The 57671-nt window shown below is 42.5% G+C and carries 45 protein-coding genes, 2 tRNA genes, 1 other RNA gene and 1 pseudogene; 43 read left to right on the forward strand and 6 right to left on the reverse strand.

Annotated elements, in window-relative coordinates:
• From WKT11_RS05965 to WKT11_RS05975, 3 genes and pseudogenes are all read left to right on the forward strand, one after another.
• A pseudogene (locus tag WKT11_RS05965) lies at positions 1-189 on the forward strand (HEPN domain-containing protein); the annotation flags it as partial.
• Positions 190-221: 32 nt separating this feature from the next.
• Complete coding sequence (locus WKT11_RS05970; protein WP_118247551.1) at positions 222-641, forward strand: PD-(D/E)XK nuclease domain-containing protein; 420 nt, start codon at positions 222-224, stop codon at positions 639-641.
• A 99-nt stretch (positions 642-740) separates the two neighbouring features.
• Positions 741-2012, forward strand: coding sequence for a peptidoglycan-binding protein (locus WKT11_RS05975; protein ID WP_118630347.1), 1272 nt, complete (start codon positions 741-743; stop codon positions 2010-2012).
• 286 nt (positions 2013-2298) lie between these two features.
• Here WKT11_RS05975 and WKT11_RS05980 read toward each other — a convergent pair.
• Positions 2299-2383 (reverse strand) — tRNA-Leu (locus tag WKT11_RS05980).
• A gap of 198 nt (positions 2384-2581) precedes the next feature.
• Here WKT11_RS05980 and WKT11_RS05985 point away from each other — a divergent pair.
• The 7 genes from WKT11_RS05985 to rnpB all read left to right on the forward strand — a co-directional run bounded on the left by WKT11_RS05985 (position 2582) and on the right by rnpB (position 10247).
• On the forward strand, positions 2582-3589 hold the full coding sequence (locus WKT11_RS05985) for a deoxyguanosinetriphosphate triphosphohydrolase (protein WP_117676309.1): 1008 nt from the start codon (positions 2582-2584) through the stop codon (positions 3587-3589).
• A gap of 23 nt (positions 3590-3612) precedes the next feature.
• Entirely contained in the window at positions 3613-5409 is a 1797-nt protein-coding gene (dnaG, locus tag WKT11_RS05990; protein WP_117676308.1) for a DNA primase, read from the forward strand.
• Positions 5410-5448: 39 nt separating this feature from the next.
• Positions 5449-6576 carry an RNA polymerase sigma factor RpoD gene (gene rpoD / locus WKT11_RS05995; RefSeq protein WP_117676307.1) on the forward strand — a complete coding sequence of 376 codons (1128 nt, stop codon included), beginning with the start codon at positions 5449-5451 and terminating at the stop codon, positions 6574-6576.
• A gap of 10 nt (positions 6577-6586) precedes the next feature.
• The gene (locus WKT11_RS06000; RefSeq protein ID WP_117676306.1) at positions 6587-7294 is read left to right on the forward strand and encodes a tRNA (adenine(22)-N(1))-methyltransferase; all 708 of its coding nucleotides are present in this window, start codon (positions 6587-6589) and stop codon (positions 7292-7294) included.
• On the forward strand, positions 7281-8063 hold the full coding sequence (locus WKT11_RS06005) for a Nif3-like dinuclear metal center hexameric protein (RefSeq protein WP_117676305.1): 783 nt from the start codon (positions 7281-7283) through the stop codon (positions 8061-8063). Before WKT11_RS06000 ends, WKT11_RS06005 begins: the two co-directional genes overlap by 14 nt.
• A 119-nt stretch (positions 8064-8182) precedes the next feature.
• The gene (locus WKT11_RS06010) at positions 8183-9850 is read left to right on the forward strand and encodes a nucleoside kinase (protein ID WP_118247555.1); all 1668 of its coding nucleotides are present in this window, start codon (positions 8183-8185) and stop codon (positions 9848-9850) included.
• A 46-nt stretch (positions 9851-9896) separates the two neighbouring features.
• Positions 9897-10247, forward strand: an RNA gene (gene rnpB, locus WKT11_RS06015) — RNase P RNA component class A.
• Positions 10248-10433: 186 nt separating this feature from the next.
• On the opposite strand, the gene WKT11_RS06020 is transcribed toward rnpB, so the two are convergent.
• From WKT11_RS06020 to WKT11_RS06030, 3 genes are all read right to left on the reverse strand, one after another.
• Positions 10434-10871, reverse strand: coding sequence for an aspartate carbamoyltransferase regulatory subunit (locus WKT11_RS06020; RefSeq protein WP_117676303.1), 438 nt, complete (start codon positions 10869-10871; stop codon positions 10434-10436).
• Entirely contained in the window at positions 10865-11788 is a 924-nt protein-coding gene (gene pyrB, locus WKT11_RS06025) for an aspartate carbamoyltransferase (RefSeq protein ID WP_117676302.1), read from the reverse strand. The genes WKT11_RS06020 and pyrB overlap by 7 nt, the downstream gene beginning before the upstream one ends.
• Before the next feature lie 79 nt (positions 11789-11867).
• Entirely contained in the window at positions 11868-12254 is a 387-nt protein-coding gene (locus tag WKT11_RS06030; RefSeq protein ID WP_340283200.1) for a putative ABC transporter permease, read from the reverse strand.
• Between the two features lie 433 nt (positions 12255-12687).
• Here WKT11_RS06030 and WKT11_RS06035 point away from each other — a divergent pair, with 433 nt between their 5' ends.
• From WKT11_RS06035 to fabV, 22 genes are all read left to right on the forward strand, one after another.
• On the forward strand, positions 12688-13998 hold the full coding sequence (locus WKT11_RS06035) for a bifunctional folylpolyglutamate synthase/dihydrofolate synthase (protein WP_118247556.1): 1311 nt from the start codon (positions 12688-12690) through the stop codon (positions 13996-13998).
• A gap of 6 nt (positions 13999-14004) precedes the next feature.
• Entirely contained in the window at positions 14005-15135 is a 1131-nt protein-coding gene (gene pheA / locus WKT11_RS06040) for a prephenate dehydratase (RefSeq protein ID WP_117676299.1), read from the forward strand.
• 148 nt (positions 15136-15283) lie between these two features.
• Positions 15284-16591 carry an ATP-binding protein gene (locus WKT11_RS06045; RefSeq protein WP_340283203.1) on the forward strand — a complete coding sequence of 436 codons (1308 nt, stop codon included), beginning with the start codon at positions 15284-15286 and terminating at the stop codon, positions 16589-16591.
• A 155-nt stretch (positions 16592-16746) separates the two neighbouring features.
• Positions 16747-18285, forward strand: a complete 1539-nt coding sequence (locus tag WKT11_RS06050) for a Ppx/GppA phosphatase family protein (RefSeq protein ID WP_340283205.1) — start codon at positions 16747-16749, stop codon at positions 18283-18285.
• Between the two features lie 12 nt (positions 18286-18297).
• Positions 18298-20472, forward strand: coding sequence for an RNA degradosome polyphosphate kinase (locus tag WKT11_RS06055; RefSeq protein WP_119244310.1), 2175 nt, complete (start codon positions 18298-18300; stop codon positions 20470-20472).
• 163 nt (positions 20473-20635) lie between these two features.
• Positions 20636-20707: transfer RNA gene (locus tag WKT11_RS06060), tRNA-Glu, on the forward strand.
• A gap of 390 nt (positions 20708-21097) precedes the next feature.
• Positions 21098-23023, forward strand: coding sequence for a DNA gyrase/topoisomerase IV subunit B (locus tag WKT11_RS06065; protein ID WP_118410954.1), 1926 nt, complete (start codon positions 21098-21100; stop codon positions 23021-23023).
• 124 nt (positions 23024-23147) lie between these two features.
• Positions 23148-25394: a DNA gyrase/topoisomerase IV subunit A gene (locus WKT11_RS06070; protein ID WP_340283209.1), complete on the forward strand. Its 2247-nt coding sequence runs from the start codon at positions 23148-23150 to the stop codon at positions 25392-25394.
• A gap of 230 nt (positions 25395-25624) precedes the next feature.
• Positions 25625-26089: a ribosome maturation factor RimP gene (gene rimP / locus WKT11_RS06075; protein WP_008707593.1), complete on the forward strand. Its 465-nt coding sequence runs from the start codon at positions 25625-25627 to the stop codon at positions 26087-26089.
• Positions 26090-26113: 24 nt separating this feature from the next.
• Positions 26114-27334, forward strand: coding sequence for a transcription termination factor NusA (gene nusA / locus WKT11_RS06080; RefSeq protein WP_117676293.1), 1221 nt, complete (start codon positions 26114-26116; stop codon positions 27332-27334).
• Positions 27318-27593, forward strand: coding sequence for an RNase P modulator RnpM (gene rnpM / locus WKT11_RS06085; RefSeq protein ID WP_117676292.1), 276 nt, complete (start codon positions 27318-27320; stop codon positions 27591-27593). Before nusA ends, rnpM begins: the two co-directional genes overlap by 17 nt.
• Positions 27583-27882 (forward strand): L7Ae/L30e/S12e/Gadd45 family ribosomal protein, encoded by a 300-nt coding sequence (locus WKT11_RS06090; protein WP_117676291.1) that lies wholly within the window; start codon positions 27583-27585, stop codon positions 27880-27882. Before rnpM ends, WKT11_RS06090 begins: the two co-directional genes overlap by 11 nt.
• Positions 27883-27885: 3 nt before the next feature.
• On the forward strand, positions 27886-30717 hold the full coding sequence (gene infB, locus WKT11_RS06095) for a translation initiation factor IF-2 (protein WP_117676290.1): 2832 nt from the start codon (positions 27886-27888) through the stop codon (positions 30715-30717).
• A 149-nt stretch (positions 30718-30866) separates the two neighbouring features.
• On the forward strand, positions 30867-31259 hold the full coding sequence (gene rbfA, locus WKT11_RS06100) for a 30S ribosome-binding factor RbfA (protein ID WP_117676289.1): 393 nt from the start codon (positions 30867-30869) through the stop codon (positions 31257-31259).
• A gap of 12 nt (positions 31260-31271) precedes the next feature.
• Positions 31272-32234 (forward strand): DHH family phosphoesterase, encoded by a 963-nt coding sequence (locus tag WKT11_RS06105; RefSeq protein WP_117844924.1) that lies wholly within the window; start codon positions 31272-31274, stop codon positions 32232-32234.
• The gene (truB, locus tag WKT11_RS06110; protein WP_340283393.1) at positions 32231-33118 is read left to right on the forward strand and encodes a tRNA pseudouridine(55) synthase TruB; all 888 of its coding nucleotides are present in this window, start codon (positions 32231-32233) and stop codon (positions 33116-33118) included. The genes WKT11_RS06105 and truB overlap by 4 nt, the downstream gene beginning before the upstream one ends.
• Before the next feature lie 72 nt (positions 33119-33190).
• Entirely contained in the window at positions 33191-34096 is a 906-nt protein-coding gene (locus WKT11_RS06115; protein ID WP_178413251.1) for a bifunctional riboflavin kinase/FAD synthetase, read from the forward strand.
• 356 nt (positions 34097-34452) lie between these two features.
• Complete coding sequence (gene rpsO, locus WKT11_RS06120) at positions 34453-34719, forward strand: 30S ribosomal protein S15 (RefSeq protein WP_117676285.1); 267 nt, start codon at positions 34453-34455, stop codon at positions 34717-34719.
• A gap of 413 nt (positions 34720-35132) precedes the next feature.
• Positions 35133-37226, forward strand: coding sequence for a polyribonucleotide nucleotidyltransferase (locus WKT11_RS06125; protein WP_340283227.1), 2094 nt, complete (start codon positions 35133-35135; stop codon positions 37224-37226).
• 5 nt (positions 37227-37231) lie between these two features.
• Entirely contained in the window at positions 37232-37717 is a 486-nt protein-coding gene (gene nrdG / locus WKT11_RS06130) for an anaerobic ribonucleoside-triphosphate reductase activating protein (RefSeq protein WP_117844931.1), read from the forward strand.
• A gap of 81 nt (positions 37718-37798) precedes the next feature.
• On the forward strand, positions 37799-38311 hold the full coding sequence (locus WKT11_RS06135) for a deoxyuridine 5'-triphosphate nucleotidohydrolase (RefSeq protein ID WP_118591065.1): 513 nt from the start codon (positions 37799-37801) through the stop codon (positions 38309-38311).
• Between the two features lie 312 nt (positions 38312-38623).
• Entirely contained in the window at positions 38624-39808 is a 1185-nt protein-coding gene (fabV, locus tag WKT11_RS06140; protein ID WP_340283231.1) for an enoyl-ACP reductase FabV, read from the forward strand.
• Positions 39809-40070: 262 nt separating this feature from the next.
• Here fabV and WKT11_RS06145 read toward each other — a convergent pair whose 3' ends face one another.
• Positions 40071-40835: a DUF6062 family protein gene (locus WKT11_RS06145; RefSeq protein WP_340283232.1), complete on the reverse strand. Its 765-nt coding sequence runs from the start codon at positions 40833-40835 to the stop codon at positions 40071-40073.
• A gap of 164 nt (positions 40836-40999) precedes the next feature.
• On the opposite strand from WKT11_RS06145, the gene WKT11_RS06150 reads away from it, so the two are divergent.
• Positions 41000-43504 carry a beta-mannosidase gene (locus WKT11_RS06150; protein WP_340283233.1) on the forward strand — a complete coding sequence of 835 codons (2505 nt, stop codon included), beginning with the start codon at positions 41000-41002 and terminating at the stop codon, positions 43502-43504.
• Between the two features lie 207 nt (positions 43505-43711).
• On the opposite strand, the gene WKT11_RS06155 is transcribed toward WKT11_RS06150, so the two are convergent.
• Positions 43712-44089: a DUF1292 domain-containing protein gene (locus WKT11_RS06155; RefSeq protein WP_117676278.1), complete on the reverse strand. Its 378-nt coding sequence runs from the start codon at positions 44087-44089 to the stop codon at positions 43712-43714.
• Between the two features lie 218 nt (positions 44090-44307).
• Here WKT11_RS06155 and WKT11_RS06160 point away from each other — a divergent pair, with 218 nt between their 5' ends.
• From WKT11_RS06160 to WKT11_RS06205, 10 genes are all read left to right on the forward strand, one after another.
• Complete coding sequence (locus WKT11_RS06160; protein ID WP_117676277.1) at positions 44308-45066, forward strand: exodeoxyribonuclease III; 759 nt, start codon at positions 44308-44310, stop codon at positions 45064-45066.
• 113 nt (positions 45067-45179) lie between these two features.
• Entirely contained in the window at positions 45180-47072 is a 1893-nt protein-coding gene (locus tag WKT11_RS06165; protein WP_181977696.1) for a Type II secretory pathway, pullulanase PulA and related glycosidase, read from the forward strand.
• A complete protein-coding gene (locus WKT11_RS06170; RefSeq protein WP_117676275.1) occupies positions 47050-47649 on the forward strand; it encodes a DUF5662 family protein in 600 nt (199 codons plus the stop codon). Before WKT11_RS06165 ends, WKT11_RS06170 begins: the two co-directional genes overlap by 23 nt.
• A 252-nt stretch (positions 47650-47901) precedes the next feature.
• On the forward strand, positions 47902-49440 hold the full coding sequence (gene putP, locus WKT11_RS06175) for a sodium/proline symporter PutP (RefSeq protein ID WP_242986786.1): 1539 nt from the start codon (positions 47902-47904) through the stop codon (positions 49438-49440).
• A 141-nt stretch (positions 49441-49581) separates the two neighbouring features.
• On the forward strand, positions 49582-50697 hold the full coding sequence (glf, locus tag WKT11_RS06180; protein ID WP_117676273.1) for a UDP-galactopyranose mutase: 1116 nt from the start codon (positions 49582-49584) through the stop codon (positions 50695-50697).
• 50 nt (positions 50698-50747) lie between these two features.
• Entirely contained in the window at positions 50748-51332 is a 585-nt protein-coding gene (locus WKT11_RS06185) for a DUF6553 family protein (protein WP_117676272.1), read from the forward strand.
• 39 nt (positions 51333-51371) lie between these two features.
• Positions 51372-54296: an insulinase family protein gene (locus tag WKT11_RS06190; RefSeq protein ID WP_117676271.1), complete on the forward strand. Its 2925-nt coding sequence runs from the start codon at positions 51372-51374 to the stop codon at positions 54294-54296.
• A 24-nt stretch (positions 54297-54320) separates the two neighbouring features.
• Complete coding sequence (gene era, locus WKT11_RS06195; RefSeq protein ID WP_119242429.1) at positions 54321-55229, forward strand: GTPase Era; 909 nt, start codon at positions 54321-54323, stop codon at positions 55227-55229.
• Positions 55230-55301: 72 nt separating this feature from the next.
• On the forward strand, positions 55302-56054 hold the full coding sequence (gene recO / locus WKT11_RS06200) for a DNA repair protein RecO (RefSeq protein WP_117844949.1): 753 nt from the start codon (positions 55302-55304) through the stop codon (positions 56052-56054).
• 150 nt (positions 56055-56204) lie between these two features.
• Positions 56205-57599: a glycine--tRNA ligase gene (locus tag WKT11_RS06205; RefSeq protein ID WP_022380971.1), complete on the forward strand. Its 1395-nt coding sequence runs from the start codon at positions 56205-56207 to the stop codon at positions 57597-57599.
• Positions 57600-57671: the final 72 nt, after the last annotated feature.

A 57671-nucleotide genomic window follows, 5' to 3' on the forward strand; every position in this document is an offset into this window, starting at 1 on the left:
GAAAATATGAATTTGGAGTTTTCTAAGAGTACACAAACATATATGAGAATGATAGATGGATTTTATTTCTCAACCAGATATCCAGGTGATGACAGTATAGAGATTGACCGTGATGATGTGGAAATGTGTAATGAAGCGGCAAAAATGTGTCGTAAGGAAATTATGGAATTTGAGAAAACATTCAAATAAAGTAAATGAAGTAAAACAGATACGGTCATGTTATGATGGAGACACAAAGAGTAACAGTGGAATCTATATTTACAGACTATATGAAAAAGACAATCAGTGTGCGCGATACATTTGTAAAAAAAGCAACAAAAGAAAACTTTTACTATGGAATTCTACTTGGAATTTTGGGATTTAAATCGGGTTGGAGAGTGAATTCAAATAAGGAAGCAGGAGATGGATTCAGTGATATTCTAATTAGAATTGACGATTCGGATGTGGGAATTGTTATTGAAGTAAAGTATTCTGAAAATGATACAGGAGATATAGAATGTAGGAAAGCAATCACTCAGATAGATCAGAAGAAATATGCAGATGAATTAAGAGATAACGGCATTGGAACTATTTGGAAATATGGAATTGTCTGTAATAAAAAGAAATGTCGGGTATATGATGCCGCTTATGAGAAAGCTTGACGAGCTTGATGAGAAAGTAAAGAAACATCAGGAAAAATTGTAACATATATAGCTGCGGTGAATATTCTATTAAGGAAGCAATGCGTTGAGGATGTTTGTATGGCTTTTTTTGATAAAGAAATGCATATGCAGAAGGAGAATGTGGATACGGGGCGGTATCAGGTGGTGGTGCTGGACCGGCTGAATAACCGTCCGGTAGAGAATGCAAGAGTCAGGATCTCTTATACAGGTGCGCCGGACAGCGTCATTGAAGAGGTGGTGACAGATTCCTCCGGCCGGACACCGGTTCTTGAATTAAAAACACCGCCGCTGGAATATAGTATGGAGCCGGTAGAAGAACAGCCTTATGCAGAATATACGGTGCAGATCGATGCGGAAGGTTTTGAACCCAAAGAAGTAGCGGGCAGTGAGGTTTTGCCGGATGTTTTGTCCAGACAGCCGGCAACTTTAAATGCTATGGAACAGGGAGAAAGCTACCAGCGGGTGGTGATTCCGCCACACACATTGTTTTATAAATATCCACCTAAAATAGAAGAATCTGAGATTAAGCCAGTGAATGAGACGGGAGAGATCGTGCTGAGCAAGGTTGTTATTCCAGAATATATCGTAGTACATGATGGCCCGGTAAGTGATTCTTCGGCAGAGAATTATTATGTGCGTTACAGAGATTATATCAAAAACGTAGCCAGCAGCGAAATCTATGCCACCTGGCCGGACGATACGATCCGGGCAAATGTCCTGGCGATTATGTCGTTTACGTTAAACAGAGTTTATACTGAGTGGTACCGGAATAAAGGATATGATTTTACCATAACTTCTTCCACTGCATATGACCATAAATGGATCTATGGCAGAAATATTTTTGACAGTATCGACCGCATTGTAGATGAATTATTTGAGAATTATCTGTCCAGACCGAATGTGCGCCAGCCGATTCTGACACAGTACTGTGATGGAAAGCAGGTGCAGTGCAGAAACAGGGGATGGATGACGCAATGGGGCAGTAAAACATTGGGTGATCAGGGATATTCTGCGATTGAGATTCTTCGGGCTTTTTACGGAAATGATATGTACATTAATGTGGCAGAAGCGGTATCAGGGATTCCGGCATCATGGCCGGGATATGATCTTGATATTGGTGCAACAGGAAGTAAAGTAAGTCAGATTCAGGAGCAGTTAAATACAATCGCCGGGGCATATCCGGCAGTGCCAACTGTGACTGTGGATGGAATATACGGAGATGAGACAAAAAATGCTGTCAGAGTTTTTCAGGGGATTTTTGGCCTGGGACAGACGGGAATTGTTGATTATCTGACCTGGTACAAAATACAGGAAATTTATGTGGCAGTCAGCAGAATTGCAGAACTGTGATGAATATGAACAGATAAAATAATGACCGGCTATATCATAAGGTGATATAACCGGTCATTATTTTATCTGTATTTATAGAGAGTATTATTGCTGCTATTTATTGAGAATACTATGTAAAGACTACGGACAGGCGTGCTATGAGATCAGTGAGAAGCTCATTCGCCAGAGTTTTTATCTGTATGTCGGGATTCATTAAAAATCAGTGTCAAGGTTGAGGTTATTATATATCTAAAATAAAAACAAAAAAATAAGGCGCCATGACTTCTCATAGTTCCTCATTCTTTAATGCGGAAGATGGGACTTGAACCCACACGAGCGCAATGCTCACAAGATCCTTAGTCTTGCTCGTCTGCCAGTTCCGACACTTCCGCATATCGCATTTCTTTGGGATTCTTTTGTGCTCTCCCTCGCGACAAGTGATACTATACCAGATGCAAAAGACAATGTCAACAACTTTTTGAAAAAAATATAAAAAATTTCAAATTTTTTTTGAAAAAAAGAGGAATTTGAAATTTTATGTAGAATATAATTAATAAGAGGTATTTTGTCAGCTTGTGGAGGTATCGCTTATGAATATCAGGGAAAGCATGGAACAGAGAGAACTAAAGATGCTAAACCCTTATGCCTCATTCAGCCTTTATTCTAAGGGCAGAGAGAGGCAGGAGGAAGAATGCGATGTACGAACCGTCTATCAGAGAGACAGAGACAGGATCCTTCATAGCAAGGCATTTCGCAGGATGAAGGATAAGACACAGGTTTTTCTGGCACCTCAGGGTGACCATTACAGAACCAGACTGACACATACTCTTGAGGTATCACAGATAGCCAGAACTATCGCTAAGGCTTTAAGGCTGAATGAAGATCTTGTGGAGGCAATCGCACTTGGGCATGACCTTGGACACACTCCTTTTGGACATGCAGGAGAGAGAGCTCTCAATGCAGTAAACCCGGATGGCTTTGCCCACTATAAACAGAGCGTCAGGGTTGCACAGGTACTTGAGAAGAACGGCGAAGGGTTGAATCTTACCTGGGAGGTCCGGGATGGCATCCTGAATCACAGAACCAGTGGAAGTCCGTCAACTCTCGAAGGCCAGGTGGTAAGACTTTCAGACAAGATCGCATATATTCATCATGATATGGATGATGCTCAGAGAGCAGGGATTATTACGGAGGATGACATCCCGGTTACGTTGCGTATGCTTCTTGGATATACGACCAGGGAGCGGTTAAATACATTTGTACATGATATTATAGAGAACAGTCTGGAGCAGGATACCATAAAAATGTCAGCGGAGATCTATGATGCAATGATGGATCTGAGGGCAATCATGTTTCGAAATGTGTATGAGAACCCGGTAGCCCATAAAGAGGAATCGAAAGTAGTAAAGATGCTGACAGAGTTATATGAATATTATGCTGAACACCCGGAAGCAATGTCGACAGAGTACAGGGAACTGATCATGCGCGGAGAGAAGAAGGAACAGGTAGTATGTGACTATCTTTCAGGAATGACAGATCAGTATTCTATGGAGAAATTCCGGGAGATTTACATACCAAAAGCATGGGAAGTCTATTAATCTATTAAGAAGGAGGACGAAGCATGCGTTATTCAGACGATATCATTGAAGAAGTCAGAATGAAGAATGATATTGTAGATGTTGTGTCCCAGTATGTGAAGCTGAACAAAAGAGGAAGCACTTATTTCGGGCTTTGCCCGTTTCATAATGAGAAAACGCCCTCTTTTTCGGTGACACCGGCGAAGCAGATGTATTACTGCTTTGGATGCGGAGCAGGCGGGAATGTTTTTAATTTTGTGATGGAATATGAGAATTACAGCTTTGGAGAGGCATTACAGCATCTGGCAGACAGGGCGGGGGTGCAGCTTCCGAAGATTGAGTATTCCGGAGAAGCAAAGAGAAAGGCAGAACGGCGGGCTGCTCTTCTTGAAATCAATAAACTTGCGGCGGGCTATTTCTATTATCAGCTGCGCCGCGAGAATGGAAAACAGGCACATGATTATCTGACAGGAAGAGGACTGAGTGAGGAAACCATCAAGAAGTTTGGATTGGGATATTCGGACAAATACAGTGATGATCTGTATAAATATCTGAAATCAAAGAATTACAGTGATGAGCTTCTGAGAGATTCAGGACTTTTCAATGTGGATGAACGCCGGGGAATGTACGATAAGTTCTGGAACAGGGTTATTTTTCCAATTATGGATGTAAATAATCGTGTGATCGGATTCGGGGGCCGCGTGATGGGTGACGGGAAGCCGAAATACCTGAATTCACCGGAAACAACGATTTTCGACAAGAGCCGGAACTTGTATGGCCTGAATGTTGCGAGAACAACGAGAAAGAATTATCTGATTCTGTGTGAGGGATATATGGATGTCATATCCATGCATCAGGCAGGATTTACGAATGCAGTGGCGTCTCTGGGAACGGCGCTTACTTCAGGACATGCAAGCCTGATCAAGCGTTATACACAGGAGGTTTTACTGTTATATGACAGTGACGATGCGGGTGTGAGGGCTGCACTTCGTGCGATTCCGATTCTTCGGGAGGCCGGCGTTTCTTCCAGGGTGGTGAATCTCAGGCCGCACAAGGATCCGGATGAATTTATCAAGGCACTTGGAGCTGAGGAGTTTGAGAAACGTCTGGAACAGGCTATGGACAGCTTTATGTTCCGCGTTCATATGGCAGAGAGGGAGTTCCCAATGGAGGAACCGCAGGGACAGAACCGTTTCTTTGAACGGTGTGCGCAGATGTTGCTGGAACTTTCAGATGAACTGGAGAGAAATCTTTATATAGAAGCAATTGTGAAAGATTACAGAAGCAGCGGAATCAGTGTGGAGGATCTGAAAAAGAGAGTTGGTGCCCTTGCTATGAAAGGGACTCCGGCAGAACAGAGGATCCAGCCGAAGCCTGTAGGTACAGTACAGTCAAAGAAGAAGGAGAGCGCAGCGGAGAAAGCACAGAAGCTGATGCTTACCTGGCTGGTAACTTATCCAGGCATTTTCGATACGGTTGAGAAATATATCCAGCCTTCGGATTTCGTGGTTCCGCTATACAGACAGGTGGCAGAGATGCTCTATCAGCAGCATAAGGACGGAGATGTGAATCCGGCCAGACTGATGAATGCTTTTATTGACAGCGAAGAGCAGAGAGAAGTTTCTTCCCTTTTTAATGCGACAATCCATCTGGAGACTCCTGAGGAACAGAACCGGGCTTTTTCGGATGCTGTACTCAGAATTAAGGACGAGAGTCTTAAGGAGAGAAACAGAACCTGGGATCCGACAGATATCCAGGGACTGCAGGAACTTGTAAAAGCAAAGAAAGAATTGGAAGATCTCGGAAGAAAACGGCAGCAGCTGCATATTTCTTTCGAATAAGGATAAAATATAAACACTATATGGAGGTATAGAGCACATATGGAAATGAATATGGGTAAATTCAGTGAAAAACTGGTAGAACTTCTGGAGCTTGCCAAGAAGAAAAAGAATGTACTGGAATACCAGGAGATCAATGACTTCTTTAAAGACCAGCCACTGGGAGTTGAACAGATGGAGAAAGTATTTGACTTTCTTGAAGCCAGTGGAGTGGATGTGCTTAGAATTACAGATGGCAACGCAGATGATATGATTCTGGATGATGACGATGCAGACATCGATAAACTGGATGAGGAAGAGATTGAGCTTGATAAGATCGATCTTTCTGTTCCGGAAGGTGTAAGCATTGAAGATCCGGTTCGTATGTATCTGAAAGAAATCGGTAAAGTTCCGCTTCTTTCTGCTGAGGAAGAGATTGAACTTGCCAAGAGAATGGAGAAGGGTGATGAAGCTGCCAAGAAACGTCTGGCAGAGGCAAACCTTCGTCTTGTTGTCAGCATTGCGAAGAGATATGTAGGACGTGGAATGCTTTTCCTTGACCTGATCCAGGAAGGAAACCTTGGTCTTATCAAAGCGGTTGAGAAATTTGATTATCGTAAAGGTTATAAATTCAGTACCTATGCGACATGGTGGATCCGTCAGGCAATCACAAGAGCGATTGCAGACCAGGCACGTACTATCCGTATTCCGGTGCATATGGTTGAGACAATCAACAAGCTGATCCGCGTTTCCCGTCAGTTACTGCAGGAGCTTGGACGTGAACCTACGCCAGAAGAGATCGCGGCAGAGATGGACATGTCTGTAGAACGTGTACGTGAGATTCTGAAAATTTCTCAGGAGCCGGTATCTCTGGAGACACCTATCGGTGAGGAAGAGGACAGCCATCTTGGAGATTTCATTCAGGATGATAATGTGCCGGTACCGGCAGATGCAGCAGCATTTACACTTCTGAAAGAGCAGCTGGTAGAAGTACTGAGCACACTGACAGACAGAGAGCAGAAAGTATTACGTCTGCGTTTCGGCCTGGATGACGGACGTGCCAGAACACTGGAGGAAGTTGGTAAGGAATTTAATGTAACAAGAGAACGTATCCGTCAGATTGAGGCAAAGGCTCTCCGTAAGCTTCGTCATCCGAGCCGCAGCCGCAAGCTGAAAGATTATCTGGACTAAGGAGCCTGTTATGCAGCTTTCATTACGTTTGTCTGCGATAGCAGGCCTGGTGACCAGGGGAAACAGACTCGTAGATGTGGGATGCGATCATGGATATCTGCCTGTAGCTCTTTATCTGGATGGAAAAATTCCGAAAGCGATTGCAATGGACGTAAGAAAAGGACCATTGTCAAGAGCGCAGGAGCATATTTCGCAGTATGGACTGAATGCGTACATAGAAACCAGACTTTCCGATGGACTTGAGGCTTTGAAACCGGGGGAGGGTGACACTCTTGTGATTGCAGGAATGGGCGGCCCTCTGATGGAGAGGATTCTTACTGATGGCAAAGAGGCCAGAGAGAGCTTTAAGGAAATGATTTTGCAGCCGCAGTCAGATATCCCGCATTTTCGCAGGTTTATCAGAGAAATCGGATGGCAGATCGTGGAGGAAGAACTGATCCGGGAAGATGGCAAATTTTATCCTATGATGAAAGTGATTCATGGAGAAGAGGAGAATATTCTTCCGGATACGCCTTATACTTTAGAAGAGTGGTTTGGCGGACTTCTCCTTGAACGAAAACATCCGGTTCTGAAGGAATATCTGGACAGAGAGCTTCGAATCCGCGATGAAATTCTTGAGAAATTAAAAAATGCACCAAATGCTCAGAAACGGGCTGGTGAGGTAGAGGAGGAAAGGCAGGCTATTATTGCCGCTTTGAAAGAATATGAAAGCATATGAACTGACCTCCTGGCTTGAGAAAAAATATCCTGCAGATGCAGCCGAGGACTGGGACAATGTAGGACTTCTCACAGGAGACGACACAAATGAGATCAGCCATGTGTTCCTGGCGCTGGATCTGACAGAGGAGACGCTGGCAGAGGCGATAGAGAATGGGGCAGACATGATCATTACCCATCATCCGATGATTTTTTCCGGGATTAAGAAGATCAATAATCACAGTTTTACCGGGAGAAAGATCATTACGCTGATTCAGAAAGGCATTGTCTATTATGCGATGCATACGAATTATGATGTGCTGGGTATGGCTGACTTGAGTGCTGAATATACAAAGATGCACGATGCAGAAGTACTTTCTGTAACGGAAGAGAGAAATGGTGAGACACAGGGATTCGGAAGAGTCGGTGAACTTCCTCAGGAGATGACTCTGAGGGAGTATGCGAAACTTGTCAAAGAATCTCTGAAATTAAATGATGTAAAGGTTTACGGAGATCTGGACGGAAAAGTAAAACGTGCAGCCGTCTGTACAGGATCAGGTAAAAGCATGATCCAGGATGCCATCAGGGCAGGTGCGGATGTGTACGTGACCGGTGATATCGATCATCATACAGGAATTGATACCGTTGCGCAGGGAATGGCATTGATTGATGCCGGACACTACGGAACTGAGTATGTTTTTATGGATGCAATGAAGAAAGAGCTGACGCAGGCATTTCCGAATCTGAAGATTTCCTGTGCGAAAGTAAAGAGCCCGTACACGATTTTGTGATACGGGCTTTTGCCTACAGTAACTGTTAATAATCTTAACTTGTCGAGCAGTCAGACGGCTGTCTGGTATAGATGTTGGATGGCTGCCTTGTCAGTATATTGGAAATGGAGGCAGGTTTTATGGAACAGAAAATGTATAATGTTACGATACAGGGAGAGACAAAACAGTATCCGGAAGGGATTTCCTATGGGGATATTGTGAAAGAATATGAAGGTACTACAGAAGCACCGGTGATTCTGGTAATGGCAGATGGGAGACTGAGAGAACTTCATAAACATCTGAAATCAGACTGTGAGATCCGGTTTGTGACGACAAAGGATCCGATCGGTCATAAAACCTATTGCAGAAGTGCGACTATGATCTTGCTGAAAGCGATTTATGATGTAGCCGGTCAGGAGAATATTGACAAAGTAGTGATTCATTATTCTATTGGAGATGGATATTATTTTACAATGAAAGGTCCTATGGAACTGACCCAGGATTTTATAGACCGGGTAAAGGCACAGATGCATAAAATTGTAGATGCGAATCTCCCGATTGTGAAGAGAAGTGTGAGCACTAGTGAGGCAGTTGCGCTTTTTCACAAACATCATATGTATGACAAGGAACTGCTGTTTAATTACCGCAGAGGATCTAAGGTAAATCTTTACAGTATTGAGAGCTTTGAAGATTATTTCTATGGCTTTATGGCAAATCATACTGGATTTATCAAAACATTTGACCTGTTTTTGTATGAGGGTGGGTTTGTTCTTCAGCTTCCAACACAGAAAGAACCGGATAAAGTGCCGGAATTTAAGCCTCGTGAAAAAGTTTTTCATGTACAGAAGGAGTCTCAGGAGTGGGGGGATAAGCTGGATATTGCAACAGTCGGAGAACTGAATGAAAAGGTCACCAGAGGTGGCATTCAGGATATTCTACTGATTCAGGAGGCGATGCAGGAAGCAAAAATTTCAGAAATCGCTGCCAGAATTGCTTCTGAGCGAAATAAGAAATTTGTGATGATTGCGGGACCGTCTTCATCGGGCAAGACTACATTTTCTCACAGATTGTCTATTCAGCTTGCGGCACATGGAATGAAACCACATCCTATTGCTGTGGATAATTATTTTGTAGATCGTCATCTCACACCGGTAGATGAGTTTGGCGAAAAGAATTTCGAATGTCTGGAAGCGATTGATGTAGAGAAATTTAATGAAGATATGCTTGCACTTCTGGATGGAAAACGTGTGGAAATGCCGGTATTTAATTTTAAGACAGGTACAAGAGAGTATAAAGGCGATTTCCTGCAGCTGGAGAAGGATGATGTTCTGGTAATCGAGGGAATTCATGGATTGAATGATAAGCTTAGTTATGCTCTGCCAAAGGAAAGCAAATTTAAGATTTATATCAGTGCACTGACACAGTTGAATATTGATGAACACAACCGGATTCCGACCACAGACGGACGCCTGATCCGTAGAATTGTAAGGGATGCGCGTACCAGAGGAACTTCTGCGAAAGAGACAATCGCGAGATGGTCGTCTGTGCGAAGGGGAGAGGAACAGAATATTTTCCCGTTCCAGGAAGAGGCAGATGCAATGTTTAATTCTGCGCTGATCTATGAACTGGCATGTCTGAAAGTTTATGCAGAGCCGTTGCTGTTTGGGATTGATAAAAGTGAGCCGGAATATATCGAAGCAAAGCGGTTATTGAAATTCTTTGAATATTTTGTTCCGGTGCCGAGTGAGGCAGTGCCACATAATTCTATTCTAAGAGAGTTCATTGGCGGAAGCTGTTTTAATGTGTAAATAATTGTTTACAAGTGAAAAAAAACGTGCTAGAATAGCACTTGCGCAACCAGGCCAGGTGATCGCGGCTGAACAGACGAAAGGGTTCAGACGAGGAAAGTCCGGGCTTCGCAGGGCAGGATGCCGGATAACGTCCGGTGGAGGTGACTCCCAGACCAGTGCAACAGAAATAAACCGCCTCACTTGTTGGGGTAAGGGTGGAAAGGTAGTGTAAGAGACTACCGCCGTCCTGGTAACAGGCCGGGCACATGTAAACTCCATTCGAAGCAAGACCGAATAGAAAGCGATACGGCTGCCCGTCGTGCTTTCAGGTGGGTCGCTCGAGCCTTATGGCAACGTAAGGCCTAGACAGATGATCACTCAATGACATAACCCGGCTTATCGGTCTGATTGCGTATAAAGTGTATATAATAGAAGAAATAAAAATAAGAGGCTCTCGTTGTCTGTACAGCATAGTTACATAGGCAACGGGAGTTTTTCTGATTGTGGACATGTGGGAACGGTTTCTTTTATGAGAGTAAAAAGATAGCCGGAAACCTGGAGCTTCCGGCTATGTAATGATTAATAAGAGGTATTAACAAAATTATTTGTTGCGTTTACCTGTGTATTTCTCTTCACAATATTTACATCTGTAAACTTCTTTCTCTTTGTCTGCAAGAACAAAAATCTGATCAAGCCCCTGCTCGATAGAGGTAATGCAGCGAGGATTCTTACATTTGATCACGTTAACAACCTGTTTTGGAAGTTTCAGATCTTTCTTTGCTACGATTTTTTCATCTTTGATGATGTTTACGGTGATGTTATGGTCAATGAAACCGAGAATATCCAGATCAAGATTCTCAATCGGGCATTCTACCTTAATGATGTCTTTCTTTCCCATTTTGTTACTGCGTGCGTTCTTGATGATCGCAACTGTGCAGTCAAGTTTATCAAGCTTCAGATCATGATAGATCGTCATGGCTTTACCGGCTTTGATATGGTCTAATACATAACCTTCGCGAAGTGCTCCAACATTTAACATGGTAATTTTACCTCCAGTAATGTGAGAATCAGGGCCATACGTACATATACACCGTACTGTGCCTGTTTGAAATAAGCTGCTCTCGGGTCTGCATCTACTTCTGTTGCAATTTCATTTACACGTGGAAGTGGATGGAGAATGTACATATCTTCTTTTGCAAGTTCCATTTTCTGCTTGTCCAGAATATAGAAATCTTTCATGCGTACGTAGTCTTCTTCGTTGAAGAAACGTTCCTTCTGAACTCGTGTCATGTACAGAATGTCAAGTTCTGGTAAGGCATCTTCAAGTCTTTCAACTTCCTGGAATTCAATATTGTTCTTTTTCAGAACATCTTCGCGGATATAGCTTGGAATGCGAAGTTCTTCCGGTGAAATCAGTACGAATTTTACGTTGGTATAGCGTACAAGTGCCTCAATCAGAGAATGAACAGTACGTCCGAATTTCAGGTCACCGCACAGACCGATTGTTAAATTGTCTAAGCGTCCTTTTAAGGAACGAATGGTAAGTAAATCAGTTAATGTCTGAGTAGGATGTTGATGACCACCGTCACCGGCGTTGATAACAGGAATGGAAGAAGCCATAGAAGCAACTAGCGGAGCGCCCTCTTTCGGGTGACGCATAGCACAGATATCTGCGTAACAGGATACGACACGAATAGTATCAGCAACGCTTTCGCCTTTGGCAGCGGAACTGGAATCGGCTGATGAAAAACCAAGGACTTTACCGCCGAGATTCATCATAGCAGCTTCAAAGCTGAGACGGGTACGGGTGCTTGGTTCATAGAATAAAGTTGCAAGTCTCTTGTCGTCACAGACATGTGCGTATTTATCAGGGTGTTTCTCAATATCACTGGCCAGGTCAAGAAGAGTATTCAGCTCGTCAACAGACAGGTCCAGCGGACTCATTAAGTGTCTCATTTCATACCTCCATAGTTTGTTGGTTCAGGAATCAGTTACATAATCCTTCCTAACATCATATAATAATCAGGTGCTTTTTTCAAGAGAGTTTTTGGAGTATTTTTTCAAAAAGGAGTCCGGCTCCAAACCAGAGCGGAGCGTAGTCCAGACGAATCAGCCCTTTGTAGTTTAAAGGGGCGTCAGAATAGTTCCATGGACACATATGGAAATGACGTAAGAATGAGCCACTGATGAATTCTACAAAGAAAATCCCGACTGAGTAGATGCAGCCACGCACAAAAGAAGGAAATGTGGAAAATTTTTCGGAAAGTGGGCGGATGATGGCTGCGCAGCCGTAAATGGGGAACATTAAAAGAGAGGTTTTTCCGGTCATAGTCAGTTCTCCTGAAAAGACAGAATGCAGACCTGTCCAGAGAACTTCCATACACCAGCCGGTCAGTCCGCAGAAAAGAAATGCTTTTTTCATAAGTAACCTCCCAATTAAGATTATTGATTATTCTGTGAACAGCAATAAACAGAATAAATTTTAACTGTTTCTAGTATTGCCTGCCTTGAAAAAAAAATACGTGTAGGATATAATGAAACCACGTTATGTTACTGTTCGCGCACTACTGTCCCGCGAGGTGTTTTGGCATGAAAATGCCAAAATCCCGAGACATACGGCGCGAATTTATGCGATTAGCATAAATTCTGTGCATCGCGAAGCGTGTTACTGAGAACGAAGTGAACAGTAACCACGTTATCACATTAAAAGACTGAGGCGTTTGGCGTATTGTATGAAAGGTAACCGTGAACGGAGTAAATATTCATATTGGGAAAATGCTCATATCGGGAATATATTCGGAAATGGTTCGAAGAAAATAATACGTGTAACTCATAGAAAATAAGAGGAGTATATTATGAATTATCAGGAGAGTCGGGATTATATAGACAAAATTACAAGAGAAATCCCGAGTGTACTGGGACTTGATCATATGCGGGAATTGATGAAGCGTCTGGGAAATCCTCAGGACGATCTTAAATATGTTCATGTGGCCGGTACGAATGGAAAAGGCTCTGTTATTGCCTTTTTATATTCTACGTTGTCTGAAGCAGGCTATCGTATCGGAAGGTATGTTTCACCAACTCTGTATTCTTACAGAGGCCGGATGGAAGTCACGGGCAGCAGAATTAGCAGAGAAAGTTTTGCAGAATATATCACACAGGTGGCAGATGCCATCACAGCCATGACAAAAGATGGTTATCCTCATCCCACAGCATTTGAGATAGAGACTGCTGTGGCATTTCTGTTTTTCAAAAACGAGAATTGTGATCTCGTTTTGCTGGAAGTCGGAATGGGCGGAAATCTGGACGCCACAAATATCATTAAGAATACATTACTGGCAGTACTTGTATCAATCAGTATGGATCATATGTCTTTCCTTGGAAATACCCTGTCACAAATTGCAGAAAAGAAAGCTGGCATTATCAAAGATGGATGTCATGTGGTGACTGCTATGCAGAAACCGGAGGCAATGCGGGTGATCCGGGAAATCTGTAAGACTCATAATGCAGAGTGTACAGTGGCAGATGCTTTTGATGCTCAGGTGATTCAGGAGAGCTGTCTTGGACAGACGATACAATATTGTGGAGAGGATTACGAGATTCCACTGGCAGGTGTTTATCAGAAAGAAAATGCAGTAGTTGCCCTGAATGCTTTGAAGGTGTTGAATAATCTGGGCTTTCCGACTACTGTTAAGCAACGGATAGAGGGGCTTAAGACAGTAAACTGGAACGGAAGGTTCACAGTGATCTGTAAGAAACCATTATTTGTGGTGGATGGAGCTCATAATCCGGCTGCTGCGGATATGATGGCTGCTTCGATAGAGCACTATTTCAAAGGAAAACGACTGATTTATATTATGGGAGTTTTTGCAGATAAGGATTATAGAAGTGTGATCGAAAAGACAGCACATTTCGCAGATCAGATTCTTACAATACAGACTCCGGATAATGTAAGGGCATTGCCGGCAGAAGAACTGGCGGAGGCTGTCAGCGAATATAATCCGAATGTCCAGGCAATGCATACGATCGCAGATGCGGTAGAGAAAGCTTTTGAACTTGTCGGAGAAGAAGATGTGATCATTGCGTTTGGTTCTCTTTCCTTTATCGGGAAAATGACGGATATTGTGGAAGAGCATAAAAAATTTCAAAAAAGTAAAAAGGAATAACAAAGAATGATAAATTTACAGGAATGCAGAGACGAAATAGACAAGATTGACAGTGAGATCATCCGTCTTTTTGAACAGCGAATGAAGGTAGCTGAAGATGTCGCTGAATATAAGATCCGTACAGGAAAAAAAGTTCTGGATCCGGAACGTGAGAGGCAGAAGCTGGAAACTCTGAGAGGAAAGGCACATGGAGAATTTAACCAGCTTGGAGCTCAGGAGCTTTTTCAGCAGATTATGGCAATCAGTCGTAAGAGACAGTATCAGCTTCTGACAGAACATGGAGTTGAAGATGATGAGAAACTGGAAATGGTAGACAAGCTTCCATTAAATAATGTGACGGTTGTTTTTCAGGGGGTAGAAGGTGCATACAGCTATGCTGCCATGAGAGAATATTTCCATGATGATATTAAGAGCTTCCATGTCAAGACATGGCGAGATGCTATGGAGAAGGTAGTAGAGGGAAAAGCGGATTACGCGGTTCTTCCTATTGAAAACACAACAGCAGGAATCGTAGCAGATATCTATGATCTTCTTGCAGAATATGATCTGAGTATCGTAGGTGAGCAGGTTATCCGTCCGGAGCATGTGCTTCTGGGAATGCCGGATGCAGAGCTTGATGATATTAAACAGGTATGTTCTCATCCTCAGGCACTTGCCCAGTGCGGAAAATATCTGGAAGCTCATCCAGGCTGGAAGAAGAAAGAAATGGAAAATACAGCCGGATCTGCCAAGAGAGTCAAAGAAGATAATGACAAGACACAGGCAGCGATTGCCAGCAGACAGGCAGGAGAACTTTACGGGCTGAAAATCCTGGCTGAGAATATCTGCTATAACGGACAGAATGCCACACGTTTTGTGATTGTGAGTAAGAAGCCGATTTATGTGAAAGATGCGCGTAAGATCAGCATTTTCTTTGAACTGCCTCATGAGAGCGGAACACTTTATAATATGCTGTCTCATATCATCTATAACGGTCTGAATATGACCAAGATTGAATCACGCCCGATCACAGGCAAGAACTGGCAGTACAGATTCTTTGTGGATTTCGAGGGTAATTTAAAGGACAGTGCGGTGAAGAATGCACTGAGAGGAATCGAGGCGGAAGCTGACAGAATGAGAATTCTGGGGAATTATTAGTACATTATTTTGCAAACAATATACCGGGTTTAACCAAAGCAAGGAAGTCCCCTGTTTCAATTGTGAAAAGCAATAAGCAGTGTATAGAGATTTGCTTGTAGTAGAATGACAAAATGCATAAATGATGAAATAAAAGGAAGTAACAATAATGGCTAGATTAAATGAATGTATTTTATATCGTAACTTTGAACATGGTGAAACTCTTGATAAGATGGCAGAACTGATGAACGCCTGGGAACAGAAAGCGCCGGACCTGAAAGATAAGGAAGGAATGTTTTTCGAGTGTGCCAACGGGCTTGTAGAAATGGCTGGCTCTTATGGATTTTCCGGAAATCTGTGGCACTGTTATCTGACATTTCTTCTGGTAAATAATGAAAATGCTTTCAGTACAGCCTGCGAGATCAGAGGGGCTGTGAACGGAAGTATTAATGAACTGGCTCTGAATGATTTTGGTGTATTTAAAGAATTATACGACTTTGACCTGACAGTATTGGATGAGGCTTTTGGAATTTTATGCTGTAAGATTCTGAAGGATTACACAAACACCGGAAGTAACAGTAAGATGTTTAATTCCCGCATCAGAGACCGTATCTGTGATCTGAGCCAAATACTGGCAGCAGCAGAAACAACAGAAGAATTTATGAAAGATATGGTACAGTTTTATAAAGATTTCGGTGTAGGAAAGCTGGGATTACATAAGGCGTTTCGTGTAGGACATGATGAGAATGATAATGTAGAGATTCAGCCGATTACAAGAATCGCTCATGTTAAACTGGAAGATTTGGTAGGCTATGAAATTCCGAAACAGAAACTCATTGAGAATACAGAAGCCTTTGTAAGAGGCAGAAAAGCAAACAACTGTCTGTTGTTTGGTGATGCGGGTACAGGTAAATCTTCAAGTATCAAAGGAATCCTGAACCGTTATTATGATGAGGGACTTCGAATTATTGAGGTGTACAAGCATCAGTTCCAGGATCTGAACGATGTGATCGCACAGATCAAAAACAGAAATTATAAATTTATCATTTATATGGATGACCTTTCTTTTGAGGAATTTGAGATTGAGTATAAATATCTGAAAGCAGTCATTGAAGGTGGTCTGGAGAAGAAACCGGATAATATTCTGATCTACGCAACAAGTAACAGAAGACATCTGGTAAGGGAAAAATCCAGTGATAAGCTGGAAATTATGGATGACGACGATCTGCATTCCTCCGATACAGTACAGGAGAAACTTTCTCTTGTATATCGTTTTGGTGTTCGTATCTATTATGGTGCGCCAAGCAAGAAAGAATTCCAGACGATCGTCAAAGCGCTTGCGCAAAGAAACGGAATTACCATGCCGGAGGATGAACTGCTTCTGGAAGCAAATAAGTGGGAACTTTCCCATGGCGGTCTTACAGGAAGAACTGCACAGCAGTTTATTGATCATCTGTTGGGAAAAGTTGAGGAGTAAAAAATATTTGATAACTATTCTGTTGCCTGTTAAGTACGGGAGTAAGAAAAAAGTTATGAAACTGAGTGAAATTTGGGGTATACGATTTTACAGATATCAGTTGCGATGAGCAGTGAGTCATGTGATTAAACTTATATAATAAAGGGGGAATACATATGGCAGTTATGACCTTTGCAGCTATTGACATCGGGTCTTATGAAGTAAGCATGAAAATTTTTGAGATGTCAAAGCGAATCGGATTTCGGGAACTGAATGATGTCAGATACAGTCTGGAACTTGGAAAAGGGGTTTATTCCGGGGGAAAGATTGATTCGGAAATGCTGAATGTTTTATGCGAAGTGCTAAATGACTTTAAACGTCTGATGCAGGATTTTGGCGTAGATGAATATCGTGCCTGCGGAACCAGTGCGTTCAGGGAACTTGCTAATCCACTGATTATCATTGAACAGATCTATCAGCGTACAGGTATGAAAATAGAAATCTTAAGCAGTGCAGAACAGCATTTCCTGGGATATAAATCAATTGCTGCGATTGAAAAAGGCTTCAAAAAGATGATCCAGAAAGGAACAGCAATTCTGGATGTAGGCGGCGGCAGTCTGCAGGTTTCTCTTTTTGATAAGGATGCGCTTGTTACGACCCAGGGGCTGAAGATGGGAAGTTTGAGAATAAGACAGCGTCTGCAGGAACTGGAGAAATCTACGATTCACTATGATAAGCTGGTAGAAGAATTTATCCGCAATGACCTTACAAACTTCCAAAGACTATATCTTAAGGATAAAGACATTAAGAATGTGATTCTTATGGGAGATTTTATCACAGATATGATCTTTCAGGAGGAGATGGAAGATAAGATCATCACGCGGGAAGAGTTTATGAAGCGCTATGAAGATACGGTGGGAAAATCTGTTGATCGGCTGGCTCAGGAGATGGAAATCGATCCGGAGTATGCCTCTCTTGTTGTTCCTACAATGGTTGTCTGCAAGAACTTTATTGATATTTTTAATGCGGAATCGCTCTGGGCACCGGGAGTTTCGCTTTTAGACGGAATTGCTTATGATTTTGCAGAGAAGAATAAATTTATCAAGAGTGTTCATAACTTTGAGAATGATATTCTGGTTACCTCAAAGAATATTGCAAAGAGGTATTCCAGCAGTAAGAACCATATCCAGGGGACTATGAATCTGTGTCTGAATATTTTTGACAGTATGAAGAAGGTTCATGGTATGGGGGCGAGAGAACGCCTGTTGCTACAGATAGCGGCGCTGCTTCATGACTGTGGCAAATATATCAGCATGGGAAATGTCTCTGAGTGTTCTTATCAGATCATAATGTCCACAGATATTATCGGTCTTTCTTCGCTGGAACGGCAGATGATCGCATGTGCGGTGCGATATAATACGTCAGCTTTTGCATATTATGATGAAATTCAGAATATGGGAATGGCTATCGACAGGGAAAGATATATCAAGATTGCGAAGATGACGGCAATCCTTCGTCTGGCCAATGCCATGGACAGAAGTCATTATCAGAAGGTAAAAGGAATCAAGACTGTACTCAAGGACAGAGAATTACAGATGATCGTGGATTCCAGTCAGGATATTTCTCTTGAACTGGGACTATTAAAGGATAAAGTTGCATTTTTTGAAGAAGTATTTGGTATCCGTCTGGTTCTCAGACGTAAGGGAAGGGCGTAAAGGAGGATTACTATGGATCTTGGAAAGTTTGAAAAGAAAGAATATTTCGTAAACCGTGAGCTGAGCTGGCTGAAATTTGACGAGCGTGTTCTGAGTGAAGCAAGAGATAAGAATCTTCCTTTATTTGACAGGCTGAAATTCTTAAGTATCACTGCATCCAATCTGGATGAGTTCTTTATGGTACGTGTGGCATCTCTGAAAGATCAGGTGCACGCAGGGTATCATAAGACAGATATTGCAGGAATGACTGCGAAAGAACAGCTGAAAGAAATCAGTGCACGCACTCATGAACTGGTACATGTGCAGTATAATACACTGAACCGTTCACTGCTCCCGGCGCTTGAGAAAGCAGGAATGCATCTGGTTGCTGCGCATGAAGATCTTACAGAAGAACAGAAAGCTTTTGTGGATCGTTACTTTGAAGATGACGTATATCCGGTGCTGACGCCTATGGCAATGGACTCTTCCAGACCATTCCCGCTGATCAGAAATAAGACTTTGAATATTGGTGCGCTGATTTCAAAGAAAGATAAAGAGGATAAACTTAGCAGGAAGGACAAAGCTGAAGAGGAAGAACTCCTTTTTGCAACAGTCCAGGTGCCGTCAGTGCTTCCGAGAGTGGTTCAGATCCCATCGAAAAAGGATGGAGATACTACGGTAATTCTTCTGGAAGAAATTATTGAGAGAAATATTGATAAGCTGTTTTTGAGCTATGATGTAGTATGCGCGCATCCGTACCGTATTATGCGTAATGCGGACCTTACCATAGATGAGGATGAGGCAGAGGATCTTCTTGTGGAAATCCAGCGCCAGCTAAAGAAACGCCAGTGGGGAGAAGTTATTCGGCTTGAAGTGGAAGATAAGATGGATGAACGCCTGCTTAAGATTCTGAAAATGGAATTTGATATTAAAGAAGCAGATATTTTTGAAATCAATGGACCGCTGGATCTTACCATGCTTATGAAAGTATATGGAGCGGAAGGTTTTGATGCTTACAAAACACCGAGATATCAGCCAGCGCCTGTACCGGAATTTCAGAATGACAAAGACATTTTTCAGGTGATACGTGAGGGAGATGTGTTCCTGCACCATCCTTATATGAGCTTTGATCCTGTTGTAAATTTCGTACGACAGGCGGCAAAAGATCCTGATGTTCTGGCTATTAAGCAGACTTTGTATCGTGTCAGTGGAAATTCTCCGATCATTGCCGCACTTGCGCAGGCGGCAGAGAATGGAAAACAGGTTTCTGTACTTGTGGAATTAAAGGCACGTTTTGATGAAGAGAACAATATCGTATGGGCGAAGAAGCTGGAAAAGGCGGGCTGTCATGTAATCTATGGTCTGGTAGGTCTTAAGACACACAGCAAGATTACATTGGTAGTACGCAGAGAAGAGACAGGGATCAGACGTTATGTACATCTGGCAACAGGAAACTATAATGATTCTACTGCCAAACTTTATACAGATTGCGGTATTTTTACCTGCGATGAGCGCTTTGGGGAGGATGCAACTGCTGTATTTAACATGCTTTCCGGATATTCCGAGCCGAAATGCTGGAATAAGCTGATTGTAGCTCCAATCTGGATGAAAGACCGATTCCTGAGTCTGATCGAGAGAGAAGCAGAGAATGCGAAGAAGGGATTGCCGGCGCATATCCGGGCTAAAATGAACTCTCTTTGCGATCCGAAGATCATGGCTGAACTTTATTATGCATCTTCTTGTGGAGTACAGGTGGAGCTTCTTGTCAGAGGCATTTGCTGTCTTAAAGTTGGAATACCGGGAGTCAGTGAAAATATTCAGGTCCGCTCTATTGTCGGAGAATTTCTGGAACACAGCCGCATTTTCTATTTTGAGAATGGCGGAAATCCTGAAATTTATATGGGAAGTGCGGACTGGATGCCGCGTAACCTCGACCGACGTGTAGAGATTGTGTTTCCGGTGGAAGATGAGAAAATTAAGAAAGAGCTGGAGCATGTGCTTGACCTTGAATTCAGGGACAATGTAAAGGCACATCTGTTACAGACGGACGGTACTTATACGAAACAGGATAAGCGAGGCAAGGTGCAGATCAATTCCCAGATGGAATTCTGTATGGAGGCGACAGAGAAAGCGGCACTTCATAAACATGAAGCAAAGAAATCCAGAGTGTTTATTCCGGCAGAGCCTGCGGAAGATATAGAGGATTAAAAAATATTCCTGCGAAAAAGCCTGGCTTTATGGGCTTTTTTGCAGGAAAAATTCGAGAAAAATAAAAAAATTGAAATTTTTTTAAAAAAGTACTTGCATTTTAGAAAAAGATGGTGTATATTAAACGAGTCGACAGGGAACAGACAGTTGACACGAAACAAATGGCCAGTTGGTCAAGGGGTTAAGACGTCGCCCTCTCACGGCGAAAACACGGGTTCGATTCCCGTACTGGCTGCTACTAAATAGTGAGAACTTAAGAAAAATGATCAGAATTTCGGTTCTGGTCATTTTTTTTCGGATTTTATCCGGATACTCACAGATTTTGACAAAATATATTTGAGTAGCATACTTGAAAAATGAAAATAATTCATTTATAATACAGAACAAACGTTTGCAATATGGCATGAAAAATATATTTTGATATCTACGGATTGCTCCGCTGCAAGGTAGCTCCCGCAATCCTCAAACATTCGGAATCCGCAGATTTACTACGTAAATCGCTACTTCCTCATGTTTGGCGGGTCCCAAGTTCAAAAGTCTTATCGTGCAAGCACGAACGACTTTCTGACCTTTTGACCCTGATATCATGTAAATAGATTATAGATAGAAAGGAAATGTAACAGACATGGCAAAGCAAAACACCTATGATGCAGGGAGTATCTCTGTCCTTGAGGGCCTGGAGGCGGTTCGTAAGCGTCCCGGAATGTACATCGGAAGTGTTTCACGAAAGGGACTTAACCATCTGATCTATGAAATCGTAGATAATGCGGTAGATGAACATCTGGCAGGATATTGCAGCCTGATCCATGTAGTGCTGGAAAAGGACGGCTCCTGTACAGTTACGGATAATGGACGAGGAATTCCGGTGGATATGCATGAGAAGGGAGTGTCGGCAGAGAGACTTGTATTTACAACTCTTCATGCAGGCGGTAAATTTGATAACTCTGCTTACAAAACAAGCGGAGGACTTCATGGAGTTGGTTCTTCAGTTGTCAATGCGCTGTCTACATATCTTGATATCAAGATCAGCCGTGACGGATATGTACATCATGATCATTATGAAAGAGGAATCCCGACACTTGAGCTGGAAGAAGGACTTCTGCCGAAACTGGGCAAGACCAGACAGACGGGAACCAGCATTAATTTCCTTCCGGATCCGGAAATTTTTGAAAAGACCAGGTTTTCAGCAACTGAGGTAAAGAGCAGACTTCATGAGACTGCATATCTTAACCCGGAGCTGACGATTCATTTTGAAGATAAAAGAGGCGCGGAAGTAGAAGATATCACCTATCATGAGCCGGATGGAATCATTGGATTTATCAAAGATCTGAATCATAGTGCAGAGGTTCTGCATGATCCGGTTTATCTGAAAGGCGAGGCTGATGGTATCCAGGTAGAAGTAGCATTTCAGTTTACCAACGAATTCCGCGAGAACGTGTTGGGCTTCTGCAACAATATTTATAATGCAGAAGGCGGTACACATCTGACCGGATTTAAGACCACATTTACGACAGTAATGAATACTTACGCCAGAGAAATCGGTATTCTTAAGGATAAAGATCTGAATTTTACCGGTGCTGATATCCGTAATGGTATGACAGCGGTTGTATCTATCAAACATCCGGAACCTCGATTTGAGGGACAGACAAAGACGAAGCTGGATAATCAGGATGCATCCCGTGCTACAGGTAAGGTAGTCGGAGAACAGATGGTACTCTACTTTGACCGAAATCTGGAGACTCTTAAGACAATTCTTTCCTGTGCGGAAAAAGCGGCTAAGATCCGTAAAACAGAAGAGAGAGCAAAGACCAATCTTCTGACGAAACAGAAATATTCTTTTGACTCGAATGGGAAGCTGGCAAACTGCGAGAAGAAAGATCCCTCCCAGTGTGAGATTTTTATCGTAGAGGGAGATTCTGCGGGTGGCTCTGCCAAAACTGCGCGTAACCGTAACTATCAGGCAATTCTGCCGATCAGAGGTAAGATCCTGAACGTTGAGAAGGCAACAATTGATAAAGTACTTGCCAACGCGGAAATCAAGACGATGATTAATGCGTTTGGATGTGGATTCTCCGAAGGATATGGAAATGATTTTGATATTACGAAGCTTCGCTATGATAAGATCGTTATCATGGCCGATGCCGATGTGGATGGTGCGCATATTTCCACACTGCTCCTTACATTGTTCTATCGATTTATGCCGGATTTGATCACTGAGGGACATGTATATATTGCCATGCCACCACTGTATAAGGTTATGCCGAAGAAGGGGCAGGAAGAATATTTGTATGATGATAAGGCACTGGAGAAGTACAGACGTGCTCATAAACCGGGAAGCTTTACCTTACAGAGATATAAAGGTCTTGGAGAAATGGATGCAGAGCAGCTCTGGGAGACAACTCTGAATCCGGAGACAAGAATGATGAAACGTGTGGAGATCGAGGACGCGAGACTGGCATCCAGTGTGACTGAGATTCTGATGGGAAGCGATGTCCCGCCGAGAAAGAAATTTATCTATGAGCATGCACAGGATGCGGAACTGGATATCTGATATCTGGAAATTGATTGCAAATCGAATAGTTACTGGTACATTGCCTTTTTGAAATAATGTACTGGATTTTGGTAAATAAATAAACAGATATGCCGGTGTGTATCTGAACGGAGGAATGAAATAAATGGAAACAAAACAGGAGAATGTAATCCCCACCGACTATGCGGAGGTCATGCAGAAATCCTATATCGATTACGCCATGAGTGTTATTATCTCCAGAGCCCTGCCGGATGTGCGTGACGGATTGAAACCGGTACAGAGAAGAACACTGTATGATATGTATGAACTGGGAATCCGTTATGATCGGCCATACAGAAAATGTGCCCGTATCGTAGGTGATACCATGGGTAAATATCACCCGCATGGTGACAGCTCCATCTATGAGGCACTTGTAGTAATGGCACAGGATTTTAAGAAAGGTAAGACGCTGGTCGACGGACATGGAAATTTTGGTTCTATCGAGGGCGACGGTGCAGCGGCTATGCGATATACAGAAGCCAGACTTGAGAAACTGACACAGGATGTATTTCTTGAAGATCTGGATAAGAATGTGGTTGATTTCATGCCGAACTTTGATGAGACGGAGAAGGAACCGGTGGTACTTCCGGTGAGAATCCCTAACCTGCTTGTAAATGGTGCGGATGGAATCGCAGTCGGTATGGCAACTAGTATCCCTCCTCATAATCTGGGGGAAGTGGCAGATGCTGTAAAAGCATATATGAAGAATAATGACATCAGCGTAAAAGGTCTGATGCGTTATCTCAAAGGACCTGATTTCCCGACTGGCGGTCTGGTAGTAAATAAGGATGACCTGCTTAAAATCTATGAGACAGGAACTGGAAAGCTCCGCGTCAGAGGTAAAGTAGAAACAGTGAAGCTTAAAGGTGGCAGACAGCAGCTGGTGATCACTGAAATTCCATATACTATGATTGGCGCAAATATCGGAAAATTCTTGAATGATATTGCTACTCTTGTAGAGAATAAGAAGACAACCGATATTGTAGATATTTCTAATCAGTCTTCTAAAGAAGGAATACGAATCGTTCTTGATTTAAAGCGTGATGCAGATGTAGAGAATCTTGCAAATATGCTTTACAAGAAGACCAAGCTGGAAGACACTTTTGGCGTAAATATGCTTGCGGTAGCAGACGGCAGACCGGAGACACTGAGTCTGAAACAGGTGATTGAGTATCATGTTGATTTCGTGTTTGATGTCACGACCAGAAAGTACACCACACTTCTTAACAAAGAGCAGGAGAAAAAAGAAATCCAGGAAGGTCTGATTAAGGCTTGCGATGTGATCGACCTGATTATTGAAATTCTGCGGGGAAGCAAGAATCGTGAGCAGGTAAAGAAATGCCTGGTTGACGGCGTGACAGAGGGAATCAAGTTTAAGAGTAAAGCAAGCGAGAAAGCTGCGCAGAAGCTTCTGTTCTCAGAAAAGCAGGCGGCAGCAATCCTGGATATGCGTCTGTATAAACTGATCGGTCTGGAAATTGAAGCACTTCAGGCAGATTATGCAGAAACAATGAAGAATATCGCATTATATGAGGACATTCTGAATAATTATGATTCTATGGCGGATGTGATCATGAAAGATCTGGATAAGATCAAGAAAGAATATGGAACAAAACGCCGTACAGTAATAGAGAATGCGGAGGAAGTCATATACGAAGAGAAGAAGATGGAAGAGATGGAAGTTACATTCCTGATGGACCGTTTTGGATATATGCGAATTATTGATAAATCTGCTTATGAGAGAAATAAAGAGGCCGCCAATGCTGAGAATAAGTACGTATTTAATTGTATGAATACGGATAAAATCTGTATCTTTACAGACAGTGGAAAGATGCACAGTATTAAAGTGGCTGATATTCCGCTGGTACGTTTCAGAGATAAAGGCACACCGGCAGATAATCTGAGTAATTATGACAGCGCGCAGGAGCGAATGATTTATGTAGCACCGCTGGCGGCTGTAAAAGAAAATACGCTGTTGTTTGTTACTGCGTCTTCTATGTGTAAGCTGGTCAACGGTGCTGAGTTTGAAGCGTCAAAGAGAACAATCGTGTCTACTAAACTGGCAGAAGATGATACGCTGATCTTTGTAGGAGCGGCGGATGAAATGGAACAGGTAGTCCTTCAGAGTGAGGGTGGATATTTCCTGAGATTCCAGAAACAGGATGTTTCTTCTATGAAGAAAACATCGATTGGTGTGCGAGGAATGAAACTTGCGGAAGGAGATAAGCTTGATCATGCATATCTTTTAGAGAGCCGTCAGGAATACACCATTACCTATCACGATAAACCTTATGTACTCAACAAAGTGAAACTTTCCAAGCGGGACAGTAAGGGAGTGAAACCGCGTGTATAGTATATTTCGGTGAATCATGTGGAAAATGTTTTTGGACATACTTAAATGTGCCTGAAAACTGTTATTTACAGCCTGAAAAATTGGCAAATGCGGTAAATTACAAGGTTTTTACGGGAAAAGCCTTGCAATTCTCTGACATTGGTGTTACAATACACCTAAATTAGAACTTGCAGACATAGGAGTGGGCGTGAGCCCACTCTTATTTGTTGCATAGAAAGGCAGGTGGGAAAATGAGCAGACGGGAAGAGTATGAAAAGCGCGCAGAGGAACTTCTGGCACCGATCGTAGAACTTAACGGCTTTGAGCTGGTTGATGTAGAATATGTGAAGGAAGCAGGTAACTGGTATCTGAGAGGATACATTGACAAACCAGGCGGAATTACGGTAAATGACTGCGAGACAGTCAGCAGAGCGTTCAGTGATAAACTGGATGAGAATGATTTTATCGAAGACAGTTATATTATGGAGATCAGTTCACCGGGACTGGACAGACCGCTGAAGAAAGACAAAGACTTTGAGAGAAACATGGGAAAACTGGTGGAAATCCGTACCTACCGGCCAATCGAAAAGCAAAAAGAGTTCTGCGGGATTTTGACCGCATATGATAGTAACAGTGTGACAATCGATGAGGATGGAACCGAGCGTGTTTTTGATAAGAAAGACACAGCCCTGATACGCCTCGCAATAGAGTTTTAGTTAATTCGGGAGGATAAGAAAAAAATGAGCAGAGAGTTAAAGGAGGCACTGGATATCCTTGAAAAGGAAAAGAGTATCAGCAAAGATACTCTGCTTGAGGCAATTGAGCAGTCTCTGATCCAGGCCTGCAAGAACCATTTTGGAAAAGCTGACAATGTACATGTAACTATTGATCCGGAAACCTGCGATTTTTCAGTGTATGCAGACAGAAGTATCGTAGAATACGTAGAGGATCCTGCAATGGAGATTTCTCTGGCAGATGCTTTGAAGATCACATCAAGAGCTGAGATTGGAGGCATGATACAGGTTCCGATCCAGTCTAAGGAATTCGGACGTATTGCGACACAGAATGCAAAGAACGTTATCCTGCAGAAAATCCGCGAGGAAGAACGTAAAGTGCTGTATGATGAATACTATGGAAAAGAGAAAGAAGTAGTAACCGGTATTGTACAGCGTGTGATGGGCAAGAATGTAAGTATCAATCTTGGTAAGGCAGATGCAGTATTAAGTGAGAATGAACAGGTGAAAGGGGAAACCTTCCAGCCGACAGAGAGAATCAAGGTGTATATTCTTGAAGTCAAGGATACCCCGAAGGGACCTCGTATTCTGGTATCCAGAACTCATCCGGGACTTGTGAAACGTCTCTTCGAATCAGAAGTAGCAGAAGTAAAAGACGGAACTGTTGAGATCAAGAGCATCGCACGTGAGGCCGGTTCCCGTACAAAGATCGCTGTATGGAGCAACGATCCGGATGTAGATGCAGTTGGTGCATGCGTAGGTATGAACGGTGCACGTGTCAATGCAGTAGTTGAGGAACTTCGCGGTGAGAAGATTGATATCATCAACTGGGATGAGAATCCTGCGATCCTGATCGAGAATGCATTGAGCCCTGCAAAGGTTATCGCAGTTATGGCAGATCCTGATGAGAAGACAGCTCTGGTAGTTGTTCCTGATTATCAGCTGTCCCTTGCAATCGGTAAAGAAGGTCAGAATGCACGTCTTGCTGCAAGACTTACAGGATTTAAGATTGACATCAAGAGTGAGACTCAGGCAAAAGAAGCCGGTGATTTCTATGATTATGATGATGACGAGACTGCAGAAGATGCAGATGAGGCATCAGCAGAGGAAACTTCAGCAGAAGATTCCCTGACAGAAGAAACCGAAGCAGAAGAAGTTTCAGAGGAAGTTCCTGTAGAAGAAGAGTCACAGGCTCAGGAAGCAGGAGAGAATGAAGACGAAGAATAAGATTCCCATGCGCCAGTGTACCGGCTGCAGGGAAATGAAAAGCAAGAAAGAGATGCTCAGAGTCCTTAAGACTACGGAAGACGAGATTGTGCTTGACGCTACCGGAAAGAAGAACGGTAGAGGCGCGTATCTGTGCTTTTCCAGAGAATGTCTGGACAAAGCAATCAAGAATCATGGTCTTGAGAGATCTCTGAAAACTGCAGTTCCCGATGAGGTATACGAACGACTTAAGAAGGAGCTGGAAGATATTGAAAAATAACAAAGTACTGTCGCTGATAGGGCTGGCAACCAAAGCAGGCAAGACTGTAAGCGGAGAATTTTCCACAGAGAAATCTGTCAAAACAGGAAAAGGACTGCTTGTAATCGTGGCTGAGGATGCCTCTGAAAATACAAAGAAGAAATTCCGGAACATGTGCAGCTTTTATGAAGTTCCGATTTACTTCCTCTCAGATAAAGAGAGCTTAGGCAGAGCAATGGGAAAGGAGTACCGCGCCTGTCTGGCTGTCCAGGATGAGAACTTTGCGAAAGCAATCATAAAGGAGGTATAGCGATTGTCTAAATTAAGAGTACATGAGCTGGCCAGAGAGCTTGGACGACAGAACAAAGAAGTAATCGAGTTCCTGAAATCAAAAGGCATTGATGTCAAAAGCCATATGAGTATGGTGGATGAGCCTGCGATTTCAATTGTAAGAGATAGATTTAAAAAAAATAACAATAGGGGAAAGGAGCATATTGCGAAATTGGATACTCCCAAAACAGAAGAAAAGGTTGTAACAGCAAAATCTGAAGGAGATAAAACTGAGACACCTAAAAAGAAAAAAAATATTATCCGCGTTTTTCATGCACAGAATGCAAGCGACGGAGGCAAAACAAGAAAGAAACCTGTAAAAGCTGAAGGCGAGAGAACAGGTGCACCAAGAAATGCAGAAGGAACAAAGGCTTCTGACAATTCAAGAACAGATGGTGACAGACCAAGAAGAAATAATGACCGTTCCAATGCCGGTAACAGAAGACCGCAGGGAGACGGACAGCGCCAGGGAAGAACCCAGGGCGAAGGCAGAGCTCAGGGCGATGGAAATCGTCAGGGCGGACGTTTTGGTCAGGGAAGAACCCAGGGTGATGGTCAGCGCCAGGGAAGACCACAGGGAGATGGAAACCGTCAGGGTGGACGTTTCGGTCAGGGAAGAACCCAGGGTGATGGTCAGGGACGCCAGGGCGGAAGATTCCAGGGAGATGGAAACCGTCAGGGCGGACGTTTCGGTCAGGGAAGACCACAGGGAGATGGAAACCGTCAGGGTGGAAGACCACAGGGTAATGGCCAGGGTCGCCCGGATGGAAACAGAAGTGAAGGACGCGATGGACGCTTCAGCGGCGGTCAGGGACGTCAGGGACAGCGCCAGAATACCAGAAAGAATGATGATATGGTATTTGCACCGGAACTGACTAAGACTTCCAAAGACAGCAAGAGAGAGCGTGACAGAGAGAACAAGAATAAGAAGAAAGATTTCGATAAGACACAGAGTAGCGGCGGACGCAGACCAAATCAGGGCGGATTTAACAAAAATTCCAGAATCCCGAAAGCTCTGCAGAAACCAATTCCACAGCCGAAACAGGAAGAGAAGAAGCCTGAGGTTAAGGAGATCACACTTCCGGAGAAGATGACAATCCGTGAACTGGCAGAAGCAATGAAGATGCAGCCGTCAGCAATCGTTAAGAAACTCTTTATGCAGGGTATGATGGTTACAGTAAATCACGAGATTGATTTTGAAAAAGCTCAGGAAATCGCTCTTGAATATGATATCATCGCAGAACCGGAAGAAAAAGTAGACGTTATCGGAGAACTCCTTAAAGAGGATGAAGAAGACGAGAAAGATATGGTTCCGAGACCACCTGTAGTCTGTGTTATGGGTCACGTTGACCATGGTAAAACATCCCTTCTGGATGCAATCCGTAAGACAAATGTAACACGTGGAGAAGCCGGTGGTATCACACAGCATATCGGTGCTTCCGTAGTAGAAGTTAACGGTCAGAAGATTACATTCCTGGATACACCTGGACATGAAGCTTTCACAGCTATGCGTATGCGTGGTGCGAACTCCACAGATATCGCAGTTCTAGTTGTAGCTGCTGATGATGGTGTCATGCCGCAGACAGTAGAGGCTATCAGCCATGCAAAAGCAGCTGGCGTTGAGATCATTGTTGCCATCAACAAGATCGATAAACCAAGTGCAAATATCGAGCGTGTAAAACAGGAACTTTCCGAATATGAACTGATTCCGGAAGACTGGGGCGGAAGCACAATCTTCGTTCCTGTATCTGCACACACCGGAGAAGGAATCGATACTCTTCTTGAGATGATTCTTCTTACCGCTGAAGTCTGCGAACTGAAAGCGAATCCGAACCGTTCTGCAAGAGGTCTTGTGATCGAGGCTCAGCTTGACAAAGGTAAAGGTCCGGTTGCTACAATCCTTGTTCAGAAAGGTACACTTCATGTAGGAGACTTTATCGCCGCAGGTGCATGCAATGGTAAAGTTCGTGCCATGATGGACGATAAGGGACGCAGAATCAAAGAAGCAGGTCCTTCCACTCCGGTAGAGATCCTCGGACTTGGTGATGTACCGAATGCAGGTGAGATCCTTCTTTCCTTTGACAGTGATAAGGAAGCGAAGAACTTTGCAGGTGCATTCGTATCTGAGAATAAGAACCGTCTTCTTGAGGAGACTAAGGGCAAATTATCTCTGGATAATCTCTTTGACCAGATTCAGGCAAGCGATCTGAAAGAACTTCCGATCATCGTCAAAGCAGACGTACAGGGATCTGTAGAAGCAGTAAAACAGAGTCTGACAAAACTTTCCAACGAGGAAGTTGTTGTAAAAGTAATCCATGGTGGTGTTGGTGCTGTCAATGAATCTGACGTAAGTCTTGCTGCTACATCAAACGCTATCATCATCGGATTTAACGTTCGTCCAGATGCAACAGCGAAACAGCTTGCTGAACAGGAAGGCGTAGATCTTCGTCTGTACAGAGTCATCTATCAGGCAATCGAAGATGTGGAAGCTGCTATGAAAGGTATGCTTGACCCTGTATTTGAGGAGAAGGTTATCGGTCATGCAGAAGTACGTCAGCTGTTTAAGGCATCCGGTGTCGGTACGATCGCAGGAAGCTATGTTCTGGATGGTATTTTCCAGAGAAACTGCAAGGTTCGTATTTCCAGAGAAGGCGAGCAGATTTTCGAGGGTGAACTTGCATCTCTGAAGAGATTCAAGGACGACGTTAAGGAAGTTAAAGCAGGATACGAATGTGGTCTTGTATTTGACGGATTTAATGACGTAAAAGAAGAAGATAAAGTAGAAGCTTATATCATGGTAGAAGTACCAAGATAGGATAGCGACAGTAACTGATATGGGTGCGCGGTTTCATGGTGTTACGTACAGCGTGACGCGCACCTGTTTTAATTGAATCAATTGTAAAACAGATATTCGGTATATCAAATTACCGAATATCTGCTCAAATAGAGGAGTGGAACTTAAAAATGAGAAAAAACAGTATTAAGAATACACGAATCAATGGAGAGGTTCAGAAAGAGCTCAGCACCATTATCCGTAACGAGATTAAGGATCCGCGTATTCACCCGATGACATCCGTCATGGCTGTAGAAGTGGCTCCTGACCTGAAAACCTGTAAAGCATACATCAGTGTGTTAGGAGAGAAAGAAGCAAAAGAGGCAACGATCAAAGGTCTTAACAGTGCAGAAGGTTATATCAGACGCCAGCTGGCAAAGAATCTTAACCTTAGAAATACACCGGAGATTCGTTTCATTCTGGATGAATCTATTGAATACGGTGTAAATATGTCAAAGCTTATCGATGATGTTACCAAAAAGGACAACTCCCACAGACAGGTCAAAGAGCAGGAAGAGAATTAAGAGGGTGAATACATGAAGAATATCGCGGAGATACTGGAAGGTGTGAAAACAATGGGAATCGGCGGACATATCCGTCCGGATGGTGACTGCGTTGGTTCCTGTATGGCATTATATTTATATGTAAAAACCTATTATCCGGAGATTCAGGTGGATGTTTATCTGGACAATCCAAAACCTGTTTTCGGACATATTGACTGTATGGATGAGATCAAAACAGAATTTGACGGAGATAAAGAGTACGATCTTTTTGTCACCTGCGATGTAAGTGCGAGAGACAGACTTGCTCTTGCAGGACCATATTTTGACTCAGCAAAGAAAACAGCATGTATCGATCATCATATCAGCAATCCTGGATTTGCACAGGTCAACCACATCAGAGGCGATGTAAGTTCTGCATGTGAGGTTCTTTATGGACTGCTTGATCCTGAGAAAGTTAACTGCACGATCGCAAAACCTGTTTATACAGGAATGGTTCACGATACAGGTGTGTTCCAGTATTCCTCAACTTCACCGGAAACCATGCGTATCGCGGGTGAATTGATGAAGACAGGTTTTGATTTCAGTAAGATCATTGATGAATCCTTTTACCAGAAGACCTATGTTCAGAATCAGGTAATGGGACGTGTACTTGCAGAGAGTATTATGCTTCTGGATGGAAAATGCATCATTGGATATCTTAAGAAAAAGGATTTGGAATTTTATGGTGTGGACGGCAAAGATCTGGATGGTATTGTCAGCCAGTTGCGCCTTACACAGGGGGTAGAAGTAGCCATGTTCATTTATGAACTGGAAACTCAGTCCTTTAAGGTATCCCTGCGCTCCAATGGAAAAGTAGATGTAAGTAAGATCGCGGTATATTTTGGTGGCGGCGGTCATAAGAGGGCTGCAGGATGTGATCTGCAGGGTTCTATGTACGATGTGATCAACAATATATCAGAGCAGATCTGTAAACAGTTTCAGGAGCTTGAAATCTGATGGATGGAGTAATTGTAATCCGTAAGGAAAAAGGCTATACTTCTCATGATGTGGTGGCAAAGCTTCGCGGAATTCTTCATATGAAGAAAATCGGACATACCGGAACACTTGATCCGGATGCAGAGGGAGTGCTCCCAGTGGCTCTGGGAAAAGCTACCCGACTGGTGGATATGATCACCGATAAAGAAAAAACATATGAGGCAGTGATGCGTCTGGGTGTTGTTACAGATACGCAGGATATGAGTGGAACAGTTCTTTCAGAAGTGCCTGAGTTTCAGGTTGCAGAAGAGGAACTTCGCGCAGTAACAGAATCTTTTGCAGGTGATTATATGCAGGTGCCGCCGATGTATTCGGCACTGAAGGTCAATGGAAAGAAGCTTTACGAGCTCGCCAGAGAAGGTAAGACGGTAGAGCGTAAGCCAAGGCCGGTGCATTTCTATGAGATAGAAATTCTTGATATTGATTTTCCACTGGTGCGTTTTCGCGTAACATGCAGTAAAGGAACGTATATCCGTACTTTATGCCACGATATCGGAGAGAAGTTAGGCTGCGGCGCTGCCATGGAAACACTTCTGCGTACAAAGGTAGGCAGATTTACACTGGATGATGCGATCACACTGGCACAGACGGAAGAAGCGGTGCGAAACGGTGAGATAGAGCAGAGGATTCTTGGGATTGAAGAAATCCTTGCAGAGTATCCTCGTGTTTGCTGTACAAAAGAGGGAGACAGACTTCTGGCTAATGGAAATCCTCTTGTCCAAGCATTGGTCAATGCAGAGGAAAAAGATGGATGGATCCGTATGTGCAACAGCGAGGGCAGCTTTGCCGGAGTTTACCAGTGGGATGAAAAAAGAGACAGATATTTTCCTGTGAAGATGTTTTGATGAAATCAGGAAAGCAGTGAAGGGGATGAAACTTCAGCTGACCTGTAAACAGGAATGATTTTAGGAGACATGATGGAATACTTAAGGATTGAAAATGATTTTCCCAGAATTTCACACAGTGCGGTAACACTTGGGAAGTTTGACGGCATACACCGTGGACATCAGAAACTGGTTGAGAAAATTATTGAGCAGAAACAGGAAGGTGCACAGGCTGTTGTGCTTGCACTTGGTACTGCCTCAAGAACAATCCTCACAAAGGAAGAGAGATGCCGCGTTCTGGAAGAAATGGGAGTGGATGTACTGCTTGAGTGTCCGCTTACCGAGAAGATGCGGCACATGAAAGCAGAGAATTTTATAAAAGAAATATTGATAGGGGACCTTCAGATCTCCTATGTGGCGGTTGGAGAGGATTTTCGCTTTGGCTATGAGCGAAAAGGAACACCTGCCATGCTAAAAGAGTTCGGAAAAAAATATGGATTTCATACGGAGGTCCTTCCGAAAGAAATGGACGGACGCCGTAAGATCAGCAGCACATTTATCAGAGAAGAGTTAAACAGAGGGAATATGGAGAAATTTCAATTCCTGATGGGAACGGACTTCTCAGTGGAAGGGATTATAGAACATGGTCGTGGAATGGGGCATAAATACCTTCTCCCGACTACGAACCTGATTCCACCGGCAGAGAAACTGATGCCGCCAAATGGTGTTTATATCACAGTTTCTCATTTCAAAGACAGAAGTTATCAGGGAATCACCAATGTAGGGCATAAACCTACGGTTGGCGGTGAGAAATTTATCGGTGTGGAGACATATCTGTTTGACTGCAATGAAAATCTGTACGGGGAATACTGTAAAGTAGACTTCAAAAAATTCCTCAGACCCGAGCAGAAATTCTCTTCGCTGGAAGCACTTAAAAGCCAGTTGGAGAAAGATGCAGTAAAAGGACAGGAGTATTTTTTGAAAAATGAGTTGTGTTAAAAAACAGGCAGTAGAAAATTGTGTTAAAGCGATGTGGAATAAACAAGAATAAAAATACGAAACAGATTTAACAGAATTCGGAGAAAATTGGCAAAAGACATATCAAAGGAAGATTTATGAACAGTTTCTGAGAGATTAAGTGACTGTTCACACACCACTATCCCGCGATGTGTGTGAACAGTAACAAAATTATTTTTCTGTAAATTATTTTCTAAAAAAGTAGTTTACACGCTGAAATCAATGTGCTATACTAACCAAGGTGAATTTAGCCCATGTTCAGGGACAGGACACTCCGACCATCCCTTAATATGTGGCGGTCAATCAATAATAATTATAGAATACAGGAGGAAATCAAAATGATTTCAAAAGAAAAGAAAGCAGCAATCATGAAAGAATATGCAAGAACTGAAGGAGATACAGGATCACCGGAAGTACAGGTAGCAGTTCTTACAGCAAGAATTCAGGAACTTACAGAGCATTTAAAAACAAACCATAAAGATCATCATTCCAGACGTGGTCTTCTGAAAATGGTAGGTCAGAGACGTGGACTGTTAGCTTACCTGAAGAAAACAGACATCGAAAGATACCGTGCACTGATTGAGAAATTAGGCTTAAGAAAATAATAGCCTTTTAGTATGCGGAAGGGGGCGGATTTCCATCCGCCTCTCTTTTTATGTATTATGGCAGTTCTGTAAAATATGGTGTTTTCCAGGATTGCGGTGGCTTGTTGTTTCGATTGCATCTGCATATTCAGAAGCTGCGAAACATGACAGGAGTTATTTCCGAGACTACTGAAAAGATTATTTTGCATAGGAAAGTAACAAAGCAGGTAGATATATTTGCCTGAAAAGTAGTTTTTTCAGTTGTTTCGGACTCCTGTTTTAATGTGACAATTTCATAAGAAGTCTGAACGTTGATGGACAAGATTGTCAGCAGACGGAACAGACAAATTTGAAAAGAATAAAGTAATTACCGGACATGCAGTGAACGGTAACAGAAAATGACAACAGAATTATGAAAAAAGGAGAATGAACGTATGTACAAAAGTTATTCCATGGAATTAGCTGGAAGAACCTTAACAGTAGATATCAACCGTGTTGCGAAACAGGCAAACGGTGCTGCATTAATGCATTATGGCGATACTACAGTTTTATCTACAGCAACAGCATCTAAAGAGCCAAGAGAGGGAATCGATTTCTTCCCGTTAAGTGTTGAATATGAAGAGAAAATGTATGCAGTAGGTAAGATCCCTGGAGGATTTAACAAAAGAGAGGGAAAGGCAAGCGAACATGCTATCCTTACTTCCCGTGTAATTGACAGACCTATGCGTCCTCTGTTCCCGAAAGATTACAGAAACGATGTAACACTGGTAAACATGGTTATGTCTGTTGATCCTGAGTGTAATCCTGAGATTCCGGCTATGCTGGGTTCTGCTATTGCAACCTGCATTTCAGATATTCCGTTTGATGGTCCGTGTGCTACCACACAGGTTGGTCTGATCAATGGTGAATATATTATCAACCCTACTATGGCACAGAAAGATGTTTCCGAACTTCAGCTTACAGTAGCTTCTACAAGAGAGAAAGTAATCATGATCGAAGCCGGCGCAAAAGAAGTTCCGGAAGATAAGATGATTGAAGCTATCTACAAAGCTCATGAAGTAAACCAGGAAATCATTAAATTTATCGATAAGATCGTAGAAGAATGCGGAAAACCGAAACACAGCTATGAATCCTGCGCTGTTCCGGAAGAACTTTTCACAGCAATGAAAGAAATCGTACCACCGGAAGAAATGGAAGTTGCAGTATTCTCTGATGACAAACAGACAAGAGAAGAGAATATCCGCCAGGTAACAGAGAAACTGAAAGAAGCTTTCGCTGATAACGAAGAATGGCTTGCAGTTCTGGGAGAGGCTGTATACCAGTACCAGAAGAAGACTGTCCGTAAGATGATCTTAAAAGACCACAAACGTCCGGATGGTCGTGCAATCACACAGATCCGTCCTCTGGCAGCAGAGACAGATATCATCCCGAGAGTACATGGTTCTGCTATGTTTACACGTGGACAGACACAGATCTGTACAATCACAACTCTGGCTCCTCTTGCAGAAGCTCAGAGACTTGACGGACTTGATGAGTTTGAAACTACAAAGAGATATATGCATCACTATAACTTCCCGTCCTACTCTGTAGGTGAGACAAAACCATCCAGAGGACCGGGACGTCGTGAAATCGGACATGGCGCACTTGCTGAGAGAGCACTGGTTCCTGTACTTCCAAGTGAAGAGGAATTCCCATATGCAATCCGTACTGTATCTGAGACATTTGAATCCAACGGTTCTACTTCTCAGGCAAGCATCTGTGCATCTACAATGTCTCTGATGGCAGCTGGTGTACCGATCAAGAAACCGGTAGCAGGTATTTCCTGTGGTCTGGTAACTGGTGATACAGATGATGATTACATTGTTCTGACAGATATCCAGGGACTTGAGGACTTCTTCGGAGATATGGACTTCAAGGTAGCCGGAACACATGATGGTATCACAGCAATCCAGATGGATATCAAGATCCATGGACTGACAAGACCGATCGTTGAAGAAGCAATCAGACGTACAAAAGAAGCAAGAGAGTATATCCTGACAGAAGTTATGGAGAAGTGCATCGCAGCTCCGCGTACTACTGTAGGTGAATATGCACCGAAGATCATCCAGATTCAGATCGATCCTCAGAAAATCGGTGATGTTGTAGGTCAGAGAGGAAAGACTATCAACACAATCATCGAGCGTACAGGTGTTAAGATTGATATCACAGACGAAGGTGCTGTATCTATCTGTGGCGTAGATCAGAAGAGCATGGATGAGGCAGCTAACATGATTAAGATCATTTCTACTGATTTCGAAGCAGGACAGATCTTTACAGGTAAAGTTGTCAGCATCAAAGAGTTTGGCGCATTTGTTGAATTTGCACCGGGCAAAGAAGGAATGATTCACATTTCCAAAATCTGCAAAGAAAGAATCAACCGTGTTGAAGATGTTCTCACACTTGGCGATAAAGTTAAGGTTGTATGCCTTGGCAAAGACAAGATGGGAAGAATCAGCTTCAGCATGAAAGATGTACCGGAAGAAGCGTAAAAAATATGAGATACCATAATATTACCAAGGACGATATGCTTAACGGCGACGGGCTTCGTGTAGTTCTCTGGGTGGCAGGATGTAATCACTGCTGTCCACAGTGCCAGAATCCTGTCACCTGGGATCCAAACGGCGGACTGCCTTTCGGCGAGGCAGAGCGCGCAGAGATTTTTGCGGAACTGGATAAGGATTACGTAAGCGGAATCACATTTTCAGGTGGAGATCCACTGCACCCGGCAAATATCACTGAGGTAACATCCTTTGCGAAGGAAATCAGAAAGAGATATCCGGGCAAAACGATCTGGCTTTATACAGGTTTCAGATGGGAAGAAATCTGTCGCGAAGAGATCGTGCGTTATCTGGATGTCTGTGTAGACGGTGAATTTGAGGTGGACAAGAAAGAACTTTCCCTGAAATGGAAAGGTTCCAGCAATCAGAGAGTGATCGATGTTCCCAGAACTCTTCATGAAGGAAAAATCGTATTGCATTAATAAAGAAATAGATACAGGCAGTTCAAGTATGCTTCAGGTGTACCTGAACTGCCTGTTTTGCTAAATAGGAGGAAAACACAGATGAAACGAATTGCGAAATTTCACAAAGTAAGCAAAGAACGCTTCACAGCAGACTGGATTGATACATTTGCACAGTCTCAGGAAGAAGCAGAGAAAATATACGAAGCAATCCGCCTGCCAAAGAGAGCAACAGCAGGGAGTGCGGGTTATGATTTCTTTGCACCGGCAGAATTCACACTCAAACCAAGTGAAACAGTGAAAATCCCTACCGGAATTCGCGTAGAAATGCAGCCGGAATGGGTACTGAAATGCTATCCGAGAAGCGGTCTGGGATTTAAATACCGCCTGCAGCTTAATAATACAGTTGGAATCATTGACAGTGATTATTTCTATTCCGATAATGAAGGACATATTTTTGCAAAGATCACAAATGACTCTAATGAGGATAAGACACTTACCATCCCGGCAGATACAGGATTTATGCAGGGAATCTTTGTAGAGTACGGAATCACAGTTGATGATGAGGTATCAGAAATCCGTAATGGTGGATTTGGAAGTACGACTGCGAAGTAGTAATCAGCCGGGTTTCATTTTCTGATATATTGATAATGATAAGGCATGATCTACAAAGTTATGTGATGAAATTAAAAACGGAATGTTAAAAAAGTAGAACGTGAGAAGGAAACAAAGATTTTCTCTTTACGTTCTGCTTTTTCTTTGATATAATATTTTGAGATTCAAAATATTTGCAATACATATAATATAAGTTCAGTTAAAAATTTTATGCAAATGATGCAAATGGAAAAATTAATTGAGTAAAAAGGTGGAGCGGATGAATTTCATCTGCCGGACTATAAAAGTTGAAGATTGAGGAGAAAAAAAGTCATGATTATTGAACCAAAAGTAAGAGAATATATCTGCACAACCGCACATCCGCAGGGCTGCGCAGAGAGTGTGCGCAATCAGGCAGATTATGCCTGTAAGCAGGGAACTGTAAATGGAACAAAGAAGGCACTGATTATCGGATGCTCTACAGGATATGGACTTGCATCCCGTATCTGTACACTGGAAAACTGCGGAGCTGATACCCTGGGAATTATGTTTGAACGTCAGGCGAATGGCAGAAGAACGGCAACACCGGGATGGTACAATACAGCAGAATTTCACCGTCTGGCGGCAGAAAAGGGGGCTTATGCGAAAACGATTAATGGAGATGCTTTTTCCAAAGAAATAAAAGATAAGGCCATTGAATTGATAAAAAAAGATCTGGGAAAAGTAGATCTGGTAGTGTACAGCCTAGCTGCTCCGAGACGTACGGATGCGGATGGAAAGACATGGTCATCTTGTCTGAAAACTACAGGAGAAGCGTTTACAGAGAAGAGTCTTGATTTAAGAAATAACGAGATTACAGAGAAGACAGTAGAACCTGCCACAGATGAAGAAGTGCTTAGCACAGTGAAAGTTATGGGCGGCGAAGACTGGGCAGATTGGATTGACGCGTTGAAAGCAGCGGATGTGCTGACGGAAAATGCAGTGACAGTTGCATATTCCTATATCGGACCGGAGCTTACCTATCCAATTTATTATCATGGAACAATCGGAACAGCAAAGCAGCATTTGCAGAAAACAATGACGGAGATCAATCAGGCGCATCCGGATGTACGCGCAGTGGTTTCGGTAAATAAAGGACTGGTAACACAGGCAAGTGCGGCTATTCCTGTAGTGCCGCTGTATTTCGCAATTCTTTATAAGGTGATGAAGAAGGCAGGAAACCATGAGAACTGTATCCAGCAGATTGCGAGACTTTTTACACAGAAACTTTATACTTCGGAAGGATTTCTGACAGATGAAAATGGATTTATCCGTATGGATGACTATGAACTGACACCGGAGATCCAGGAAGAGGTAAAAAAATGCTGGGAAGCAGTTACTACGGATACTGTAAATGAATATTGTGATATTGACGGATATTGGGAAGATTTCTATCATATGTTCGGATTCCGCTATGAGGATATTGACTATACGCAGGATGTGGATGCGGATGTGGAGATTGATGGAATCATAATATAGAGTTATAGGATAAAAAATTTAAAATATTCATTTAGCCGAATCAAGTAAGCCGTCTGCTTTAATTGTAAAGCAGTTATTTGGTATAGAACTATGTAACGAAAATGGATTGTGAATTTACGCTTGTTTAAGGTACTAATTTCATAGTAAATAAAAAATATTCTCTCTAAACAATGGATATAGGAAGAAGTGAACTATATCAGTTAAGAGAGAATAATTTTTATCCAAATGGTATTGATAGAAAAATATTAAATAAGTCAACAGTCTATTTTGTTTTGTATACCGGATCTGCAGGATATCCACTTCGCAGTTTCTGCATGCCACGCTGCAGGGCATCCTTTGAATTTTTCCAGTTGGCATCTTTGTTTCTGTAGTCAAATTTATCTGACAGCCATACGAGGTCTTCTTCCATGCGCTGGAAATTCTCATCCATCAGCTTAAACATAGCAGGGTAAAATTCTGCTTTTTCTTTATCATTCAGATATTTGTCTGCATTATCACAGAGCACTCCGAAGTGGTGCAGACAGAAACCTTTTCCAGACAAAATCTTGTTTTTGAACTCATTGTCCTGGCGATATAGCCAGAAGAAAGTTTCCACATATCGTGCAAAAGTATCCGAAATATTCTGGCAGATAAAACAACTGCAATCTTTAGAAGCAGCCCAGGCAGCAAGCGTATTTTTGTCTGTGACTGCATCTGAACGGCGAAAACGTCCTAAAATCGATGACTTTCCGGGTGTGAAAGAATCGAATTGCTTTTTCATTTCTTCGCGAAGTTTATGGTAATGTGTCTGAAGAATCAGTGTATTGCCAAGCGTATTTCCGTAATCAAACATTTTCTTCATATGTACTTTACAGAATCCTGCCTTATCCGTCTGATCACGAATATCACTCTCCATATAAGAAGAACTGTTTCCAAGTACGAAATCCAGTGAATTCTGTTCCAGTTCACGCTCGATGAAACAAAAAGGACACTCGTCATTGGCATTAACAGCGTCGTTAAGCGGAATGGTATATAATTTTTCTTTCATTTTGATATGCTCCAATCATAGTTTTGACTTTCTTTTATTTTGCATAGAAATTCGGGGAATGTCAAGATTATATGATTGATTGGAGAAGAGGGGATGTGCTATGATAGCTATAGGTATTTATAAACGATAGCATTTCAAAAAATTTAACATGGGGGACAAAGCAAATGATAGAATTACAGCTTCATGAGAATTGGCAGCTATGTGATATTAAGAAACAGGACTGGATTCCTGCACAGGTGCCGGGGGATATCTATTCAGCGCTTCTTAAAGCGGAAAAGATGCCTGATCCATTCTTTGGAGACAATGAATATCAGGCGAAAGCGTTGATGGAGGAGGATTACGAATACCGAACGGTATTTACCTATGATGAAAAGCAGTTTGAGAACTGTCAGGAAGTAATTCTGAGATTTGACGGAATTGATACGATCGCGGATATTTATCTGAATGAATGTTATCTGGGAAAAGCAGACAATATGCACAGAGTCTGGGAATTTCCGGTTGGAGAACTGTTACAGGAAGGCGAGAATACACTTCGGGTTATCATCAGATCACCGTTGAAATTCATGGCAGAAGCTTTTAAAAAGTATAAAAATATTGGAAACGAGGATACAGTAGAGGGATTTATGCATCTTCGTAAAGCACATTATATGTCTGGATGGGACTGGGGTGCCTGTCTGCCGGATGGCGGTATTTTCCGTCCTGTAACTCTTCTGGGAATCGAGTCAGCCAGACTGGACAGCGTATATATCCGTCAGGTACATGAGGATGGAAAAGTACTGCTGATTCCGGAAGTGGATGTGGAGACAGTAGACGAAGCGGAAATTGATACAGATGAAAAAAACAGCGCAGAGATGCCTGATCAGGGCGTGGAAAGTGAAGCAGATGAGGATTTACTGGAATATGAAGTTACAGTAACTGCGCCAGATGGAACGAAAATTGTAAGTGACGGATCTCCGGATGAAATCGTAATCGAGAATCCACAGTTCTGGTGGCCAAACGGTCTGGGAGAGCAGCCATTATATCAGGTTCAGGTAGACCTGAAAGCAGGAGATAAAACCGTCGATACCTGGTGTAAGAAAATCGGACTTCGGACACTGACCATGCACATTGAGAAAGATGAGTGGGGAGAAAGCTTTGCTCACGAAGTGAATGGCTATCAGGTTTTTGCAATGGGTGCAGACTATATTCCAGAGGATAATCTGCTGCAGAGAACCTCAAAGGAACGTACCAGAGAATTACTTCTTCAGTGTAAGAGAGCAAACTTTAACACGATTCGTGTCTGGGGCGGCGGCTATTATCCGGAGGACTGGTTCTTTGATCTTTGTGATGAACTTGGCCTGATGGTATGGCAGGACTTTATGTTTGCCTGCTCGGTCTATGAACTGACACCGGAATTTGAGGCGAATATCCGTCAGGAATTTATTGATAATATCAAAAGAATCCGTCATCATGCGTCACTTGCACTGTGGTGTGGCAATAATGAGATGGAAATGTTTGTAAAACAGGGCACCTGGGTAACGAAACCTACAGAGGTGAGAGACTATCTGCTGATGTATGAGCGCATTATTCCGGAAGTACTCAGAGAATATGATCCTGATACATTTTACTGGCCGGCAAGTCCGTCATCAGGCGGATCTTTTGATGAGCCGAATGATCCGAATCGTGGAGATGTGCATTACTGGGAGGTATGGCATGGAAACAAGCCATTTGCGGAATATCGCAAATATTTCTTCCGCTATGCTTCTGAATTTGGTTTTCAGTCATTCCCGTCTGTTAAGACACTGGAGACGGTAACTGATGATCCGAGAGAACTGAATCCGTTTTCTTATGTGATGGAGAAACATCAGAGAAATTATGGCGGAAATGGAAAGATTGCCAAGTATATGCAGGCTGCCTATCGTTATCCGGAGAACTTCAGTGCTTTTGTATATGCCTCTCAGCTTCTTCAGGCAGATGGAATCCGCTATGGAGTAGAACATTACCGTAGAAACCGAGGTCGCTGTATGGGAGCAATCTACTGGCAGTTAAATGACTGTTGGCCGGTTATTTCCTGGTCATCCATTGATTATTATGGAAGATGGAAAGCTCTTCATTATTATGCTAAGAGGTTCTTTGCACCGGTAATGCTTTCCTGCGAGGAGCAGAGTTGGATGACAGTGGAAGCGGATATGAACCGTCAGCATTTCGAATTTGAGAAATCTATCCGCCTGAATGTGACAAATGAAACTTTGACTGCGCATAAAGTGCTGGTAAAATATGCAGTGCGCGATGCCAGTGCGAAAATCCTGCGTCAGGAAGAACAGTGGGTAGAAGTTCCTGCGCTTTCCAGTGTGTGGATGGATAAAGTAGAACTTCCGGGAATTGACTGCTTCAATGAATATGTAAGTTATGAAGCATGGGAGAATGAACAGATCATTTCTCAGGGAACAGTGATTTTCTCTTATCCGAAATATTTCCACTATCAGGATCCGAAGCTTTCAGTGAGAGTGGAAGGGGATGAGATTATTGTCAGTGCAGAAGCCTATGCTAAGAGCGTAGAAATTCAGAATGAGAACGACGATCTGATTCTGGAGGATAATTACTTCGATATGAATGCAGGCGAACGCAGAGTAAAAATCCTTGATGGAAAACCAGAAAACCTGAAAGTACGCAGTGTGTACGATATATAAGTCAGGACTTTGGGCAGACACTTACTTGATTCGTTTAAATAAGCGTTTGCCTTAATAGGTATTACGGTTGCAAAAGTCAATAATCGGCAAATAGAAATATATGAATATTGAAAAGCAGAAGAGATAGAAATTTTCTGATGGGAAATGAAATATATAAAAAATAAGAATCTCCGACATTTACAAAATGTAAGAGATTCTTATTTTAAATTAGTCGATCTTTTCGAGAGAATCCTTTGCGTTCTGAAGAACTGTATCAAAAGCAACAGCAGCTTTTGCGTATTCTTCGTCACTTTCGATGTTGGAAAGCATAGGATCGCCGCTTTCTGTGCGGGCAAATGTATAAAGGTAAACTTCACCACTCTGGTTCTGTCCATTCTCGTCCAGTGGGAGAAGTGCAATGTATTCTTTTGCATCTACCGGGAAAATAGTAAGGATCGCGCATTCTACCTCGGTATCATCTTCCATGGTAAGTGTGATAGTTTTGTGTTCTTCAGATGTGCCACATCCACTGCTGGAATCACATCCGCCGCCGCAGGAAGCGCAGTCACTTGGGTTACATCCGCCAAATGTAAATTCGTCACTCATTTTATATTCCTCATTCTTTCTTTTTTATCAGTGAGAGGGGAAATATCTGCCGCCTCAATTTCGTTTTATTGTAGCAGAAACACAGTAAGAATGCAAGCTGCTGTTCTCAGTAACTACACTACAATATAAAAAGATGTTTGTTACAGGTGCAAAACGTGTTATAATGGATAAAGACAGTGTTTATAGTAAATATTCAGATTATAAGGGGATCAGCTTATATGAAATTAATTTCATGGAATGTAAATGGAATCCGTGCCTGCATTGGCAAGGGATTTGAAGAGAGTTTTGCTGCGCTTGACGCAGATATTTTTTGCCTGCAGGAAACGAAGTGTCAGCAGGGACAGGTAGAACTGGAACTTCCGGGATATCATCAGTACTGGAATTATGCGAACAGACGCGGCTACTCCGGAACTGCTGTTTTTACAAAGAAAGAACCGATATCTGTAGCTTACGGTCTGGGAATCGAAGAGCATGATAAAGAAGGACGAGTGATCACTCTGGAATTTGAGAACTTTTATCTTGTGACTGTATATACACCAAATTCCCAGAGTGAATTACGCAGACTGGAATACCGTATGCACTGGGAAGAGGATTTCCTGGCATATCTTTTAAAATTACAGGAGAAGAAACCGGTGATTTGCTGTGGCGATTTCAATGTTGCCCATAAAGAAATTGACTTAAAGAATCCAAAGACAAATCGTAAAAACGCTGGCTTTACAGATGAAGAAAGAGCATGTTTTGATAAGGTACTTGAGAGCGGATTTATAGATACGTTCCGTTATTTTTATCCGGATGTGGAAGGAAGATATTCCTGGTGGTCTTACCGCTTTAAGGCGAGAGAGAAGAATGCGGGATGGAGAATTGACTATTTTATCACTTCTCCACAGCTGAAAGATAAGCTAAAAGGCGCTGAAATTCATTCTGATATCATGGGTTCAGACCATTGTCCGGTAGAACTTGAGATAGAATTAGATTGATGCACATCACAAAGTATGTTGCAAGACGTAGAGAGAACAGTGACGATTGACAGGGATGGCATATCATATGGACAGACATAAGCAGTAAGAAAGAAGATGGAGGAGACGAAGAGATGGTTGAACGCAGAAAGATAAGAACAGAAAAGGGGCTGGCTCTTGTACCTGGTGCAAATAAGCTCTCAGGTGGCTGTAATTTTGCAGTGGAGGTACCGGAGGGCAGCCAGGCATCTCTGGTTCTTTACAAAAAGAGATCAAGAAAACCTTTTGTGGAGATTCCTTTTACGCAAGAAGAAAGAATCGGGAATATGTATGCGTTATCCATCCCGGATTTTCAGCCAGAGGCATATGAATATAATTTTATGGTAGATGGAAAAGTTTACATCGATCCCTGTGCGTACCGGATTCTGGGAAGAGAGAAATTTGGTGCGGCAGTGGATGCGGATATTCATAAGGTAAGATGTGGATTTCTCCGAAATGAGGCATTTGACTGGGAAGGCGATAAAGAACCATCAATTCCATACCATGAAATGATTCTTTATAAACTACATGTAAGAGGATATACAAAGACAAACCGAACTGTAACAGGTACGAAAGGAACTTTTCAGGCCCTGGAAGAAATGATTCCATACTGGAAAGAACTGGGTATTAATACGATCGAGCTGATGCCTGCATATGAATTCATGGAAAGCGGCACATGCAGAGACGCAGAGAAAGAGGAAATGGTATCTGAAAAACGTACAGAGGGCCGCGTGAATTTCTGGGGTTACATACCAGGCTATTATTTTGCGCCAAAGAGATCTTACTGTGCCACAGATGACCCGGAGAAAGAGTTTAAGACACTGATTAAAAAGTTACATCAGGCTGGAATTGCCTGTATTATGGAAATGTATTTTCCGAAAGAATGCAACATGCTCGTAGTATTGCGGGCATTACAATTCTGGAAACTTTATTATCATGTGGACGGCTTTCATTTACTGGGAGAGGGAGTTCCGACAGAAATTCTTATGCATGATGCGATTCTGAGTAATACACGACTGATGTTTCACGATTTTAATGCAGATCAGATTATCAAAAAGAAAAAATCCGATAATAAATGTATTGCGCAATATGAGCCGGGATTTCAGCAGGATATGCGCAGATTTTTAAAAAGTGATGAAGATATGGTTGGTGTTGCGGCATATAGGTTCAGAAGAAATCCGAGAGATTACGCTGTTATCAACTACATGGCCTGTCAGGATGGCTTTACCCTGAATGATATGGTAACCTATAATTACAGACATAATGAAGCCAATCAGGAGAATAATCAGGATGGCAGCAGCTACAATTATTCATGGAACTGTGGTGTGGAAGGACCAAGCAGAAAGTTGCAGGTCCGTCAGATGAGAGAACGTCAGATAAGAAATGCGTTTCTTATGATGCTGCTCAGCCAGGGAGTGCCTCTGATTTATGGTGGAGATGAGATAGGAAATTCCCAGAACGGAAATAATAATGCGTATTGCCAGGACAACCAGGTAGGATGGATTGACTGGAAGGGTATGAAGAAGAATCGGGAACTGCTTGAATTTGTAAAAAGTGCGATTGCGTTTCGTAAAGAGCATCCGATCCTTCACGTGCCGGATGAATTGCGGGGCGTAGATTACAAGACAAAGGGACTGCCGGATGTTTCACTTCATGGAGAGCGTGCCTGGTATATGAATTCAGAGAATACTTCAAGATTACTTGGAATCATGTACTATGGTGCTTATGCAAAAAAAGCGGATGGAAGTGATGATGCTTCTGTTTATGTCGCATATAATTTTCATTGGGAAACCAGGGAATTTGCCCTTCCTAATCTGAGACATAAACGCTGGAAAAAGGTGATTGATACCAGTGCCGAAAAAGAAAATTACTTCCTTAAAGAAAGCGAAGAAAAATACAGTAAGAAGCTGGAGATCGCACCGCGTACGATCGTGGTATTGCTGGCAGTAGAGGAGGAGAAGAAAGATGCACCCGTGGCTGCACTTTAAAACAATAACCAGACATAAACTGCTGGTCATGCATTATTGTTTCCGGGCAGGTCTGTATAAACAGGGACTGCTCCATGACTTGTCGAAATATGAACCGGTAGAATTTCTGGTTGGATGTAAATATTATCAGGGAGACCGAAGCCCGAATAATGCCGAGCGAGAGGAAACAGGACTGTCTAAGTCCTGGCTGCATCATAAGGGCAGAAATAAACATCATTTTGAATACTGGGTGGATTATGCGCCAGGAGATGAGCACATTATCAATGGCGTTCCTATGCCGCGTAAATATATCGCAGAGATGGTAATGGACAGAATCAGCGCGTCCAGAAATTATCTGGGTGATAAATATGACCAGCATCAGCCTTTGGAATATTTTATGAAGAGTAAAGAGAAGCTTTGGTTTATTCATCCAAAGACGAAGAGAGATCTGGAGGGACTGTTAAGGATTCTTAATGATCATGGAGAGAAAGTGTTAATTTCCTATATTAAGAATGTTTATTTGAAAAAGGATAAAAAAAGAGCTCATGCAAAACATGTGTCAAAAAGAACAGGTTCTAAAAAGTATCTTTCTTATTAATTTTCACACGCCACTATTCCGCGAGGTGTTTTGGCATAAAAAATGCCAAAATAAGGTGTAAAACCTAAAAACAGGCAAAAAAATAGCCAAAAATGAGAAATACACTTGTATGATATACAGGTAATGTGGTAAAGTAACCGGGTACGAGAGAGGTACGCGGTTATTTTTACGTTATGTAAAGGCTAAACATCCTGCGGGCTTTTTACAGAAGCAGGCAGGAAAGTATTTAAATGATAAGAAGGAGGAAAGAATTTGAGTAGTACAACAATGATCATATTATCTGCATTTGTGGTCTATCTTCTGTTCATGATAGTTATCGGTGTAGTTTATATGAAAAAGACAAACAACTCAGAAGACTATTTTCTGGGCGGACGTGGTCTGAACGCCTGGGTAGCTGCTCTTTCAGCGCAGGCATCGGATATGAGCGGATGGCTTCTGATGGGACTTCCGGGAGCAATTTATTCTCTTGGAACAGGCCAGATCTGGATTGCGGTAGGTTTATTTATCGGTACAGTATTAAACTGGGTCTGTATTTCACACAGACTTCGTAAATATACGATCGCAGCAAACAATTCCCTTACGATTCCTGCATATCTGGAGAACAGATTCCAGGATAAGAAGAGAATTTTGTTATTACTTTCATCTATTGTGATCGTAATCTTTTTCCTGGTGTATACAGCCTCTGCGCTTGCAGCAGGTGGTAAGCTTTTTAACACCGTATTTGGAATTGATTACCATATTGCACTGGCAATCGGAGCAGCAGTTATTCTCTGCTATACCTTTATGGGTGGATTTATGGCAGTATGTGTAACTGACTTTGTACAGGGAACACTGATGCTGATCGGTCTGCTGATCGTTCCGCTGGTTGCTTATTTCACATTAAGTGGAAATTTAAGTGATCTTCTGACTCAAAGTGGGGCACCGGGAGGAGCAGCAGCGTTTCTCAATCCATTTGAGAACGGAGAGCGCCCATATACATTTATTGAAATCTTTTCCCAGCTGGCATGGGGACTTGGATATTGTGGTATGCCGCATATTCTTACTCGATTTATGGCTGTAAAGAACGAGAAAGAATTAAAGAAATCCAGTGTGATTGCGATCGTATGGGATATTCTTTCGCTGACAGCTGCCTGCTTTATTGGTGTGATCGGACGTGCATATCTGCTTCCGGCTGTACTGGGAGAAGAAGGCGCTTCCTCAGCAGAGAGTGTATTTATCGAGATGATCAACAAGCTGTTTTCTACAGATCTGGCATTGCCGTTTATCGGAGGAATTTTCCTCTGTGGAATCCTGGCAGCAATCATGTCTACCGCGGATTCACAGCTTCTTGTAACAGCATCTGCGGCATCTGAGGATTTATATCATCAGTTTGTTAAGAAAGATGCAGATTCAAAGGAGGTTCTTACAGTTGCGAGAATCACAGTTATCGCTGTTTCTGTAGTGGCATTTATCATTGCGTGGAATCCGAACAGCAGTATTATGGGACTGGTATCTAATGCATGGGCTGGTCTGGGAGCTGCTTTCGGACCGACTGTGGTTATGTCTCTGTTCTGGAGAAGAACAAATCTGGCAGGTGCAGTTGCAGGTATCGTTTCCGGTGGTCTGACAGTTATCATCTGGGATTACATACCGCTTGCGGCAGGACAGACACTTGGAACTTATACGGGTCTTTACTCTCTGGCAGTAGGATTTGCAGTCAGCCTTGTAATGATCATCATCTTCAGCCTTGCTACGAAAGCACCGTCTAAAGAGATTACTGACGTATTCGATGAGGTAGCCGGAAGGAAATAAGGCTACGGTCCGATTTGTTTTTTGTAACAAAATAAGAATTAAATAGAAAGACTATCCATTTTCGGATGAATTTGTTATAATGGCAGTAGCGCAAAAAAAGCGTTACTGCTTTTTTATATTACGAAGAAGAAGGTGTCGTACATGAAGAAATATGATTATCTGATAGTAGGAGCAGGTCTTTTTGGTGCGGTATTTGCACATGAGGCTTCCAGACGGGGAAAAACCTGTCTTGTGATCGATAAGAGAAATCACATTGGCGGTAATATTTACACAGAAGAAGTGGAGGGAATCCAGGTACACAGATATGGTGCACATATTTTCCACACTTCCAGAAAACAGGTATGGGATTATATCAATCAGTTTGCAGAATTTAATCATTTCGTAAATTCGCCGATTGCAATCTATAAAGATGAATTATATAACCTGCCGTTTAATATGAATACGTTCCATCAGCTCTGGGGAGTACGCACTCCGGCAGAGGCAAAGGCGAAGATTCAGGGACAGATCGCAAGAATGCACATCACTCATCCGAAGAATCTGGAGGAACAGGCACTTGCCCTAGTCGGACAGGATGTATATGAGAAGCTTGTAGAAGGATATACAAGGAAACAGTGGGGCAGAGAGTGTAAAGATCTGCCGTCATTTATCATAAAAAGACTTCCTTTGCGTTATACTTATGATAATAACTACTTTAAGGATCCTTATCAGGGAATTCCGAAAGGTGGTTATACCCGCATTGTGAAGAAACTTCTTGAGGGCGTACAGGTATGCCTGAATACGGATTTCTTTGCAAACAGAGAAGAACTGACGGCACAGGCGGATAAGGTACTCTTTACAGGTATGATTGATGAATTCTATGATTACTGCTATGGAGAGCTGGAATACAGATCATTAAGATTTGAGACAGAAGTGCTGGATATGGGCAATTATCAGGGAAATGCAGTTGTAAATTATACGGACTATGAGGTTCCGTATACAAGAATCATTGAGCATAAGCATTTTGAGTTCGGTACACAGCCAAAGACTGTTATCACCAGAGAATATCCTGCGGCATGGGAGAAAGGCAAAGAGCCATATTATCCGGTAAATGATCCGAAGAACAGTGAGCTGTTTGACAAATATGAGCGCCGCGCATTAGAAGAGAAGAATGTGATCTTTGGCGGAAGACTTGGCATGTATCGTTACATGGATATGGATCAGGTTATTGAGGAGGCACTTTCTCTTGCAGAGACAGAACTTACTTATGAAGAACCGTGATATACGTTAGAAAAAAGTTTTAAGACAGTAACTGGAAAGGATAAATATATATGACAGATACACCAACAATTGCTCTTTATTACAAAGAGCATGACCCGATGAAGAGAAAGATGTTTCTTGATCAGTCTATCGCAGCAGGGGAAGACGAAGAGACAAATGCTGTTCGAAAAGAAATCTGGGAGATTCGCTATGGCGGTCCTTCAGAACTGGGACCGGATACACGCGCAGATGGATACCTGGCATTGTGGATGGCCATGGAATACAGTAAAGATGCTGCTGGAAGAATGTTTGGCGGTAAGAGAGCACGCAAGGAAGTTGAGAAGAATCTTGCCAGAATGAAATTCAAAGAATTGCAGGAGAAGAGTGAACTTCACAGAGAACTGCTTTACAGAGAGTGCTGCCATATGGTAAAGACTTATATGGAACTTTGTGAGAAGGACAAGACATATAATACAACTTTGTGTGGAATTATTCCTATCAGCGAGAAGAGTGCAAAGAATAAGCTTCAGAATGATATATATACGACTGCAGTTGCATTTCCAGAGGAAATTAATATGCAGCAGGAACTGGAAATCATCACAAGGGCAGCAAGAGAAGCTTACGAGGATCATTTTCCGGGAGAAGGCGGATTATAAGAGATAAGGATACGCCAATAAAAATTACTGGAGGCATACATGAACAAAGAGAATTTGACAGCTTATGAAGTTGTGACAGAAGAGGAACTGACAGATATTCATTCTAAGGGATGGCTTCTTCGCCATAAGAAAACTGGCGCCAGAGTCATGCTGATCGAGAATGATGATGAGAATAAAGTATTTAATATCGCATTCCGTACACCGCCTAAGGACAGCACTGGTGTTGCGCATATCCTGGAGCACAGTGTACTTTGCGGATCTAATGACTTTCCGTTAAAAGATCCTTTTGTAGAACTTGTAAAAGGATCTCTGAACACATTCCTGAATGCGATGACTTATCCGGACAAAACATGCTATCCTGTGGCAAGCTGTAATGACCAGGATTTTCAGAATCTGATGCATGTTTATCTGGATGCGGTATTTTATCCGAATATCTATAAACGCGAAGAGATTTTCCGCCAGGAAGGCTGGAACTATCATCTGGAACAGCCGGAAGGACCATTGAAATATAACGGTGTCGTATACAATGAGATGAAAGGTGCTTTTTCCTCACCGGATGAAGTCCTGGAACGTGAGATTATGAATCACCTTTTTCCTGATACTACCTATGGATGCGAATCAGGTGGTGATCCGAAGAATATTCCGGACCTTACCTATGAAAATTTCCTGAATTTCCACAGAACTTATTATCATCCATCCAACAGCTATATTTATCTGTATGGAAATATGGATATGGAAGAGAAACTTAAATTCCTGGATGAGCATTATCTGTCCAATTTTGATTATCTGGATGTAGACTCTGTGATTCAGGAGCAGAAAGCGTTTGAAAAATGCCAGGATGTGGTACTGGAGTATCCGGTTGCAGAGAATGAGGGAGAAGAGGATAATACGTATCTTTCTTATAACATGGTTGCCGGAAATGCTTCAGACAGTCAGATGGCTATGGCGTTTGAAGTACTCGATTATGCACTTTTAAGCGCACCGGGAGCACCGCTGAAACAGGCACTTCTCGATGCAAAGGCAGGTAAGGATGTCTATGGCTCTTATGACGATGGTATTCTTCAGCCATACTTTACAGTAATTGCGAAGGGCTCTAATCCGGATAAGAAAGAAGAATTTTTATCTGTGATCCGACAGGTACTTGGAGACATTGTCAAGAATGGAATCGATAAGAAGGCGATAGAGGCAGGAATCAATTACTTTGAATTCCGTTATCGTGAGGCAGACTTCTCATCTTATCCAAAGGGACTGATGTACAGTCTGGATATTCTGGGAGACTGGCTGTATGAACAGGGAAATCCTTTCGCACAGGTGCAGCAGCTGGAGGTATTTGAGAAACTGAAAGCTGCAGTTAACGAAGGATATTTTGAGGAACTGATACGCAAATATCTTCTTGAGAACCCTCATGGCTGTGTTCTTACCCTTGTTCCGAAGAAAGGTCTGGCAGCCAAACGTGAGAAAGAGCTGGAAGAAAAACTGGAAGCATACAGAAGCAGCCTTTCTGAACAGGAGCTGAATGCTATGGTTGAGAAAACCAAAGCACTGGAAGCATATCAGGAAGCTGAGGAGGATCAGGAAGCGCTGGAATGCATTCCAATGTTAAAGAGAAGTGACATTAAGAAAGAAGCTGCAAAGTTTGTAAATGAAGAATTATCTGTAGACGACAGTCTGTTCCTTTATCATGATGTATGCACAAATGGTATCGGTTATGTAGATCTGATGTTTAAAACAGACAGCATTGCACCGGAACAGATTCCATATCTGGGATTGCTGAAATCAGTACTGGGCTATGTTGACACGAAAGATTACACATACGGAGAACTGTTTAATGAGATCAATGCCAACACAGGTGGTATTAACTGTGGAGTGGAGGTATTTGACAGAGCAGATTCAACAGAAGAGTTTCAGGCAATGTTCTCTGTAAGAGGTAAGGCACTTTATACAAAGATGGATTTTCTTTTCAAAATGATCCAGGAGATTCTTAATACTTCCAGACTGGAGGATACCAAGCGTCTCTATGAGATTATTGCTTCTGTGAAATCTCGCGCGCAGGTAAGCCTGACAGGTGCCGGACATTCTACTGCTGTACTGAGAGCAACTGCTTATTCTTCACCGATGGCAGCTTTTCAGGATGAGATGGCGGGTATCGGATATTATCAGTTTATCGAGAAACTGGAGAAAGACTTTGACCAGAGGAAAGATGAAACTGTAGAGGAACTTCGCAAACTTATGAAAGAAATTCTCCGCCCGGAGAACTTTATGATCAGTTATACAGGTGAGAAAGAATCTCTGGAAACAGTTAAGAAGCTGGCAGCATCTGTAAAGGCAGGACTTTGTACAGAACCGGCAGAGAAATCAAAGGATAAACTGATCTGTACAAAGAAGAATGAGGGATTTAAGACCTCCGGACAGGTTCAGTATGTGGCTCAGACCGGTAACTTTAAGAAGAAAGGTCTGGAATACACAGGAGCGCTGGAAATTCTGAAAGTTATCTTAAGCTATGATTATCTGTGGATTAATCTGCGTGTAAAAGGCGGCGCTTATGGCTGTATGAGCGGATTTAAGAGAAATGGTGAGAGTTATCTGGTTTCCTATCGTGATCCGCATCTGAAACGTACTCTGGATGTATATAAAGGAATCCCGGATTATATCCGTAATTTCCAGGCAGATGAGAGAGATATGACGAAATATGTGATTGGCACCATCAGTGGCAAGGATGTACCGAAGACACCTCAGATGAAGGGTGCTGTTTCCAAAACAGCTTATTTCTGTGGCGTGACAGAAGAGATGATCCAGAAAGAACGTGATCAGATTCTGAATGCGTCCGTAGAGGATATCCGCGCACTTGCTGAGATTATTGAAGCAGTTCTTGCAGCAGACCAGATCTGTGTTGTGGGAAGTGAGAGCAAGGTATCAGAAGCTTCCGATATACTGATGGAAGTGAAATCACTGGTCAACTGTTAAAAATAATATAAGGAAAAGGATAGAATGAACGAAAATTTTAAATCAGGATTTGTAGCAATCATCGGAAGACCAAACGTTGGTAAATCTACTCTGATGAATCATCTGATCGGTCAGAAGATTGCTATCACATCTAAGAAACCACAGACAACCAGAAACCGTATCCAGACAGTGTATACCTGTGATGAGGGACAGATCGTATTCCTTGATACACCGGGTATCCACAAGGCGAAGAATAAGCTGGGCGAATATATGGTGCAGGTGGCAGAGAGAACTTTAAAAGAAGTGGATGCCATTATGTGGCTGGTAGAGCCGAGTACATTTATCGGTGCGGGAGAACGCCATATTGCAGAACAGCTTCAGAATATCGGAGTGCCGGTGATTCTGATCATTAATAAGATCGATACCGTTTCAAAAGAGGAGATTCTTCCGGCAATCGATACTTACCGTAAGGTATGTGATTTTGCGGAAATCATTCCATGCTCTGCACTGCGAGGACAGAACACAGAGGATATCATTGGATGTATTCTGAAATATCTTCCATATGGACCGATGTTTTATGATGAGGATACAGTTACAGATCAGCCACAGCGCCAGATTGTGGCTGAGGTAATCCGCGAGAAAGCTCTCCATGCACTGGATGCAGAGATTCCTCATGGAATTGCAGTTGCTATCGATCAGATGAAAACACGTCCGGGCAAGAAACCAATCGTGGATATTGATGCGACCATTATCTGTGAGAGAGAGTCTCATAAGGGAATTATCATTGGCAAACAGGGAGCTATGTTAAAGAAAATCGGCAGCAACGCGAGATACGAGATTGAACGTATGCTGGAATCGAAAGTAAACCTGAAACTTTGGGTAAAAGTAAAGAAAGACTGGAGAGACAGTGATTTTTTGATTAAGAACTTTGGTTACGATAAGAAAGAAATCTGATAGAGTATCATAGAGTTATCCGGTGTACCAAAGGTATTAAAAGTAATAAAAAGTATTTAAGGAACAGAGTGAATGAGTGATTTGATAACAGTGCAGGGAGTAGTGCTCTCTGCCATGCCGGTAGGAGAATATGATAAGAGGATCGTTCTTCTCACAAGAGAGAGAGGAAAGATATCTGCATTTGCAAAGGGAGCACGCCGTCCGAACAGTCAGTTTCTGGCAGCTGCAAATCCTTTTGTATTTGGAACATTTACCCTTTATGAAGGTCGTTCCAGTTATAATCTGAATCAGGTATCCATAACTCATCACTTTGTAGAACTGGCAGGAGAACAGCCGGGAATCTATTACGGATATTATTTTCTGGAGCTTGCGGATTATTTCGGCCAGGAGGGTACGGACGAGAAAGAATCCATGAATCTTCTGTATGTGACAGTAAAGGCTCTCTTGAATCCACATATTGAAGACCGGCTGGTGCGTTGTATCTTTGAACTTCGCATGATGGCCGCGCAGGGATTGTGTCCATCGCTGTTTCATTGTGTATGCTGTGAAAGACAGCCGGTGGAGGGAGAGGAGATATTCTTTTCCCAGCAGAATCATGGGATTCTGGACAAACATTGTCTGGGACAGGTAAATGATGCAAAGAGGATATCGGCACCTGCCTTGTATGCTATGCAATACATAGTGACCACATCTCTTGGCAAACTTTATACATTTACTGTGACAGAGGAAGTACTCTATGAACTGGAACGACATATTCATACGTATGTTGCCTCAAACACCGAAAAACGGTTCAAAAGTCTGGAAATTCTGGAAATAATGAGCTGAGATACCTTGAAAAAGAAAACGGATGCAGTTATAATAGCAGTAGCTGTAGCTGTTTATTGCGTTGAAAAATCAGAAAGATATCAAAGCAGACAGTAATTAATTATCTCAAAAAGAGATAAATTATCCTAAAAAAGAACGAGGAGAATTGTGATGGAAAAAACAATGGACAAAATCATAGCTCTGGCAAAAGCAAGAGGATTTGTTTACCCGGGCTCTGAGATTTACGGAGGTCTTGCAAACACATGGGATTATGGTAATCTTGGTGTGGAATTAAAGAATAATGTAAAACGTGCATGGTGGCAGAAATTTATTCAGGAATCCCCATACAATGTAGGTGTTGACTGTGCGATTCTGATGAATCCGCAGACATGGGTAGCATCCGGACATCTGGGAAGCTTCTCTGATCCGCTGATGGACTGTAAGGAATGTCATGAGCGTTTCCGCGCAGACAAGATCATTGAGGATTTCAGCCAGGAGAACGGAATTGAACTGGAGAGCTCTGTAGATGGATGGTCTCAGGAAGAAATGATGAACTTCATTAAAGATCACAATGTACCATGCCCTACATGCGGCAAACATAACTTTACAGATATCCGTCAGTTCAACCTGATGTTCAAAACATTCCAGGGTGTTACAGAGGATGCCAAGAATACTGTATATTTAAGACCTGAGACAGCTCAGGGTATTTTCGTAAACTTTAAGAATGTTCAGAGAACATCCCGTAAGAAGATTCCGTTTGGTATCGGTCAGATCGGTAAATCTTTCCGTAACGAGATCACACCGGGTAACTTCACATTCCGTACACGTGAGTTCGAGCAGATGGAACTTGAATTCTTCTGCGAGCCGGATACAGACCTTGAGTGGTTTGCATACTGGAAGAACTTCTGCCTGAACTGGTTACATTCTCTTGGATTGAAGGATGAAGAAGTTCGTTATCGTGACCATGATGCAGAAGAGTTAAGCTTCTACAGCAAAGCTACTACTGACGTAGAGTTCCTGTTCCCATTCGGATGGGGCGAGCTTTGGGGAATCGCTGACAGAACAGACTATGACCTGACACAGCATCAGAACGTATCAGGACAGGATCTGACATACTTTGATGATGAGAAGAAACAGAAATACATTCCATATGTAATCGAGCCGTCACTTGGAGCTGACCGTGTGGTACTTGCATTCCTGTGCAGCGCATATGACGAAGAAGTTCTGGATGCAGAGAAGAATGATGTTCGTACAGTTCTTCATTTCCATCCGGCACTTGCACCTGTTAAGATTGGTGTGCTTCCTCTTTCCAAGAAACTTAATGAGGGTGCAGAGAAGATTTACCAGCAGTTAAGCAAGAAATATAACTGTGAGTATGATGACCGTGGAAACATCGGTAAACGTTACAGAAGACAGGATGAGATCGGTACTCCGTTCTGTGTAACTTATGATTTTGAGTCCGAAAATGACGGAGCAGTTACAATCCGTGACCGTGATACCATGGAACAGGTTCGTGTGAAGATCGATGAACTGGATGCATATTTTGCAGATAAATTTACATTTTAACTGAATAAAGTGCAAAGCAGTTATTCGGTTATGTGAGTGAACAACAAAGTGGATGATTATATCCGCATGACT

The organism is Blautia sp. HCN-1074 (assembly GCF_037890165.1).
In the GTDB taxonomy this organism is placed as follows: Bacteria; Bacillota; Clostridia; order Lachnospirales; family Lachnospiraceae; genus Blautia_A.

Bases quoted from the DNA above. Each gene is read 5' to 3' on its own strand.
- WKT11_RS05970 (WP_118247551.1), top strand. From the start codon at position 222: ATGATGGAGACACAAAGAGTAACAGTGGAATCTATATTTACAGACTAT.
- WKT11_RS06170 (WP_117676275.1), top strand. From the start codon at position 47,050: ATGCACCCGTGGCTGCACTTTAAAACAATAACCAGACATAAACTGCTG.
- rimP (WP_008707593.1), top strand. From the start codon at position 25,625: ATGAGCAGACGGGAAGAGTATGAAAAGCGCGCAGAGGAACTTCTGGCA.
- WKT11_RS06165 (WP_181977696.1), top strand. From the start codon at position 45,180: ATGGTTGAACGCAGAAAGATAAGAACAGAAAAGGGGCTGGCTCTTGTA.
- dnaG (WP_117676308.1), top strand. From the start codon at position 3,613: ATGCGTTATTCAGACGATATCATTGAAGAAGTCAGAATGAAGAATGAT.
- WKT11_RS06115 (WP_178413251.1), top strand. From the start codon at position 33,191: ATGGAATACTTAAGGATTGAAAATGATTTTCCCAGAATTTCACACAGT.
- WKT11_RS06035 (WP_118247556.1), top strand. From the start codon at position 12,688: ATGAATTATCAGGAGAGTCGGGATTATATAGACAAAATTACAAGAGAA.
- rpsO (WP_117676285.1), top strand. From the start codon at position 34,453: ATGATTTCAAAAGAAAAGAAAGCAGCAATCATGAAAGAATATGCAAGA.
- recO (WP_117844949.1), top strand. From the start codon at position 55,302: ATGAGTGATTTGATAACAGTGCAGGGAGTAGTGCTCTCTGCCATGCCG.
- WKT11_RS06105 (WP_117844924.1), top strand. From the start codon at position 31,272: ATGAAGAATATCGCGGAGATACTGGAAGGTGTGAAAACAATGGGAATC.
- WKT11_RS06135 (WP_118591065.1), top strand. From the start codon at position 37,799: ATGAAACGAATTGCGAAATTTCACAAAGTAAGCAAAGAACGCTTCACA.
- WKT11_RS06030 (WP_340283200.1), bottom strand. From the start codon at position 12,254: ATGAAAAAAGCATTTCTTTTCTGCGGACTGACCGGCTGGTGTATGGAA.
- rpoD (WP_117676307.1), top strand. From the start codon at position 5,449: ATGGAAATGAATATGGGTAAATTCAGTGAAAAACTGGTAGAACTTCTG.
- WKT11_RS06145 (WP_340283232.1), bottom strand. From the start codon at position 40,835: ATGAAAGAAAAATTATATACCATTCCGCTTAACGACGCTGTTAATGCC.
- rnpM (WP_117676292.1), top strand. From the start codon at position 27,318: ATGAAGACGAAGAATAAGATTCCCATGCGCCAGTGTACCGGCTGCAGG.
- rbfA (WP_117676289.1), top strand. From the start codon at position 30,867: ATGAGAAAAAACAGTATTAAGAATACACGAATCAATGGAGAGGTTCAG.
- WKT11_RS06205 (WP_022380971.1), top strand. From the start codon at position 56,205: ATGGAAAAAACAATGGACAAAATCATAGCTCTGGCAAAAGCAAGAGGA.
- WKT11_RS06055 (WP_119244310.1), top strand. From the start codon at position 18,298: ATGGATCTTGGAAAGTTTGAAAAGAAAGAATATTTCGTAAACCGTGAG.
- nusA (WP_117676293.1), top strand. From the start codon at position 26,114: ATGAGCAGAGAGTTAAAGGAGGCACTGGATATCCTTGAAAAGGAAAAG.
- WKT11_RS06010 (WP_118247555.1), top strand. From the start codon at position 8,183: ATGGAACAGAAAATGTATAATGTTACGATACAGGGAGAGACAAAACAG.
- WKT11_RS06005 (WP_117676305.1), top strand. From the start codon at position 7,281: ATGAAAGCATATGAACTGACCTCCTGGCTTGAGAAAAAATATCCTGCA.
- WKT11_RS06125 (WP_340283227.1), top strand. From the start codon at position 35,133: ATGTACAAAAGTTATTCCATGGAATTAGCTGGAAGAACCTTAACAGTA.
- era (WP_119242429.1), top strand. From the start codon at position 54,321: ATGAACGAAAATTTTAAATCAGGATTTGTAGCAATCATCGGAAGACCA.
- WKT11_RS06150 (WP_340283233.1), top strand. From the start codon at position 41,000: ATGATAGAATTACAGCTTCATGAGAATTGGCAGCTATGTGATATTAAG.
- pheA (WP_117676299.1), top strand. From the start codon at position 14,005: ATGATAAATTTACAGGAATGCAGAGACGAAATAGACAAGATTGACAGT.
- WKT11_RS06070 (WP_340283209.1), top strand. From the start codon at position 23,148: ATGGAAACAAAACAGGAGAATGTAATCCCCACCGACTATGCGGAGGTC.
- WKT11_RS06185 (WP_117676272.1), top strand. From the start codon at position 50,748: ATGACAGATACACCAACAATTGCTCTTTATTACAAAGAGCATGACCCG.
- WKT11_RS06160 (WP_117676277.1), top strand. From the start codon at position 44,308: ATGAAATTAATTTCATGGAATGTAAATGGAATCCGTGCCTGCATTGGC.
- WKT11_RS06045 (WP_340283203.1), top strand. From the start codon at position 15,284: ATGGCTAGATTAAATGAATGTATTTTATATCGTAACTTTGAACATGGT.
- WKT11_RS06065 (WP_118410954.1), top strand. From the start codon at position 21,098: ATGGCAAAGCAAAACACCTATGATGCAGGGAGTATCTCTGTCCTTGAG.
- WKT11_RS06190 (WP_117676271.1), top strand. From the start codon at position 51,372: ATGAACAAAGAGAATTTGACAGCTTATGAAGTTGTGACAGAAGAGGAA.
- WKT11_RS06000 (WP_117676306.1), top strand. From the start codon at position 6,587: ATGCAGCTTTCATTACGTTTGTCTGCGATAGCAGGCCTGGTGACCAGG.
- pyrB (WP_117676302.1), bottom strand. From the start codon at position 11,788: ATGAGACACTTAATGAGTCCGCTGGACCTGTCTGTTGACGAGCTGAAT.
- glf (WP_117676273.1), top strand. From the start codon at position 49,582: ATGAAGAAATATGATTATCTGATAGTAGGAGCAGGTCTTTTTGGTGCG.
- WKT11_RS05975 (WP_118630347.1), top strand. From the start codon at position 741: ATGGCTTTTTTTGATAAAGAAATGCATATGCAGAAGGAGAATGTGGAT.
- nrdG (WP_117844931.1), top strand. From the start codon at position 37,232: ATGAGATACCATAATATTACCAAGGACGATATGCTTAACGGCGACGGG.
- WKT11_RS05985 (WP_117676309.1), top strand. From the start codon at position 2,582: ATGAATATCAGGGAAAGCATGGAACAGAGAGAACTAAAGATGCTAAAC.
- WKT11_RS06050 (WP_340283205.1), top strand. From the start codon at position 16,747: ATGGCAGTTATGACCTTTGCAGCTATTGACATCGGGTCTTATGAAGTA.
- fabV (WP_340283231.1), top strand. From the start codon at position 38,624: ATGATTATTGAACCAAAAGTAAGAGAATATATCTGCACAACCGCACAT.
- WKT11_RS06020 (WP_117676303.1), bottom strand. From the start codon at position 10,871: ATGTTAAATGTTGGAGCACTTCGCGAAGGTTATGTATTAGACCATATC.
- WKT11_RS06155 (WP_117676278.1), bottom strand. From the start codon at position 44,089: ATGAGTGACGAATTTACATTTGGCGGATGTAACCCAAGTGACTGCGCT.